The 43,160-nt window shown below is 61.3% G+C and carries 39 protein-coding genes and 2 pseudogenes (1 of these 41 only partly in view); 31 read left to right on the forward strand and 10 right to left on the reverse strand.

All coding sequences use genetic code 11. The annotated features are described in order from the left end of the window. Positions 1 to 83 carry the 5' portion of a cytochrome bd-I oxidase subunit CydX gene (cydX, locus tag LPA36_RS25555; RefSeq protein ID WP_228882888.1) on the reverse strand. Its footprint begins 73 nt before the window's first position, so 83 of the gene's 156 nt are visible here — the first part of the coding sequence; the start codon lies at positions 81 to 83; its stop codon lies off the left edge, out of view. Between the two features lie 403 nt (positions 84 to 486). On the opposite strand from cydX, the gene LPA36_RS25560 reads away from it, so the two are divergent. Then, positions 487 to 930: a hypothetical protein gene (locus LPA36_RS25560; RefSeq protein WP_228882890.1), complete on the forward strand. Its 444-nt coding sequence runs from the start codon at positions 487 to 489 to the stop codon at positions 928 to 930. Positions 931 to 1,083: 153 nt separating this feature from the next. Continuing rightward, complete coding sequence (gene corA / locus LPA36_RS25565) at positions 1,084 to 2,061, forward strand: magnesium/cobalt transporter CorA (RefSeq protein WP_228882891.1); 978 nt, start codon at positions 1,084 to 1,086, stop codon at positions 2,059 to 2,061. A gap of 57 nt (positions 2,062 to 2,118) precedes the next feature. Here corA and LPA36_RS25570 read toward each other — a convergent pair whose 3' ends face one another. Then, the gene (locus LPA36_RS25570; RefSeq protein WP_228882893.1) at positions 2,119 to 2,754 is read right to left on the reverse strand and encodes a LysE family translocator; all 636 of its coding nucleotides are present in this window, start codon (positions 2,752 to 2,754) and stop codon (positions 2,119 to 2,121) included. 401 nt (positions 2,755 to 3,155) lie between these two features. Between LPA36_RS25570 and LPA36_RS25575 the strand changes: the two genes are divergently transcribed. The 15 genes and pseudogenes from LPA36_RS25575 (at position 3,156) to LPA36_RS25645 (ending at position 24,555) form a co-directional block, all read left to right on the forward strand. Then, on the forward strand, positions 3,156 to 4,112 hold the full coding sequence (locus LPA36_RS25575; RefSeq protein WP_228882894.1) for a sugar ABC transporter substrate-binding protein: 957 nt from the start codon (positions 3,156 to 3,158) through the stop codon (positions 4,110 to 4,112). 357 nt (positions 4,113 to 4,469) lie between these two features. Then, the gene (locus tag LPA36_RS25580; RefSeq protein WP_228882896.1) at positions 4,470 to 6,062 is read left to right on the forward strand and encodes a sugar ABC transporter ATP-binding protein; all 1,593 of its coding nucleotides are present in this window, start codon (positions 4,470 to 4,472) and stop codon (positions 6,060 to 6,062) included. Then, on the forward strand, positions 6,062 to 7,081 hold the full coding sequence (locus LPA36_RS25585; RefSeq protein WP_228882898.1) for an ABC transporter permease: 1,020 nt from the start codon (positions 6,062 to 6,064) through the stop codon (positions 7,079 to 7,081). Before LPA36_RS25580 ends, LPA36_RS25585 begins: the two co-directional genes overlap by 1 nt. 168 nt (positions 7,082 to 7,249) lie before the next feature. Next, positions 7,250 to 8,248 (forward strand): annotated as a pseudogene (locus LPA36_RS25590) (LacI family DNA-binding transcriptional regulator); the annotation flags it as partial. 134 nt (positions 8,249 to 8,382) lie between these two features. After that, entirely contained in the window at positions 8,383 to 9,273 is an 891-nt protein-coding gene (rbsK, locus tag LPA36_RS25595; RefSeq protein ID WP_407674336.1) for a ribokinase, read from the forward strand. 331 nt (positions 9,274 to 9,604) lie between these two features. Next, positions 9,605 to 11,353 carry a methyl-accepting chemotaxis protein gene (locus LPA36_RS25600; protein WP_228882902.1) on the forward strand — a complete coding sequence of 583 codons (1,749 nt, stop codon included), beginning with the start codon at positions 9,605 to 9,607 and terminating at the stop codon, positions 11,351 to 11,353. A gap of 291 nt (positions 11,354 to 11,644) precedes the next feature. Continuing rightward, positions 11,645 to 12,406, forward strand: a complete 762-nt coding sequence (locus tag LPA36_RS25605) for a 2-keto-4-pentenoate hydratase (RefSeq protein WP_228882904.1) — start codon at positions 11,645 to 11,647, stop codon at positions 12,404 to 12,406. A 622-nt stretch (positions 12,407 to 13,028) separates the two neighbouring features. Then, positions 13,029 to 14,951, forward strand: a complete 1,923-nt coding sequence (locus tag LPA36_RS25610; RefSeq protein ID WP_228882905.1) for a PrkA family serine protein kinase — start codon at positions 13,029 to 13,031, stop codon at positions 14,949 to 14,951. A gap of 126 nt (positions 14,952 to 15,077) precedes the next feature. Next, entirely contained in the window at positions 15,078 to 16,349 is a 1,272-nt protein-coding gene (locus LPA36_RS25615) for a YeaH/YhbH family protein (protein ID WP_228882906.1), read from the forward strand. Beyond that, positions 16,346 to 18,025 (forward strand): SpoVR family protein, encoded by a 1,680-nt coding sequence (locus tag LPA36_RS25620; protein ID WP_228882909.1) that lies wholly within the window; start codon positions 16,346 to 16,348, stop codon positions 18,023 to 18,025. The genes LPA36_RS25615 and LPA36_RS25620 overlap by 4 nt, the downstream gene beginning before the upstream one ends. Before the next feature lie 1,024 nt (positions 18,026 to 19,049). After that, positions 19,050 to 20,345: an MFS family transporter gene (locus LPA36_RS25625; protein ID WP_228882910.1), complete on the forward strand. Its 1,296-nt coding sequence runs from the start codon at positions 19,050 to 19,052 to the stop codon at positions 20,343 to 20,345. 287 nt (positions 20,346 to 20,632) lie between these two features. Next, complete coding sequence (locus LPA36_RS25630; protein WP_228882975.1) at positions 20,633 to 21,523, forward strand: TauD/TfdA dioxygenase family protein; 891 nt, start codon at positions 20,633 to 20,635, stop codon at positions 21,521 to 21,523. A gap of 51 nt (positions 21,524 to 21,574) precedes the next feature. Continuing rightward, a complete protein-coding gene (locus tag LPA36_RS25635) occupies positions 21,575 to 22,636 on the forward strand; it encodes an ABC transporter substrate-binding protein (RefSeq protein WP_228882911.1) in 1,062 nt (353 codons plus the stop codon). 192 nt (positions 22,637 to 22,828) lie between these two features. Then, positions 22,829 to 23,671: an ABC transporter ATP-binding protein gene (locus tag LPA36_RS25640; protein ID WP_228882912.1), complete on the forward strand. Its 843-nt coding sequence runs from the start codon at positions 22,829 to 22,831 to the stop codon at positions 23,669 to 23,671. After that, entirely contained in the window at positions 23,668 to 24,555 is an 888-nt protein-coding gene (locus LPA36_RS25645; RefSeq protein ID WP_228882913.1) for an ABC transporter permease, read from the forward strand. Before LPA36_RS25640 ends, LPA36_RS25645 begins: the two co-directional genes overlap by 4 nt. Before the next feature lie 62 nt (positions 24,556 to 24,617). On the opposite strand, the gene LPA36_RS25650 is transcribed toward LPA36_RS25645, so the two are convergent. Continuing rightward, positions 24,618 to 25,565, reverse strand: coding sequence for a glycosyltransferase family 2 protein (locus LPA36_RS25650; protein ID WP_228882914.1), 948 nt, complete (start codon positions 25,563 to 25,565; stop codon positions 24,618 to 24,620). A gap of 56 nt (positions 25,566 to 25,621) precedes the next feature. Here LPA36_RS25650 and LPA36_RS25655 point away from each other — a divergent pair, with 56 nt between their 5' ends. Together LPA36_RS25655 and LPA36_RS25660 are read left to right on the forward strand one after the other, a co-directional pair. After that, complete coding sequence (locus LPA36_RS25655) at positions 25,622 to 25,912, forward strand: hypothetical protein (RefSeq protein WP_228882915.1); 291 nt, start codon at positions 25,622 to 25,624, stop codon at positions 25,910 to 25,912. A gap of 174 nt (positions 25,913 to 26,086) precedes the next feature. Continuing rightward, on the forward strand, positions 26,087 to 26,953 hold the full coding sequence (locus LPA36_RS25660) for an NmrA family NAD(P)-binding protein (RefSeq protein WP_228882916.1): 867 nt from the start codon (positions 26,087 to 26,089) through the stop codon (positions 26,951 to 26,953). Positions 26,954 to 27,025: 72 nt separating this feature from the next. On the opposite strand, the gene LPA36_RS25665 is transcribed toward LPA36_RS25660, so the two are convergent. After that, positions 27,026 to 27,214, reverse strand: coding sequence for a hypothetical protein (locus LPA36_RS25665; RefSeq protein WP_228882918.1), 189 nt, complete (start codon positions 27,212 to 27,214; stop codon positions 27,026 to 27,028). Positions 27,215 to 27,448: 234 nt separating this feature from the next. Here LPA36_RS25665 and LPA36_RS25670 point away from each other — a divergent pair, with 234 nt between their 5' ends. The 3 genes from LPA36_RS25670 (at position 27,449) to LPA36_RS25680 (ending at position 28,965) form a co-directional block, all read left to right on the forward strand. Continuing rightward, positions 27,449 to 27,934, forward strand: coding sequence for an SRPBCC family protein (locus tag LPA36_RS25670; RefSeq protein ID WP_228882919.1), 486 nt, complete (start codon positions 27,449 to 27,451; stop codon positions 27,932 to 27,934). Positions 27,935 to 28,302: 368 nt separating this feature from the next. Beyond that, positions 28,303 to 28,506, forward strand: a complete 204-nt coding sequence (locus LPA36_RS25675; RefSeq protein WP_090537609.1) for a cold-shock protein — start codon at positions 28,303 to 28,305, stop codon at positions 28,504 to 28,506. A 231-nt stretch (positions 28,507 to 28,737) separates the two neighbouring features. After that, positions 28,738 to 28,965: a hypothetical protein gene (locus LPA36_RS25680; RefSeq protein ID WP_228882921.1), complete on the forward strand. Its 228-nt coding sequence runs from the start codon at positions 28,738 to 28,740 to the stop codon at positions 28,963 to 28,965. 89 nt (positions 28,966 to 29,054) lie between these two features. Here the strand turns inward: LPA36_RS25680 and LPA36_RS29550 are convergent. Together LPA36_RS29550 and LPA36_RS25690 are read right to left on the reverse strand one after the other, a co-directional pair. Next, positions 29,055 to 29,885 (reverse strand): annotated as a pseudogene (locus LPA36_RS29550) (methyl-accepting chemotaxis protein); the annotation flags it as partial. Between the two features lie 465 nt (positions 29,886 to 30,350). Next, positions 30,351 to 31,946 (reverse strand): carboxylesterase/lipase family protein, encoded by a 1,596-nt coding sequence (locus LPA36_RS25690; protein ID WP_228882923.1) that lies wholly within the window; start codon positions 31,944 to 31,946, stop codon positions 30,351 to 30,353. Positions 31,947 to 32,274: 328 nt separating this feature from the next. Between LPA36_RS25690 and LPA36_RS25695 the strand changes: the two genes are divergently transcribed. The 3 genes from LPA36_RS25695 (at position 32,275) to LPA36_RS25705 (ending at position 33,646) form a co-directional block, all read left to right on the forward strand. Next, entirely contained in the window at positions 32,275 to 32,580 is a 306-nt protein-coding gene (locus LPA36_RS25695) for a hypothetical protein (RefSeq protein ID WP_228882925.1), read from the forward strand. Further along, the gene (locus LPA36_RS25700) at positions 32,561 to 32,860 is read left to right on the forward strand and encodes a hypothetical protein (RefSeq protein ID WP_228882927.1); all 300 of its coding nucleotides are present in this window, start codon (positions 32,561 to 32,563) and stop codon (positions 32,858 to 32,860) included. Before LPA36_RS25695 ends, LPA36_RS25700 begins: the two co-directional genes overlap by 20 nt. Before the next feature lie 72 nt (positions 32,861 to 32,932). Then, positions 32,933 to 33,646, forward strand: a complete 714-nt coding sequence (locus tag LPA36_RS25705) for a dienelactone hydrolase family protein (protein ID WP_228882930.1) — start codon at positions 32,933 to 32,935, stop codon at positions 33,644 to 33,646. A 94-nt stretch (positions 33,647 to 33,740) separates the two neighbouring features. Here LPA36_RS25705 and LPA36_RS25710 read toward each other — a convergent pair whose 3' ends face one another. The 3 genes from LPA36_RS25710 to LPA36_RS25720 form a co-directional block, all read right to left on the reverse strand. Then, positions 33,741 to 34,730: a zinc-dependent alcohol dehydrogenase family protein gene (locus LPA36_RS25710; RefSeq protein WP_228882932.1), complete on the reverse strand. Its 990-nt coding sequence runs from the start codon at positions 34,728 to 34,730 to the stop codon at positions 33,741 to 33,743. A gap of 44 nt (positions 34,731 to 34,774) precedes the next feature. Beyond that, entirely contained in the window at positions 34,775 to 35,905 is a 1,131-nt protein-coding gene (locus LPA36_RS25715; protein WP_228882934.1) for an alkene reductase, read from the reverse strand. A 107-nt stretch (positions 35,906 to 36,012) separates the two neighbouring features. Beyond that, entirely contained in the window at positions 36,013 to 36,759 is a 747-nt protein-coding gene (locus LPA36_RS25720) for an SDR family NAD(P)-dependent oxidoreductase (RefSeq protein ID WP_228882936.1), read from the reverse strand. Between the two features lie 227 nt (positions 36,760 to 36,986). On the opposite strand from LPA36_RS25720, the gene LPA36_RS25725 reads away from it, so the two are divergent. Together LPA36_RS25725 and LPA36_RS25730 are read left to right on the forward strand one after the other, a co-directional pair. Further along, entirely contained in the window at positions 36,987 to 37,868 is an 882-nt protein-coding gene (locus tag LPA36_RS25725; protein ID WP_228882938.1) for a LysR family transcriptional regulator, read from the forward strand. Positions 37,869 to 37,948: 80 nt separating this feature from the next. Then, complete coding sequence (locus LPA36_RS25730; protein WP_228882939.1) at positions 37,949 to 38,782, forward strand: AraC family transcriptional regulator; 834 nt, start codon at positions 37,949 to 37,951, stop codon at positions 38,780 to 38,782. Positions 38,783 to 38,815: 33 nt separating this feature from the next. Here the strand turns inward: LPA36_RS25730 and LPA36_RS25735 are convergent, their stop codons facing one another. After that, positions 38,816 to 39,403: a LysE family translocator gene (locus LPA36_RS25735; protein ID WP_228882941.1), complete on the reverse strand. Its 588-nt coding sequence runs from the start codon at positions 39,401 to 39,403 to the stop codon at positions 38,816 to 38,818. Between the two features lie 188 nt (positions 39,404 to 39,591). Between LPA36_RS25735 and LPA36_RS25740 the strand changes: the two genes are divergently transcribed. The 4 genes from LPA36_RS25740 (at position 39,592) to LPA36_RS25755 (ending at position 42,817) form a co-directional block, all read left to right on the forward strand. Beyond that, positions 39,592 to 40,059 carry a MarR family winged helix-turn-helix transcriptional regulator gene (locus tag LPA36_RS25740; RefSeq protein WP_228882943.1) on the forward strand — a complete coding sequence of 156 codons (468 nt, stop codon included), beginning with the start codon at positions 39,592 to 39,594 and terminating at the stop codon, positions 40,057 to 40,059. 82 nt (positions 40,060 to 40,141) lie between these two features. Next, the gene (locus tag LPA36_RS25745) at positions 40,142 to 40,483 is read left to right on the forward strand and encodes a hypothetical protein (protein ID WP_228882946.1); all 342 of its coding nucleotides are present in this window, start codon (positions 40,142 to 40,144) and stop codon (positions 40,481 to 40,483) included. After that, positions 40,480 to 41,769 carry an MFS transporter gene (locus LPA36_RS25750; RefSeq protein WP_228882948.1) on the forward strand — a complete coding sequence of 430 codons (1,290 nt, stop codon included), beginning with the start codon at positions 40,480 to 40,482 and terminating at the stop codon, positions 41,767 to 41,769. The genes LPA36_RS25745 and LPA36_RS25750 overlap by 4 nt, the downstream gene beginning before the upstream one ends. 190 nt (positions 41,770 to 41,959) lie before the next feature. Further along, positions 41,960 to 42,817 carry a PA4780 family RIO1-like protein kinase gene (locus tag LPA36_RS25755; RefSeq protein ID WP_228882950.1) on the forward strand — a complete coding sequence of 286 codons (858 nt, stop codon included), beginning with the start codon at positions 41,960 to 41,962 and terminating at the stop codon, positions 42,815 to 42,817. Positions 42,818 to 43,160 lie beyond the last annotated feature (343 nt).

Raw genomic sequence — 43,160 nt, forward strand, 5'->3', positions numbered from 1 at the left:
CCGTTCGCCTCCAGCCACATCACGTTGATGATCCCAAAGCCCAACGCAACGCCGATGCCGAGAATCCAGGTGAAATACCACATCGCAGTCTCCTGTCGATCCGGGTTGACACTTTAGCTGTCGACCGGCGTTCATGTGTCGGCGGGAGTGGGCGCTTTAGCGCTTGCTCCAGCCCGACAGCGCGTTACTCCGGTCCAATGCAAAGCACTTACCCGGGTCCCATGCAAATTGGTGCGGTCGGTGCAGGGCTGCCTTACACGACGCTCGCGCCGCGTCGGCAGGCATGCAGCGATCATGACCAGAAAGCCGGGGCCGCGCAAGGGGCCAGACGCGGCCGCTCCCGCCCCCCGGGGTTGCGCGGCTTGCCTGCCTGCAGCACAGGCCCCGCAGGTATCATGGACGTCGATCGGACGGCGCACAACAGGCGCTACACTCATGGCAGCTTGCAATTAGCAGACCGCGAAACGAAGACAAGGGGGGACCGACATGCCGTTGCGTTTGCCGGTTGCAGGGAAATTTGCCGCGGGCGCGGCGCTCGTGGTGTGCTTCGCCGCCCTGACAGGCTGCGCGTCGGAGCCTGCCGGACCCGTGCCATACAAGGACGTGCCGGTCGCCCGCATCGTCAAGCCTGGCTACACGGAACCAGAAGCCGGCAAGATCGCGGTCGACGTCCGGCGCGAGCGTTCGGGCGACGTCGTGATCCGCTTTCGCGATGCGCTCGTGTATGTCGACGGCGAGCAGGTCACCGACCTGATGAATGGCGAGCGGGTGATCTTCTATCTCAGCCCCGGCATGCACCGGATTGCCGTGTCGACGCAATTCGATCCCGTCATCGAGATGCAGTTCATGGTCACCGGACACTACACGAATCATGCGAGTGTCACGTTCAACGCGGAACACCGCATCGAGCTGCACCGTGTGCCGAAGTGAGCCCGCGAGCCGATAACCGGCGTGAGGAAATTTCGATGCCCATTCCGCACGAAGAATCCGTAACATGATGGCCGCTCCCTTCACCGTACCCGGACACGCTGCGCGCCCATGCGGCCGCGGCCTGTCCGCCGCTGTTATCAAGGTAACGACACGATGCTGATCAACTGCGCTGCATACCAGGACGGCCGCAAACTGGCCGACATCGAGATCGACGACATCAGCGTTTATGTGGCCAAGCCCGAATGCTTCGTCTGGGTTGCGTTGAAAGACCCGGGGCCTGGCGAACTCGACGTGATGAAGCACGAGTTCGGCCTGCACGAACTGGCGGTCGAGGACGTCCGCAACGGCCATCAGCGCCCGAAAATCGAGGAATACGGCGACTCGCTGTTCGCGGTGATGCACACGATCGAAATGGACGACGAAGGTGAACTGCTGATCGGCGAAGTGGACGTGTTCGTCGGTCCGAACTACGTGCTCTCGGTGCGTAACCGGACCCAGCACGGCTTTCAGGAAGTGCGCGCGCGCTGCGAACGCGAACCGAAGCTGCTCAAGGAAGGTTCGGCCTTCGTGCTCTACGCGCTCGCCGACAACATCGTCGATCGCTACTTTCCGATTCTCGAAAGCATCGGCGCCGAAATCGAAGAGATCGAAGACCGTATTTTCGGCAAGCACAGTCTCGCCGCATCGCGCGCGATCATCGAGGACCTGTATGCGCTAAAGCGCCGCCTTGTGCAGCTCGAACATCACATCGCGCCGTTGCTCGAAGGCATCGGGCAGCTGACGGGCGGGCGTATTCCGGCAATCTGTCAGGGCATGCAGGCGTATTTCCGCGACGTCTACGATCACCTCGACCGGATCGTGCGCACCATCGAAGGCCGTCGCGACATCATCGTCACCGCCGTACAGGTCAATCTCGGCATGATCTCGCTCGCCGAGAACGAGGTGACCAAGCGCCTCGGCTCGTTTGCCGCGCTGTTCGCGGTGCCCACCATGATCGCCGGGATCTACGGGATGAATTTCCAGCAGATTCCCGAGCTGCACTGGCAATACGGGTATCCAGTGTGTATCGCGGTGATGGCGATACTCGACGGATTCCTGTACTGGCGGTTCAAGAAAGCCAACTGGCTGTGAGCGCGGGCGGCTCGCTGTACCGGCAGCGCAGTACCCGAACGCACTGCGATGTCGGCGTCAGCGCCGGGTGAGGGCGAGCCGCACGCCGAGACCGATGAAGCCGGCGCCGATCACCCGGTCGATCCAGCGGCGCACGAGCGGTTGCGAGCGCACCGCGCGCGCGGCCCGCGCGGCGAGCCATGCGACGACGCAGTCGTTGACAAGCCCCAGCGTGACGAACACCGCGCCCAGCACGAGAAAAGCGGCGGTCTTGTGCGCGCTGTCGCTGGCGACAAACTGCGGGAAGAACGCAATATAGAAGAGCAGCACTTTCGGATTCGACGCATTCGTCACGAAGCCGCGAAAGAGCAACGTACGGCGCGACAGCCGGGGCGCAACCTGCGCGCCGTCGCTGTCAGCAGCAGCGGCGCCCGGCCACAGCATGCGCAGACCGAGCCACATCAGGTAAGCCGCGCCGAGCCACTTGATTGCATTGAACGCGCCGGGCGAAGCGGCAATGAGCGCGGTGAGCCCCACCGCGCACGCGACGGTATGCGCGCAGCCGCCGAGCGACACACCCAGCGCCGAAAGGATTCCGGCACGCCGGCCCTGCGCGATGCTCTGGCCTGCCACGTACGCGATGTCCGGACCGGGCGTCAGGTTGAGCGCGGTGACGGCAACAAGGAACAGTGGAAACTGGATGATTCCGAACATGACGCAATCCGTCCCGATCGGCGAAGAGGGAGCGTTGATCATAACGAAATCGTCCCGCTCCTGCAGGCGCCCCCGAAGGCGCGCAGCATCACCGCGTTCTCCCCGCTTGCAGCGCGCGCAATAAAAGGCCAGCATAAGCGGCCCGCCGGCGTGGAAACGTGCGCCGGAGGAGAAGCACCCTGACGCCGGACCGAGCGAGAGACCTTGCCAGAACGTAGCCACGCGGCACACCACACAGGCCACGCAGCGTTGTCCCTGCCGCACGAGCCGTATAACAACGTGTGCGCTGCAGCACTGCCTGCCGTTGACATATCCGACAGGCTGCGTCGAGAATAGGCCCCGCAAACGTTTGCGCACAATCAAAAATACGGCTCGCACGGAGCCAACAACTGGAGATACGCATGAACCACCGCATTCGTCGCCGCGTCCTGGCGGCCACTGTCGTGCTCACCGCTGCTGCCGTTCTGCCCATGTCGAGCGCTTATGCGCAGGCCGCCCACAAGCCGAAGGTCGCGCTTGTCATGAAGTCCCTCGCCAACGAGTTCTTCCTCACCATGGAAACCGGCGCGAAGGACTACCAGAAACACAATCCCAACAACTTCGACCTGATCACGAACGGGATCAAGGACGAAACCGATACCGCGAACCAGATCCGCATCGTCGAGCAGATGATCGTGTCGAAGGTCGACGCAATCGTCCTGGCACCGGCTGATTCGAAGGCGCTCGTGCCGGTCGTGAAGAAAGCCGTCGATGCCGGCATCATCGTCGTGAACATCGACAACCGGCTCGATCCGGACGTGCTGAAGTCGAAGGATCTCAACGTGCCGTTCGTCGGCCCGGATAACCGCAAGGGCGCGCAGAAGGTCGGCGACTATCTGGCGAAGAAGCTGAAGTCGGGCGATGAAGTCGCGATCCTCGAAGGCGTATCGACGACCACCAACGCGCAGCAACGTACCGCGGGCTTCAAGGACGCGATGCAGACAGTCGGCGCGAAGGTCGTGTCCGTGCAGTCGGGCGAATGGGAAATCGACAAGGGCAATGCGGTCGCATCAGCCATGCTGAGCGAGCATCCGAACGTCAAGGCGCTGCTGGCCGGCAACGACAACATGGCGATTGGCGCCGTGTCGGCGGTGCGTGCGGCGGGCAAGCAGGGCAAGGTCTACGTGGTTGGCTATGACAACATCAACGCGATCAGGCCGATGCTGAAGGACGGCCGCGTGCTCGCCACCGCCGACCAGTACGCCGCCAAGCAGGCCGTGTTCGGTATCGATACCGCGTTGAAGGCGCTCAACGAGCACAAGAAGCAGTCGGAGCTGTCGGGCGTGGTTGAAACGCCGGTCGACCTCGTCACGAAGTAACCCGCAGCAGGCGGCGACGGCATCTGTCCCGCAGAACCGTGAGCCGGTGCCGCTCCCGCGCGCGCCGGTTCGCTGCTTTTCAACGGGCGCTCAAGAAAGACGCGCTGCCGCCGTTATTGCACAGATAGACGTCATGGCGGCAGCCTCCGGCACCACACGTACCCATGCATGCCGGAATGGGCACGGTATGGTTAGATCACGCGAACGGGGTTGCGCCCGAGGCATGCGCCAAACCCGGCCCGGGGCAGCCTGCACGGCCGGAAGACCGGCCACCATGACACAGGCAGTCGGCCACGGGCTGGCTCGCGGCAGGGATTGCGCGAAAGCCCGTGTGGACGCTGCAAGAACAGGAATGCGATGGATCTGACTGCTCAGGAAGCACAGCCGGCCATTTTATCCGTCACCGGCATCGGCAAGACGTATGTCGAACCGGTGCTCGCCGACGTCGACCTCGACCTGCATGCAGGCGAGGTGCTGGCGCTCACGGGTGAAAACGGTGCGGGCAAGAGCACGCTGTCAAAGATCATCGGCGGACTGGTCGATCCGACGACCGGTACGATGCGCCTCGGCGGCAGCGCGTATGCGCCCGCCAGCCGCAGCGCGGCGGAAGCGCTCGGCGTGCGGATGGTCATGCAGGAGCTGAACCTGCTGCCGACACTGTCGGTGGCGGAAAACCTGTTTCTGAACCGCCTGCCGCAAAGCGGGCCGTTGCGGCTCGGCTGGATCGACCGCCGCAAGCTGCGCGAAGACGCGCGCGAAGCCATGGCGCAGGTCGGGCTCGACGCGATCGATCCGGACACGCTCGTCGGCGAACTCGGCATCGGGCATCAGCAGATGGTCGAGATCGCGCGCAACCTGATCGGCGACTGCCGGGTGCTGATTCTCGACGAGCCGACCGCGATGCTGACCTCGCGGGAAGTCGACCTGCTGTTCGAGCAGATCGGCCGGCTGAAAGCGCGCGGCGTCGCGTTGGTCTATATCTCGCACCGGCTCGAGGAACTGGCGCGCGTCGCGGAACAGATCGCGATCCTGCGCGACGGCAGGCTGGTGCATGCGGACCGGATGGCGAACCTGACGAGCGATCAGATCGTCACGTTGATGGTGGGCCGCGAGATCGGCGAGCGCATCGACCTGGGCGTGCGCAATATTGGCGCGCCGCTGCTGAAGGTCGAAGGCATGGGCCGCGGCGACGTCGTGCGCGACGTGTCGTTCGAAGTATGCGCCGGCGAGATTTTCGGTGTGAGCGGGCTGATCGGCGCCGGCCGCACGGAACTGATGCGGCTGATTTACGGCGCGGACGTCAAGGATCGTGGCACGGTATCGCTCGCGCCAACGCCTGGCGCGGCGCCGGTGCCGGTGCAGATCGCGACGCCGACCGACGCCGTGCGCGAGGGCATCGCGCTCATCACCGAGGACCGCAAGGGCGAAGGCCTGCTGCTGCCGCTGCCGATCGCGGCCAACGTGTCGCTCGGCAATATCGGCGCCGTCGCGCGTCACGGCGTGGTCGACGCGAGACGCGAGAACGCGCTCGCGATGAAGCAGATCCAGGCGATGCGGATTCGCAGCGCCGGACCCGCGCAGCCGGTGGGCGAACTGTCGGGCGGGAACCAGCAGAAGGTCGTGATCGGCCGGTGGCTGGCGCGCGACTGCAGGGTGCTGCTGTTCGACGAACCGACGCGCGGCATCGATGTCGGCGCGAAGTTCGATATCTACGGCCTGATGGGGGCGCTCACGCGCGAGGGCCGGGCGCTCGTCGTGGTGTCGAGCGACCTGCGCGAGCTGATGCTGATCTGCGACCGGATCGGTGTGATGTCGGCGGGACGGATGACAGGGATTTTCAGCCGGGATGACTGGTCGCAGGACGCGCTGCTCGCGGCGGCGTTCGCCGGTTACCGGAGTCGCGAGGCGCTGCTCCATGCGCCCGTAACGAACGAAGCAGGGAGTACGTGATGACGAACCTGACGAACCAGCCGGACGCCGCGCCGCCGGACGATCCGTCGGCGCCGGTGCCGGCCGGCAAGCCTGCCGGGACGCGTCCTGGCTTTTCAAATTACCTGGGTCTCGCCGGCGCGCTGCTGGCGATGATCGCGTTGTTCTCGGTGCTGAGCGCGCATTTCCTGACCTACGACACGTTTGTCACGATCGCCAACCAGATTCCCGACCTCGTCGTGATGTCGGTCGGCATGACGTTCGTGCTGATCATCGCCGGCATCGATCTGTCGGTGGGCTCGGTGCTGGCGCTCGGCGCGTCGGTCGTGAGCGTCGCCGCGCTGAAATGGGGCTGGGGCGCGTTTCCCGCCGCGCTGATCGGTCTCGCGGCCGCCGCGCTGACGGGCGCGGTCACCGGGGCGGTCACGGTCGGCTGGCGGATTCCGTCGTTTATCGTGTCGCTGGGCGTGCTGGAAGCGGCGCGCGGCCTCGCGTACCAGATGACGAATTCGCGTACCGCCTACATCGGCGACGCCTTCGACTTTCTGTCGAACCCGATCGCCGTCGGCATCTCGCCGGCGTTCCTGATCGCGGTGGCGGTGATGATCGTCGCCCAGTTCGTCCTGACGCGTACCGTGTTCGGCCGCTATCTGGTCGGCATCGGCACCAATGAGGAAGCCGTGCGGCTCGCGGGCGTCAATCCGCGGCCCTACAAGGTCATCGTGTTCGCGTTGATGGGCGCGCTGTCGGGGCTGGCGGCGCTGTTCCAGATTTCGCGGCTCGAAGCGGCCGATCCGAACGCGGGCGTCGGGCTTGAACTGCAGGTGATCGCGGCCGTGGTGATTGGCGGCACGAGCCTGATGGGCGGGCGCGGCTCCGTGATCAGCACGTTTTTTGGCGTGTTGATCATCTCGGTGCTGGCAGCGGGTCTCGCGCAGATCGGCGCGAACGAGCCGACCAAGCGCATCATCACCGGGGCGGTGATCGTGGTCGCAGTCGTGCTCGATACGTATCGCAGCCGGCGCAAGCGCAAGGCATAACGAAGATTGCAGTCGGGGTCGTTGCAATAGCAGTAGCGGCAATCGCAGTAGAAGTGGAAGCAAAATGAAACTGGGCCAGTCATTGATTGAAAAAGCCGGCGGCGCATGCGTGAACGCATTGCGTGACAGACCAGCTAGCAACAAGAACGAGCAGGAGAGAATCGGGTTATGGCGACGATCAAGGATGTGGCGGCCGTGGCCGGCGTATCGTTTACGACGGTATCGCATGTCGTCAACAATTCGCGGCCGGTGTCAGCCGACGTGCGCGCGAAGGTCGAGCGCGCGATCAGCCAGCTTCACTATGTGCCGTCAGCGGTTGCGCGCTCGCTAAAGGCGCGCGCCACGGCGACCATCGGTCTCGTGGTGCCGAACAGCACGAATCCGTATTTCGCGGAGCTTGCGCGCGGAATCGAGGACGGTTGCGCGCGCAACGGCTACTGCGTGTTCTTCTGCAATTCCGACGACGACCCCGCGAAGCAGCGCAATTACCTGCGCGTCCTGCAGGAAAAGCGGATCGACGGGCTGATCATCGCGTCGGCCGGCGACGACGCCGTGCTCGCGCAGAGTCTTGCCGATGCGCGTGAGCCGCTCGTCGTCGTCGATCGCAACATCGAAGGCCTCAATGCCGATCTGGTTCAGATCGACCACGAGAAGGGCGCCTACCTGGCGACGCGGCATCTGCTCGAACTCGGGCATGCGCGTGTCGGTTGCATTACAGGTCCCGTCGATACGGCGGTGAGCGCCATGCGCGTGCACGGTTTCATCCGCGCAATGACCGAGCGCGGCATTGAAATTCCGTCGGGCGCGATCGTCGAAAGCGATTTTTCGGGGATGGGCGGCCATCGCGCAGCGAGCCAGCTGTTCAATACGGTGCAGCCGAGCGCGATTTTCGCGGGCAACGACATGATGGGCATCGGCGCGCTGCGCGCCGCGGCCGAGCGCGGCATCAGCGTGCCGCGCGACTGCTCGATCATCGGTTTCGACGATATCGAGCTGGGGCGTTTCACGTATCCGGCGCTGTCGACGGTCGGACAATCGGTGCGCGCGCTCGGCGATATGGCCGCGCAGACGCTCCTCGAACGCATCACGGGCCCGAGCGACGCGCCCACCCGCCGGCGCGTCGTCGCGCCGCGGCTGATCATCCGCGAGTCGACTTCGGCGTTCATGGGTGCATCGCGCCGTCACGCCGCGACCGGCTGCCACGCGGGCAACGTCCAGGTACACGGGCTGTCTCACGGTTCTGGGCACGACTGAAGGAGAAGGATGTGGCAATAGAAGGGACGCGCGGCAAGGTTGCCGTGATGGGCAGCCTGAACATGGATCTCGTCGCGCGCGCACCGCGTCTGCCGCGCCCCGGCGAAACACTCGCCGGACACGCCTTCGCGCAGGTCGCGGGCGGCAAGGGCGGCAATCAGGCCGTCGCCGCGGCGCGGCTCGGCGCGCAGGTGGCGATGATCGGCTGTGTCGGCGCCGACGCGAACGGCGCGCAGCTGCGCGCCGGCCTCGAAGCCGAAGGCATCGACTGCGCGGCGCTCGAAACCAGCGATTCCACATCCACCGGCGTCGCGCTCATCATCGTCGACGACGGCAGCCAGAACGCGATCGTGATCGTGGCCGGCAGCAACGGCGAAGTCACGCCCGCCAGCATCGCGCGTCACGAAGCGGCGCTCGCGGCGGCGGACGTCGTCGTATGCCAGCTGGAAACGCCTCCGGAGACGGTCAAGGCGGCGCTCGCGACAGCGCGGCGCATGGGCAAGACCGTCATCCTGAATCCGGCGCCGGCGGTCGGTCCGCTGCCGTCCGACTGGCTTCCGCTCATCGATTACCTGATTCCGAACGAACTCGAAGCTGCGACCCTGACCGGCCTGCCGGTCGGCACGCCCGAGGAAGCCGCCGTGGCCGCGGCGGCATTGCGCAAGGCCGGCGCGCGCAACGTGCTGGTGACACTGGGTGCGCAGGGCGTGCACGTCGCGCTGGAAAGCGGTGAATCCGCCCATTACGCCGCACCGAAGGTGAAAGCCGTCGACACGACGGCGGCCGGGGACACGTTTATCGGCGGCCTCGCAGCACAGCTCGCCGCCAGTGCACCGGTCGATGAGGCGATCCGCTTCGCCCAGCAGGCAGCGGCGCTTTCGGTTACGCGCGAAGGCGCCCAGCCTTCGATTCCGCATCGCGCGGAAGTGACGGCCTGACCCCATAATCAGGCCGCAGGTAATCCGGCGCATTAATCCTGGTATTTATCCTTGTATCCACGGACGGCATTTTTAAATGCCGTTCAGTTAATCGACGGTTAATCCATTGATTAATCGGGTGATTAACCAGTCAAAATCCAGCTGATGGGTATTTGTAATTTATCCCTGGGTACGCGGCTGTATTAATCAGACAATATAAAAACTTCAAGTCCTGATCAGGGGTGCCGTAAACAGGTTTAGAGCGCCGGTTCTACGCCGGAGCAAACGTGTGCGCGGCGACATTCGGCTTCTGCGCATGCCGGTTTTCATCCGATGGAATACGGGAAGAAGCATGTTGAACAAGGGCATCACGATCAAAACGCGCATCGGTCTGACGATGGCGTTCCTCGCCGCACTGTTGATTGCAATTGGCGGGCTCGGTCTCTTTGGAATGAACGAGGCGAACGATGCATATCGGGGCACTTTCACCAATGAAATGCCAAGTGCCGAGAGTATCGTCGCCGCCGAACTTTACGTCGCACGGGAGCGTCTCGCGCTCGACCGCTCCGCATTCCAGATCGGCACGCCGGACGCGGTCGCAACACTCGAACGCGCCCGTCTGATGCGCTCGAAATCGGAAGCGGCATGGAAGCGGTACATGGACCTGCCGCGCGAGCCCGAAGAGGATCGCCTGACGCAGGACGTTGTCGCGAAGCGCGCAGCCGTCTATCAGATTGCGGACGCGTTCGCGGCAACCGTGACGGCTGGCGACCAGGGCAAGGTGCTCGAACTGGCCAGGCAGCTACAGGCAGCGCATAGCGACCTGTCGACGGCGGACGAGGCGCTCAGCAAGTACCAGTTCGAACAGGCAAAGGACGGCTACGAAACCGCGCAATCGAACTACGCGACATTTCGCATCGTGACAGCGGTCGCAATCGTCGCCGGACTGCTGGCCGCGTTCTTTTCGTACATTACGCTGCGCGGCGCGATTGCCCGGCCGCTCAACGAAGCCATCGAGCACTTCGACGCGATCGCCACGGGCGATCTGCGTCGCCCGGTTGTGGTGCGTTCGCGGGACGAGATGGGGCAGTTGCTCGAAGGCGTCGGCCGGATGCAGCGCAGCCTGATTGAAACCGTGCGCTCGGTGCGCTCGGGCAGCGAATCGATTGCCACTGCGACGCGCCAGATCGCGGCTGGCAACATCGACCTGTCCTCGCGTACCGAAGAGCAGGCTTCGGCGCTGCAGGAAACCGCGTCGAGCATGGAAGAGCTGACCGGCACCGTGAAGCAGAACGCCGACAACGCCCGCCAGGCGAGCGCGCTGGCTGCCAACGCGTCGGAGATTGCGAACAAGGGTAGTGCAGTGGTTGGGCAGGTCGTCGGCACGATGGGCGACATCAACCAGAGTTCGGCGAAAATCGCGGACATCATCTCGATCATCGAAGGGATTGCGTTCCAGACCAACATTCTTGCGCTGAACGCGGCGGTCGAAGCGGCGCGTGCCGGCGAGGAAGGCCGCGGGTTCGCCGTCGTGGCAGGCGAAGTGCGCAGCCTCGCGCAACGCTCGTCGGCAGCGGCGAAGGAAATCAAGGAACTGATCGACACGTCCGTGGAGCGCGTGCAGTCGGGCTCGGCGCTCGTCGACGAAGCCGGCCGCACGATGACCGAGATCATCGGTGCAGTGCAGCGCGTGACCGACATCATGGGCGAAATCGCCGCCGCCTCGGAAGAGCAGAGCAGCGGCATCGACCAGGTCGCACGCGCCGTGACGCAGATGGACGAAGTGACGCAGCAGAACGCGGCGCTCGTCGAGGAAGCGGCTGCTGCAGCGCAATCGCTGGAAGACCAGGCGGGCAAGCTGCGCACGGCCGTCTCTGTGTTTCATCTGGACGATGGTCCGGCTGACCCGACAACGGCGCCGGCACGCCGGCCGGTCGCGGCAACCGCGCCGACGCCAGCCCGCAAGGCTGCGCCGGTGGCCGCCGTACGGCCTGCAAGCGTCGCGCCAGAGAAGAGTGCCGCATTCGCAGCACCCGCCCCAACGCCGCGCGCGCCCGCGATGGCAGCGGCAGGCAGCGACAAGGACTGGGAAACCTTCTGACGAACGCGGCGCCGCTGCCACATGGTGCTACATGGGGTGCTACGGCGGCGCAACAAACGGATCCCGTCGAGAGACCGTGGTGGCTGGCGTATGTCGGCCACCACGGTCTTTTTTCGTCTTCAGAATAATGTCCTGACGCGGGATCGACGCGGTTCCGGTACATTGTCGGGCGCGAAGGTTGCTCGCGCGGCATGACATGGAAGGGTGGGCCCGTCGCGGGCGTCATGCCGCTTCGAAGCAGTGAACACGTCGACAACCATAATCAGGCACGAAAGCTGGAAGGGATCCGACATGACGCAATACGACCTCGTTACACGTCTCGTGGAAGCGCGCCAGCAGCATCGCGCGATCGATGGACTGTCGCCCGACAGCCTGCCTCCCGATGCGGCCAGCGCCTATGCGATCCAGCAGGCTGTCATCAGCGGACTGGGCACCACCACGGGCGGCTGGAAAATCGGCGCGAAGAGCCCCGGCGGGGCGGCCTCAGGCGCGCCGATTCCTGCAACGTGCATGATCGCGTCGCCCGCCAGCGTGGCGCACAGCGGGTTCTTTCACGTGCTGCTGGAGCTGGAGGTTGCGTTCTGCTTTGCCGAGCCAGTCGAGCCACGCAACGTGGCCTGGGCGCGCGACGAGGTGCTCGCGCGCGTGGGCGTCATGCTGCCCGCCATCGAGATCGTCGACAGCCGCTTTGCCGACTGGCCCGAGGTCGCGCCGCTCGCGCAGCTGGCCGACGCGCAGAACAACGGGGCGCTCATTACAGGGTCGCCGGTGCCCTACGCGGGGTTTGCGCGCACGTTCGACTTCGTTTCCCCAAAACTGGAACTGACCATCAACGGCAGGTCGCTCGTGCCCGAGTCGACTGGCAATCCGGCAGGGGACCCGCGCGAACTGCTCGTCTGGTTCGTTAACCATTGCGCCGCTATGGGTATCGCAATCGATCCTGAATGGACCATCACCACCGGCACGTACCTCGGTGCCCACCGCATCGAAGAGCCGGGTACCGTGCATGGACGCATTCACGGTCTCGGCGAAGTGGATATCGTCCTTACATAAGGTCGCCTGAATGTGACACGAGGGTGCATCGGACGCACCCCGGATATCCCTGTCGCGCGACACGGCGCAATGCGTACCCGATTACGCGCTGTTACACACTCCCTCATGCAAAAAGTAACAGGCACTGCATCCAGTTGCAGCGTGTGCCTGTACCTGCCGTAAACCCGTTTGTGTGCACCAGTTGCCCCGATCGCGCGTTGTGGGAGAGAAGCCGCATCGGCAGCATGGATGGGGCGGGCACAGATGCAATGCAGCGCGGATGAACGTGGTCGTGCCCACATGCGTCGCGCACGTAATGTGCGCGCGCAGACATCAGAACGAACGTGTGTTTGCGATTGTCTGATTGACGAACGTTTATGCTGTATCAGCAGCGGTTGCGTCGGCACCTGTGTCGCTTCCGATGCTGCGATGGGACTGCACGGCACCCTCTGTGTGGCGGAAGATTGTAGGTGACCCGAAATTGCTTTTCCAGGGGACGAATGTAACGACGCGGTTGCGGGACGATTTTCGCAACGTAGTTCGTGAAAAAAAATTTAAAAGGGTTTAGGATGAATTCGAGCGATGTTGTTTCCGATTAGCGCGCCGCGCACGACATCGGTCTAGACTTCGGCGAGGAGGTAGCATGGATATCTACGGCAGTTTCGCGACCCGCTTCGAGAAAACCCGGGAGGATGAACTCTCGCTCGAGGAGTATCTCGCGCTCTGCAAAGACAATCCCGCCGCGTACGCCACTGCCGGCGAACGCATGTTGACGGCAATCGGGGAACCCGAACAGATCGACACCCGCAACGATCCGCGCACGTCGCGCATCTTCGCGAACAAGGTGATCAAGGTATACCCCGCGTTCCGTGAGTTCTACGGAATGGAAGAAGTGATCGAGCAGGTGGTCGCATATTTCCGGCACTCGGCTCAAGGGCTCGAAGAAAAGAAGCAGATTCTCTATCTGCTCGGGCCGGTGGGCGGCGGCAAGTCGTCGATTGCGGAACGTCTGAAGCAACTGGCCGAACGCGTGCCGTTCTATGCGATCAAGGGGTCGCCTGTGAACGAATCGCCGCTCGGGCTTTTCGATTACGACGAGGACGGTCCGATCCTCGAAGAACAGTACGGGATTCCACGCCGCTACCTCAAAACCATTCTCAGTCCGTGGGCGGTCAAACGCCTTCACGAATACAACGGCGACATCCGCAAGTTCCGCGTTGTACGTCGCTTCCCGTCGATTCTCCGGCAGATCGGTATTGCCAAGACCGAACCGGGCGACGAAAACAATCAGGACATTTCCTCGCTCGTCGGCAAGGTCGACATTCGCAAACTCGAACAGTACGCACAGGACGACGCCGACGCATACAGCTATTCCGGCGGCCTGTGTCTTGCGAATCAGGGCCTGCTCGAATTCGTCGAAATGTTCAAGGCGCCGATCAAGGTGCTGCACCCGCTGCTGACTGCAACGCAGGAAGGCAACTTCAAGGGCACGGAAGGCTTTGGCGCGATTCCATTCGACGGCATCATCCTCGCTCACTCGAACGAGTCCGAATGGAAGGCGTTCCGCAACAACCGCAACAACGAAGCACTGCTCGATCGTATCTTCGTCGTGAAGGTGCCGTACTGCCTGCGCTACGGCGAAGAAATGAAGATCTACGAGAAGCTCATTCGTAACTCTTCGCTGGCGAACGCGGTATGTGCACCGGGCACGTTGAAGATGATGTCGCAGTTCTCGGTGCTGACGCGTCTGCACGAACCGGAAAACTCCAGCCTCTTTTCGAAGATGCAGGTGTATGACGGCGAGAATCTGAAGGACACCGATCCGAAAGCGAAATCGTTCCAGGAGTATCGCGATTTCGCCGGTGTCGATGAAGGCATGACGGGCGTGTCGACCCGCTTCGCGTTCAAGATTCTTTCGCGCGTGTTCAACTTCGATTCGACGGAAGTCGCGGCGAATCCGGTGCATCTGATGTATGTGCTCGAACAGCAGATCGAGCGCGAGCAGTTCCCGCCGGAAACCGAGCAGAAGTATCTGTCGTTCGTGAAGGACGTGCTGGCCTCGCGTTACGCGGAATTCATCGGCAAGGAAATCCAGACCGCCTATCTGGAGTCGTATTCCGAGTACGGGCAGAACATCTTCGATCGCTACGTGACGTACGCGGACTTCTGGATTCAGGATCAGGAGTTCCGCGATCACGACACCGGCGAGAGCTTCGACCGCGCGGCGCTCAATGCCGAACTGGAGAAGATCGAAAAGCCCGCGGGTATCAGCAACCCGAAGGACTTCCGCAACGAGATCGTCAATTTCGTGCTGCGCGCACGGGCTGCGAATGCCGGGAAGAATCCGGCATGGATCAGCTACGAGAAACTGCGCGTCGTGATCGAAAAGAAGATGTTCTCGAACACGGAAGAACTTTTGCCGGTCATCTCGTTCAATGCGAAAGGGTCGGCGGAGGAACAGCGCAAGCACGAAGATTTCGTCAACCGGATGGTCGCGAAGGGATACACGCCGAAGCAGGTGCGGCTCCTGTGCGACTGGTATCTGCGTGTGCGCAAGTCGTCATGACACACGAGGCGTACCGCCCGCGTCGGGCAACGGCGCGGGCACCTTGCGAGGCGCAAGCCGCATGGACATGAAGTTGCATGCGCAACTTGCGTCTCGCGCTCCAGAAATTCGAGCGGGAGACCGGGTGTGCTTCATCAAATCATCGACCGCAGGCTGGCAGGCAAGAACAAGAGCATTGCAAACCGCGAACGTTTTCTGCGTCGCGTAAAGAACTATATTCGTCGCGCCGTATCGGAAGCGGTGCGCGACCGCAGCATCAAGGACATCCAGAACACGCAGAGCATCACGATTCCGCGCAAGGACATCGCGGAGCCTTCGTTCCGGCACGGCCCGGGCGGCAAGCGTGAAATGGTGCATCCCGGCAACAGCGACTACATTCGCGGCGACAAGATCCCGCGCCCTGGTGGCGGAGGCGGTGGCGGCGGCGGAAACAGCGCGAGCAACGAAGGCGAAGGGCAGGACGACTTCGTATTCGAGTTGAGCCGCGAAGAATTCATGCAGTACTTCTTCGACGATCTCGAACTGCCGCGTCTCGTGAAGACGCATCTGCTTGCCGTGCCGACATGGAAGAGCATCCGCGCAGGGTGGGCGGCTGAAGGCACGCCGAACAACATCGACGTCGTGCGTTCGCTGCGCAGCGCGCTTGGCCGACGCATCGCACTCGGCGCGCCCCTCGTCAACGAACTGCATGAACTCGAAAAGCAGCTCGAGGAAATGAAGGCCGATCCGGCCGACCGTCGCGACGAGATCAAGGCGCTTGAAGAGGAAATCCATCATCTGCGCGGCCGCATCTGGCGCATTCCGTTCATCGATCCCTTCGACCTGCGTTACGTGAACCGCGTGAAGCAGCCTGAGCCGTCGAGCCAGGCGGTCATGTTCTGTCTGATGGATGTCTCGGGCTCGATGGACGAGCAGCGCAAGGATCTCGCCAAGCGCTTTTTTATCCTGTTGTATCTGTTCCTCAAGCGCAACTACGAGCGCATTGAAGTGGTGTTCATTCGTCACCACACCCGCGCCGAGGAAGTCGACGAGGACACGTTTTTCCATTCGACGGAGAGCGGCGGCACAGTGGTATCGAGCGCGCTCGAACTGATGACGAAGGTGATGGAGGACCGGTATTCGCCGAGTGAATGGAATATTTACGGCGCTCAGGCATCGGACGGCGACAATTGGACTGACGATTCGCCGAAGTGCCGCAAGATGCTTGCAGATGACATTCTGACGAAGGTGCGCTATTTTGCGTATATTCAGGTCACGCCTGAAGAGCAGAATCTGTGGCTCGAATACGCGCAGCTTGCGCTGACTGCGCCGCAGATGGCCATGAAGAAGGTGGAAACGGCAGCGGATATTTACCCGGTTTTCCGGGAACTGTTCGAAAAGCAGGTGGCGTCCTCATGACTACACGCCATCTGCACAACGAAGCGCGCGGCTACCAGCCAGAGCGCGGCAAGGGCGCGAAAGAGACGGATTCCGGTAGCGCCGGACCGGCCGGGGCAGCAGCAGCACCTGGGCAAACCGCGGTGCCCGTGGACGGGCAAAGGGAAGTCCGTATGAATGTGTCCGATAGACGGCCTCTGCCGTGCCCGTCCGACTGGACCTTCGAACTCATCGAAGAATACGATACGCACATCTCCCATGTTGCAGAGCAGTATGGGCTCGACACGTATCCGATCCAGCTCGAACTCATCAGTTCCGAACAGATGATGGACGCGTATGCGTCTGTCGGCATGCCGGTGAATTACCGGCACTGGTCGTTCGGCAAACACTATCTGTCGACAGAAAAGAGCTACCGTCGCGGGCAGATGGGGCTCGCGTACGAAATCGTCATCAATTCGAATCCGTGCATCGCGTATCTGATGGAAGAAAACACGATGACGATGCAGGCGCTTGTCATCGCGCATGCGGCGTACGGACACAACTCGTTTTTCAAGGGCAACTATCTGTTCAAGCTCTGGACGGATGCCCACGCGATCATCGATTACCTCGTGTATGCGAAGAACTACATCGCGGAATGTGAGGAACGCTTCGGACTTGACCGGGTGGAAGAACTGCTCGATTCGTGCCATGCGTTGATGAACTATGGCGTGGACCGTTACAAGCGTCCGCAGAAGCTTTCGCTGGCGAAGGAATCGGCGGCACGTCGCGAGCGCGAGGCGTACCTGCAGTCTCAGGTGAATGAACTGTGGCGCACGTTACCTTCGAAGAAGGAAGCGTTGCCTGAGGAAATTGAGGGTCGCTATCCGCCTGAGCCGCAGGAAAACCTGCTGTATTTTGCGGAAAAGAATTCGCCGTTGCTGGAGCCCTGGGAACGGGAAGTGATCCGGATCGTGCGCAAGGTGGGGCAGTATTTCTATCCGCAGCGACAGACGCAGGTCATGAACGAAGGGTGGGCGACGTTCTGGCATTACACGTTGCTCAACACGCTGTATAACCAGGGCAAGCTGGAAGACGGCTTCATGATGGAGTTTCTCCATTCACATAGCAACGTTGTATACCAGCCGCCGGTGACGAAGCCGTATTACAGCGGCATCAATCCGTATGCACTGGGTTTTTCGATGATGAGCGATATCCGGCGCATCTGCGAAGCGCCTACGGATGAAGACCGGCAATGGTTCCCTGAGCTGGCTGGCAGCCCGTGGCTGGAAGCGTTGCATTACGCGATGCGCAACTTCAAGGACGAGAGTTTTGTTGCGCAGTATCTGTCGCCGCATCTGATTCGTGAAATGCGGCTTTTTTCGGTGCTGGATGATGACATGCGGGACGCGCTGGAGGTTTCTGCGATTCACGACGAGAGCGGATATCAGTACGTGAGGCAGGCGCTGTCACGGCAGTACGACATGCATCATCGTGAGCCGAATATTCAGGTGTGGTCGGTGAATACGCGTGGCGACCGGAGTTTGACGCTTCGGCATTTCATGAGTGACAACCGGCATCTTTCTGGTGATAGCGAGGAGGTGCTCAAGCATATGGCTCGCCTCTGGCAGTTTGATGTTTTTCTCGAGAGCGTTGATGAGAATGGGACTGTGAGGAAGCGGTATGAATGTCGGTATGTGGCGCCCTTGATCAGGGTTTGATTTTTTTGTTGTTCTGTCTGGATTTTTTGTTTTTGGCCTTTCCTTGAAGTCATGTCGGTCTATTGGTGTTGCCCCTTTTGCGGGGCGGCATTTTGGGTTTTTCGTGCCGAAGCTGGGTTTCTGCTTTGGCCTTTCCTTGTATTCGTGTCGGTCTATTTGTGTCGCCCCTGTGCGGGGCGGCACTTACTTTTCTTTGTCCCCCAAGGGGACTTCCTTCGGGGCGTCTTCCAAAGAAAAGTAAGCAAAAGAAAGGCGCTTCGAGAACTCGGTTTTTCTCGGTGTGTCATTAGTGGGGAATGGCAACCCGCGAAGTGTCGCCCCCACACTTCATGGGACATAGGTCCCCGCGCGATTCCAGCCCGCGCGCATTCCACTCCCGTGACAAAGCCGTCATCCACCCGACTCCGCGCTACGCGCGTCGTCGACCGGCATAACCTTTCTTCGCCTCTGGTTCACGCCAATCGCTTCACCCATCGCAGCCCGAATCCGGTGGCGCTGAGCGGCCGCACCGCGACGAACGGAGTGCGGAGTGGGATGAATGAGCGCTGTGTCACGGGCGGTGCTGTGCGGGAGATCAGATCGCGCGCGGACCCATGCGGCTTCACGCGCGGGGGCGACACCTCACGGGTTGCCATTCCCCAGAGATGACACACCTGGAAGAGGTGAGCTATCGAAGCGCCTTTCTTTTGCCTACTTTTCTTTGGAAGACGCCCCGAAGGAAGTCCCCTTGGGGGACAAAGAAAAGTAGGTGCCGCCCCGCACAGGGGCAACGCTAATAGACCGACACGAATACAAGGAAAGGCCAAAAGCAAAGAAACAGCTTCGGCACGAAAAAACCCAAAATGCCGCCCCGCAAAAGGGGCAACACCAATAGACGGACATGACGTCAAGGAAAGGCCCAAGGAGAAACCAAAAAACCCGCAAACCCAAACCTTACATCCGGTAAAATCCCGCCCACGAGACAGACAACAAAAAAACCAGTACCAGAAAAAACCAGCGAGCACGAAAAGGAAAACCAGACCCGATGACCGACCACACCATCCTCCAGCCTCACGACACCCGTCGCCGGATCTTCGCCATCGTCGGCGCGTCGTCTGGCAATCTCGTCGAATGGTTCGACTTCTACGTGTACTCGTTCTGCGCGCTTTACTTCGCTCCAGCATTCTTTCCCAGCGGCAATACAACAACGCAACTGCTCAACACCGCAGGTGTCTTCGCCGCAGGCTTCCTGATGCGGCCGATCGGCGGCTGGTTCTTCGGTCGCCTCGCCGACAAGAAAGGCCGCCGCACTGCAATGATGGTTTCCGTGTTCATGATGTGCGGCGGCTCGCTCGTCATCGCCGTACTGCCCACCTACGCGCAGATCGGCGCGCTCGCACCCGCACTCCTGCTCGTCGCGCGACTCTTCCAGGGGCTGTCGGTCGGCGGCGAGTACGGCACGAGTGCAACCTACATGAGTGAAGTCGCCCTCAAGGGTCGCCGTGGTTTTTTCGCGTCGTTCCAGTACGTCACGTTGATCGGCGGGCAGCTCTGTGCGCTCCTCGTACTCGTGATCCTGCAGCAGACACTCTCCACCGAGGAACTGAAGGCGTGGGGCTGGCGTATTCCGTTCGTCGTCGGCGCAATGGCTGCGCTCGTCGCGCTCTATCTGCGTAAATCGCTCGATGAAACTACTACCGCCGAAACGCGTCGCCGCAAGGAAGCAGGCACGCTGCGCGGGCTCTGGGCGCACAAGGCCGCGTTTGCAACGGTGCTCGGTTTCACGGCCGGCGGCTCCCTGATTTTCTACACGTTCACGACTTACATGCAGAAGTACCTCGTCAACACGGCCGGCATGCATGCGAAAACAGCCAGCAACGTGATGACGGCCGCGCTCTTCGTCTACATGGTCATACAGCCGCTCTTCGGCGCACTGTCGGACCGCATCGGCCGCCGCACGTCGATGATCCTGTTCGGTCTTTTCGCCACCATCGGTACCGTGCCGCTGCTCCATACCCTGAAGGACATCACGAACCCGTACGCAGCGTTCGGGCTGATCGTGGTGGCGCTCGCGATCGTGAGCTTCTACACTTCGATCAGCGGTCTGATCAAGGCCGAAATGTTCCCGCCTGAAGTGCGCGCGCTCGGTGTCGGGCTTTCGTATGCGCTCGCCAACGCGATTTTCGGCGGCTCGGCGGAATACGTCGCGCTGTGGCTCAAGCAGGCCGGCAACGAACCCCTGTTCTACTGGTACGTCACGGCGCTTTGCGCGATCGCAGGCCTCGTGTCGTTCCGCATGCGCGACCCGGGCAAGGAAGGGTACCTGCGTAACGAACCGTAAGCAGCACGCGCTTCGCAACGCGTCAGAACGGCGGCTCCGGTGTTTCCGGTGCCGCCGTTTTTTATTGGGCGCCACGACAGGTGTTTCCAGGCCAGCATGGCGCTATCCACTCCAGCAGATAAACGTATCGGATTTACTTCGTTGCCGGCGACGGGCTGCATCCGTAGATTGACGGGTTGAAAGAGCGTCTTGCGACGCTCGCCATCCGACTATCCGATGAAGAGTTTCGCGTGACACCAGCTATCTCCGCCCATGTGCCCGCTTACGGGACCGTTGACCGGTCCGGCATCGAAGCCAATCTCCCGCCAACCGGAGCCGCGCCATCGCAGCGCATCGAAATCCGCGCGTTCGATGCGCCCGCTGGCGCCGAGGTAATCGGTCTCGACCTGAATCTGCCGCTCAGTGCGGACGATTTTGCACGTATTCATCGCGCGCATCTCGATCATCACGTACTGGTGTTCCGGGATCAGCGCATCACGCCCGATCAGCACATCGCGTTCAGCCGCCGCTTCGGGCCGCTGCAGATTCACGTGTTGCACCAGTTTCAGCTGGCCGGTTATCCGGAAGTGCTCGTGGTGTCCAATATCGTCGAAGACGGCAAGCCAGTCGGACTCGGCGACGCGGGCCATTTCTGGCATTCCGACCTGTCGTACAAGGAGAGACCCAGTCTCGGCTCGCTGCTGCACGCGCAGGAATTGCCGGCCGAAGGGGGCGATACGCTCTTCGCCAACATGCATCTCGCGTGGGACACGTTGCCCGCGTATCTGCGCAACGCGGTCGAAGGGCGGCTCGCGCAACACACCTATCTCGCGAAATACGCGGAACTGCAGCGGCGCAGCCCGTGGCGTCCGGATCTTTCGGCCGAGCAGATCGCGCAGGTGAAGCCCGTTCTGCAGCCCGTCGTGCGCACGCATCCCGAAACAGGCCGCAAGGCGCTTTTTGTCAGCGAGCACTTTACGACGCACATCGAAGGCCTGCCCGACGACGAGAGCCGCGACCTGCTCGATGCACTCTTTGCGCACAGCGTGCGGCCCGAACATCTCTACCGGCACGTCTGGGCAGAACACGATCTGGTGTTCTGGGACAACCGCTCGCTGATGCATCTCGCTGCCGGCACCCCCGACCATCTGCGTCGCAAGATGTATCGCACAACCATCGAAGGCGACGCGCCGTTCTGACGGCCCCACGCGCGCGCTGACGCGCTGATCCACGCACACTGAGGCCTCTCCATGCATCCGATTGAACCGGCCGCGCCACGGCCGTTTAAACACGCACGATTCGCACGCCGGTTCGTCACGGCATTCGTGACGCTCGCGGTTTCCGTCGCCGGCTTTGGCGTGGCCGCTCCGGCGCATGCGGAAGGTCAGATCCGTATCGCTGAACAGTTCGGCATCGTCTATCTGCTGTTGAATGTCGCACGCGACCAGCAGTTGATCGAAAAAGAAGGGCACAAGGCCGGCATCGATATTAAGGTCGACTGGCTGCAGCTTTCCGGCGGCTCGGCGGTCAACGACGCGCTGCTGTCCGGTTCGGTCGATATTGCAGGCGCTGGAGTTGGTCCGTTGCTGACGATCTGGGACCGTACGCGTGGCCGCCAGAACGTGAAGGGCGTCGCTTCGCTTGGCAATTTCCCGTATTACCTGATATCGAACAATCCGAACGTGAAGACCATCGCTGACTTCACGGAGAAGGATCGCATCGCGTTGCCAGCAGTATCGGTCTCCGTGCAATCGCGGCTGTTGCAGTACGCCGCTGCGCAGCGCTGGGGCGAGAAAGACTTCAACCGGCTCGACAAACTGACACAGGCCGTGCCGCATCCGGATGCGACCGCGGCGATCATCGCGGGTGGCACGGAAATCACCGGGCACTTCGGCAACCCGCCGTTCCAGGAGCAGGAGCTGGCAGGCAATCCGAAGGCGCATATCGTACTCAATTCGTACGACGTGCTGGGTGGCCCGAGTTCGGCCACGGTGCTCTATGCGACGGAAAAATTTCGCAACGACAATCCGAAGACGTATCGCGCTTTCGTCGATGCGCTCGCCGACGCCGCGCGATATGTGAGCGCAAATCCCGAGGCGGCCGCCGACGCCTATATCCGCGTGAATCATTCGAAGATCGACCGCGTGCTGCTGCTATCGGTCATTCGCAATCCGCAGGTGCAGTTCAGGATCGCGCCGCAAAACACGCTTGCGCTCGCGCAGTTCATGTACCGCATCGGCGCGACGCGAAACGAGCCAAAATCGTGGAAGGACTATTTCTTCGACGATCCTGCCACGGCCGGCGGAAGCTAGGTCCTCACGTGTCGACGGACGTCGACGCAGCAAAATCGCCGCTTATGCGTCAGGCTGTATTGGATATGCGCAATCATTGGTTGGTCGGCGCAGGCGTGAACCGTATCGTCGTGTTTTGCACTGACGGTGCCCGGGCGTGAACATCACGATGACTGAATCATTCAATGCAGCCTTTGCGCAAGGAGCCGCGTGATGGTGGCCAATCCTTCCATCCTTTTTCCGGACGCGGCCGCTCAGGCAGGGGCCGTATCGCAGGCGCAGCATAGCGAGCGGCTGCTCGCCGTCGATAGCGTCAACCTCGAATACCGCACCCGCGAGCGCATCGTGCGCGCGACGCATAACGTCAGTTTCGACGTCTACGGCGGCGATCGGTTTGTGCTTCTCGGGCCTTCCGGCTGCGGTAAATCGACGTTGCTCAAGGCTGTCGCGGGGTTCATCGCACCGCATTCAGGGACGATCTCACTCGATGGTGAACCGGTGCGCGGGCCGGGCGCGGATCGCATCGTCGTGTTTCAGGAATTCGACCAGCTGCCGCCGTGGAAAACGGTACAGCAAAACGTGATGTTTCCGCTACGCACCGCAAAAAAGCTCGGACGCGCAGAAGCGAAAGAGCGTGCACTGCACTATCTGGAGAAGGTGGGCCTGGCTGCGTTCGCCGACGCCTACCCGCATACGCTATCCGGCGGCATGAAACAGCGTGTCGCGATTGCGCGTGCGCTTGCGATGGAGCCGCGCGTGCTGCTGATGGACGAACCATTCGCCGCGCTCGATGCACTCACTCGACGCAAGATGCAGGAAGAACTGTTGCGTCTGTGGGAAGAGACGCACTTTACGCTGCTCTTCGTCACGCATTCGATCGAGGAGGCACTCGTGGTCGGCAACCGGATCCTGTTGCTTTCGCCGCATCCGGGGCGTGTTCGCGCCGAACTCAACAGTCATCAATACTCGCACGACAGCTTCGGGCGCATCGATTTTCAGCGCAGCGTAGCGCATATTCACCGCCTGCTATTCGGAGAAACGGAGGCAGCCCAATGAGTACGCCCACTTCCAGCACAACCTGGTTGCCGCCCGTACGGCCTGAATACGAGCGCTCGCCGGAGATGCCCGGCGATGTCGTCGCTGATGCGCCGTTGCCCGTGGCGCGGCGGCTGATGGCGCAGTCGTGGTTGCGCAAGACGCTGATCGCGCTGGCGCTGCTCGCGGTGTGGGAAATCGCGGCGCGTGTTCTGGATAACGATCTGCTGCTGCCGGGGTTCGGTGCAACGTTGAGTGCGTTCGCTCAGGGCATCCTGTCGGGAGAGTTGTTGCAGAAGACAGCGGTGTCGCTGTCGGTGCTGCTGCGTGGCTATCTGCTGGGCGTGCTGTTCGCGTTCCTGCTGACGTCGCTGGCGGTGTCGACGCGTATCGGGCGCGATATGCTTTCGATGCTTACCGCCATGTTCAACCCGTTACCGTCGATCGCACTGCTGCCGCTCGCGCTCCTGTGGTTCGGCCTTGGCACGGGCAGCCTGCTGTTCGTCCTCGTGCACGCAGTACTGTGGCCGCTCGCGCTCAATACGTGGTCAGGCTTTCAGGCCGTTCCCGAAACGCTGCGCATGACCGGGCGCAACTACGGGCTGGGCGGATTGCGTCACGTGACGCTGATTCTCGTGCCTGCGGCGTTGCCGTCGATTCTTGCAGGCTTACGTGTGGGCTGGGCCTTTGCGTGGCGCACGCTGATCGCCGCGGAACTTGTATTCGGTGCGAGCAGTGGTAACGGCGGCCTTGGCTGGTACATCTTCCAGAACCGCAACGAGCTTTATACCGACCGCGTGTTCGCAGGGCTCGCCGCAGTGATTGTGGTGGGTCTCCTCGTAGAGCATCTTGTATTCGACACGCTGGAACGCGTGACGGTGCGTCGTTGGGGTGTGCAGCGCTGATCCTTGCTGGCGTGGCACGTTGACCGCCGCCGCGCCAGCAAATCCAGGATGCCGGCGGCGGGCTATCGCGGCTTGAGCGTCAGCATCGAACGCGAAATCATCATGAGGTGATAGTAAAGCCGCATGCTGAAGCCGTAGTTATAGGCAAAGAGATTCTTTGCGGCGATCCGCAGTCCCTTGATGGGATCGTGGTTGCGCGAATAGACCGATACGACGATCGGCACGATACGCCGCAATGCGAGCTTGCGAGCCGGTTCGAGCGGCCGATCGAGGCGCAGCTTTTCGATGAACGCATACGCCGAAACCGAAGCCGCGCTGGTCGACCTTTTGGTCGTCATCGAAATGGAGACGTCGGTCTTGCGATAGAACGACACGTATTCGTTGAGGTAGTACACCTGCTTCGCAGCAAGGCAGAGTTCGACGCCGAATACGTAGTCGCAGCACATGCCGTACTGCTCCTTGTAGCTGATACGACGCACGAGATCGGCATTCGCCATCCAGCCATTGTTCGGGAACATCTGGATGAGGCCGGTCCGCCCCGGCGGCTGCTGCAACCCTTCAGCACTTTTCGTACGGTAAAAGTCGGCGTTTAGCCGGTCGCTCGCTTCGCGATCGACATGGCCAGCCTGATCGACTTCGTACTGGTTCGCGAACGCGACGTCGAGATCCGGATGACGCTGCCAGAGCGAAACCAGTCGTTCGACGCCATCGACGGCAAGATAATCGTCGTCATGAATCAGCAGGATCCTGCCGCCGCTTGCGCGATTGAAGAGGCTCGACACATTGCGCGCCTGGCCGAGCGAAGGCGTATTCCTCACATAACGGATACGCGGTTCGTGCTGATAGCGCGTCGCAATCATCCTTTGCGTGCGGTCGTCTTTTGAATCGTCGCCGATCAGAATCTCGATGTTCGTGTGCGTTTGCGCGAGGCACGACTCAATACATTCGACAATGAGATCCGGCCGGTTGCAGGTCGGCAGACAAATGGAGACCTTCGTTTGCGTCGTCATCTGGTTCGCCCTGGTTCGTGAGCCTGTGTTCGTGAAGGGTCAATACAGCCGCTCCCATGACGAACTGCTCGCCATGCGATACCAGGGTAGCCCAAAAAAAGTCGAAAAAAATCTTCAATAAATCGGCCAAAAAGCGCGGATTCGCCGCGCTCGCCCCGCCCGCGGGCAGTTGCGGCATATTGCTGGCTGACGTATCAGATGGTCGGGTGTGCCCGAAGCTGCGCCGCACACAGTGCGACGACCGTAGCGCTGGCGGAAGACGAAAGCTACGCATCGGCGTCGATCCCAGCGACAAAATGCTGGCTTCCGGCACGCACGCGAGCAGCGTCGCGAAGGGCGTTCTGTAAACGCTGACCGATCTGCTTGGAGAGCCGGTCCGGTCAGGTCCAGCTTGACTGGAAGCGAACGGCTACATGACGTAATAGCATCAATCAAATGACATTCATGCGCTGGTTGAAACGGAGACTCGCGACCAGAATGCTTTCCTGTGCGGCGCAGGCCGCAACTCACTGGAGAGAACGATGTTCGCGATTACCGGAATCACAGGGCAAGTTGGAGGGGCGGTAGCACGACAACTGCTCGCGCGGCAGCACGACGTTCGCGCGGTCGTGCGCGACGCGAAGAAGAGTGCCACGTGGGCCGAAGCAGGATGCGAAGTGGCACTTGCAGCAATGGACGAGGCGCAGGCTTTGGCGCGTGCATTCGCTGGGACGGAAGGCGTATTCATTCTGTTGCCGCCGAATTTCGATCCGTCGCCGGGCTTTCCAGAATCACGCCGGATGATCGCGACGTTGCGCGACGCGCTGGAAGCCGCGCAGCCGCGAAAAGTGGTGTGTCTGTCGACGATCGGCGCTCAGGCAACACAGCCAAACCTGTTGCAGCAACTGCAGATCATGGAACAGGAACTCGGCACGCTCTCGATGCCGGTGGCGCTTTTGCGCGCGGCATGGTTCATCGAAAACGCGGCGTGGGACGTCGAACCCGTCAGCACCACCGGCATCATGCCGAGCTTTCTGCAGCCGCTGGAACGCGCCGTGCCGATGGTCGCAACTGCCGACATAGGCCGCGTCGCGGCGCAATTGCTGAGCGAAACATGGACAGGGTGTCGTGTCGTTGAACTCGAAGGTCCGCGTCGCCTGAGCCCAAACGATCTTGCCGCTGCGTTTGGCCGTCTGTTGGGCCGCGACGTGCGGGCACAAACCGTACCGCGCGATACGTGGGAGTCGCTGTTCCGCGCGCAGGGCGTGCAGTATCCGGTACCACGCATACAGATGCTCGATGGCTTCAACGAAGGCTGGATCCGATTCGAGGCGACAGAAGCCGAAACGATGAAGGGCAACGTGCCGGTCGAAACGGTGTTGCGCGGTCTGATCGAACGCGTGGATTGAAACCGGCGCGGCTGTTTCCCTGAACGAAGGAAGCACGCGGATGCATTCGCGTGCCGCCCTCATCAACACGTTCTAGTGCTTGTGGTGCGGGCGCTTTTCGGTGGAGGCGTGCTTTTCAGCGTCGCGATCCTTTGGCGCAATTTTCGTCGTACCACCAATTGACGGCGGGTCGCTGGCGGGAAACGTGTCTTCGACGGCCTTGTCGATATGTTTCTCGGACTTGTTGCCATGCGGATGTTTTTCACGAGCCTGGTTAGACATGGTGCGTCTCCTTCCGGGTTACGGTTGTGGCGGTAGTCCCTCATACGGTAGCAAGAAGCGGGCTCGCTCCTGCAACGCGCGGCGGGCCGTACCTGCATGTCCAGCCACATGAGTTGGCGGACGTGCTTTCGGCGCTGTTTTTACATGGTCGTGTAGCAACCGGATCGTGCAATATGATGCGTAAAACCCGGCAGGCGCAATCGGGCAGGGCAACGTGATCGCAGGAGAAATCCCGTGCATTCAGCGCAATACCGCTTCTCGACGACATGGCGAATCGAGGCACCGTTGCCCGCGGTCTGGGCAGCGATTCGCGATGTGGCGCACTGGCCGCGCTGGTGGAAGAACGTCGAACGCGTCGTTGAGATTGCGCCCGGCACAGGCGAGGGCATCGGCGCCGTTCATCGCTACTGGTGGAAAGGCGTGCTGCCGTACCGGATCGTGTTCGACATGCACGTGACGTTCATGGATCCGCTGGTCGCACTCGAAGGCGAAGCAACAGGCGACGTGCTCGGCACCGGCCGGTGGCAGTTTTCAAACGACGGCGCCGCGACGATCGTACGATACGACTGGCAGGTCCATACGAGCCGGCCATGGATGAATCTGCTCGCACCCATCGCACGTCCGTTTTTTCGCTGGAATCACGATGCAGTGATGCGCGAAGGAGGTGAAGCGCTTGCACGTCTTTTGAACGCACGGCTACTCGGTATCGAGCACGCATGAAGCGTCCCGCTTGAGCACGATTCCGCGAAGACGCCGAAGACCGCAAGAACAGACGTCCAGATTGACCGGTGCGGCTTAAGCGAACGGGGTCATACCATTCGCGCACGTTCCGGACGCCGGAGGCGTGTATTCACCATCACGTGTAACCCTTTGTGGTGGCCGCTGAGCGCGAACCCTGCAAAACGTTACTGAATAAACCTTGCTTCAAACGTATATACAGCGTACTGTGGGGGTCGAAGTTCAAGAACGTCGATTGCTGATCATCAATGTGTCGCCTCTTTAGCGGTATTCGTTGTCCTCTCACTCCTTGATTCTTCTCAGTCGCTCCGTACTGGAGCGGATTACTTATTTTTTTCGCAAGGTGGGATATGGAAACCGGTACCGTCAAGTGGTTCAACGACAGCAAAGGCTTTGGCTTCATTACGCCGGACGCAGGTGGTGAAGATCTTTTCGCGCACTTCTCGGAAGTGAAGGGCGATGGCTTCAAGACGCTGGCTGAAAACCAGAAGGTCAGCTACGAAACGAAGCGCGGCCCCAAGGGCATGCAAGCTGCGAACATCACGCCGCTCTAAGTCGCTGTTTCAGGTCTGTTAAGGCCTGAACGAACTCGCAGTAGTGTGCCCGTCAGGGCGCATGGCTGAACGGGTAAAACGTCAACCCTCAAGGTTGGCGTTTGCTGCCGCTCCTTACCGGGCGGCAGTTTCATTTGCGCGACCGCTTCGTGCGTTTCCGTTCGCTTCGTTTGATTGATAGACTGATGTCCCGAGGCACATAACAAGACCCGGACACAGGAGACTTCAACGATGAAAATAGCCTTCAAGGACTTCGAGCGGCAGGTCGTGCAACGCCACCTCATCAAGGGGCACGTGTACGAAAACGCGGCAGCGCTGGTTGAACGCGCGAACGCATGGATTGCCGAAGAAGGTGCCGACGTCCTGAACGTCGAAAGCCTGTCGACGTTCGGCACTGGCGACGACACGAGCGTCAGTCACTGGTATTCGGGCATCCGGATCTGGTATCGCACGCCCTGAGGCATCCTTCACGTCAGACTACAACGTCGGCGCCCCGGCAAATCACACATGCGAGGGGCGCATTGCAACAAGCCACTCAAGCATGCCATTCATGCCGTGTTTGTCGCGCGCACCTTGAATTCCGATAACGTGCTTCGTACGCGCGTCACCTGCTCCTCGAGCGACTGGGCGGCGGCGGCCGCCTGTTCGACGAGCGCGGCATTCTGTTGCGTAACCTGATCCATCTGCGTAACGGCCGCCGCGACCTGTTCGATGCCCCGGCTCTGTTGCTCCGATGCACCGGCGATTTCCGCCACAATTGCCGAAACCTGTCCGATCGCAGTCTTGACCTGCTCCATCGTCGATCCGACATGTGCGGCCTGCGACGATCCTTCGCGAACCATGCCGACCGATGAACCGATCAACGCCTTGATTTCCTTCGCCGCCGTAGAAGAGCGTTGCGCGAGATTGCGGACCTCGCTTGCGACAACCGCGAAGCCGCGCCCGTGATCGCCGGCTCTCGCGGCTTCCACTGCCGCATTGAGCGCAAGAATGTTCGTCTGAAACGCGATGCCTTCAATGAGACCGGTGATCTCTGAGATCTTGGTCGACCCCTGATTGATCTGTTCGATGGTGTGCATCATCGCCCGGACCGCTTCGTGGCCGATGTCGGCCATGCTGGACGCGCGGCTCGCGAGGCCATTGGCCTGATGCGCGTTGTCAGTGTTGTGCCTGACCGTCTCCGTGAGTTGCACCATGCTCGCGGCAGTTTCCTCAAGCGAAGCGGCCTGTTCCTCGGTGCGGGCCGACAGATCCATGTTGCCTGCTGCGATCTGCTGGGTGGCGGTGCTCACCGAATCGGTCGCCGCCTGGACGGTCAGCACGGTTTCCTCGACGCGGTTCATGAAGCGGTCGAACCAGACGGCGCCGCGCCCAAATTCATCCATGCGCCGCGCGGCTGAACGCCTGGAAAGATCCAGCGTTTGCGACAGGTATTGAAACGAACGGGTTTGCCTGCCAAGACCATCGACGACGATTCCCTGCAGATGCACGAAGCCGAACGCGAGTATTGCAACTGTCACGAATGTAGCGACCGGCAACAGCCAGAGCAGGGCGCTTGCAGACAGACCGGCAAACGAATGCGATTCACGCAGCGCGGCTGTCGCGACGCCGCCGATGACCAGTGCGAGTAAAGCGGGAACGCCAAGGGCCACCGCCAGGCGGAATTTGATGGTTGGAACGAACGTGTACATCTGATCTCCGATGGGCTGCGTTCTCTGGGGCTACCGTCGTGCTGGTTGCCTTCGAACGAAACCTGTATGGCTGTTCTGCGTGTGGCTGTAGGGCAATGTCATGCACGCCGAAGCGCAAACGGCTTCGAACGGGCATGACGATTCAAGGCGCGATCAGAACGTGAAGCCGAGGCTGCCGTTGCTTCTGAAGCTGTTCAGGAACTGGAAGCGTGCCGTCGACACTTCGGGCTGCGTCTGAACCGGTGTCGCGAGTCCCATCACCTGACCGCCAGCGCCCGTGTACGCGGGCCAGTTCGGCAGACCGTTGCCGTTCGGATTGCCGGTCTTCGCGAAGTTGGTCCAGTAAGACGACATCGCATCCGCGACGGAAACGTCCGTCGCATCAGGCGAGCCGTGGCCATTTGCCACGAAATTCTGGAAGACGTAAGGCACTTCCGACACGTGTATGGGCAGCGGGTTGTAGGCGGACGTCTGGCTGAAGTAGTAGGAATAGACCGGCGACCTGCCTGTCTTCAGTTGCATATTGGCCATCTCCCAGGTTTGCGATGCGATGATCAGATCGCCCGCGAGTGTGACCTCGGACTGCTGTGCCGCAGCGTCGGTGCTTGCCGGGTAGAACTGCAGGAAGGTATTGATGTTCGCCGCGCCAAATGCCGAAGTGGCCGCGGTGACGAAATGATCTTTGGTGTCGGCAGGAATACCTGCCGTTGCCGCAAAAATCGTACCCTCGTTTGCATTTTGTCCTTCGAGCAGCGGGACATCGTTCTGCTGGCCGGCGGCGAATCGCGAGTAAGGATCCGCCGTAAGCACATAACCGTCGATGCTCGGGTTAAAGGCCGGTTCCGTCGGGTCGGTCATCAGTTGCGAAGCGGGTAGCGCGCGAAGATCGGCGAGTGTTCTGGCGCCCATGGTCGCGCCAAGTTGCGCGCCGATCTGCGACACCGCCGCGTGTGATCGCATCACACCTTTTGGTGTTTCCCAGAAGGCGCCGCTTTCCGCGATGGCCTTGTTGAAGGTACCTGCGGCGAGTGGCGACGTCAGAAGCATCCCGACCGCGTGCGCGCCGGCCGATTCGCCGAACACAGTGATGTTGTTCGGGTCGCCACCGAATGCCGCGATGTTTGCTTTCACCCAGTGCAGTGCGGCGATCTGGTCAAGCAGGCCATACATTCCCGACGACTTTCCACCCGATTCGACGTCGAGATCCTGGCGCGCAAGAAAGCCGAACACGCCGAGCCGATAGTTGATCGAGACGACGACCACGCCCTTCTTCGCGAGATTGCCGCCTTCCCAGCGTGGATCGCCCGAGGTGCCGAACTGGAAGCCGCCACCGTGCAGCCACACCATCACAGGACGTTTTTCGGCAGTCGATTTCGCGCCAGTCCAGACGTTGAGGAACAGACAGTCTTCGCTTGCCTTGCTGTTGTCGACTGGCCCGAATGCAGTGCCTTGCCAGCATGTGTTCCCGTATTGCGTTGCCGCCTTGCTGCCGGTCCATTTCACGGCCGGTTGAGGAGCCTGCCAGCGCAACGCACCAACGGGCGCGGCTGCGTAGGGGATGCCCTTGAAGCTGATGATGCCGGACGCGTCCGCCGGGTTGCCGGTGACAAGTCCGCTGTCGACCTGGGCCTGACTGTTTGCAAGCACAACGGATTGCGTGGGCGCGCCATCGGAGCCGCCACAGGCCGTGAGTGTCGCAGTCACGCATGCAAGCATCGTTGCGCGCAGTAGCGCCTTTCCATGAATCACGTGTTTGTCTCCTTCGCTTTTTATGATGTTGATCTGAATCCCCAAACCTCCCTCCTGAGACTTACGTCGAAGGAGGCCTCGCGCATGTGAATCAATATTGGTTAACCGATTTTTTTCGCCAAAATACATCGGATGCCGAACTAATATTCAACCGGCTGGTTCTGGCTGATCGTTTATGGCGTGCGCGATTTCAGGCGTGATGCGAAGGTAGCTGCGTCTGGCCCATAAATCCATACAATCGAATTCATACCGGGTATGAAACTGGCGCATAGGGCTGAGGCGGTGGGTTGAGGAAGACCGCCAGGCGGCCTCCGCGTTGAGGGCTGACGTGCGTGATGTCACGATGCGTTTCAAGTGCATCGGGGCAGGCACGGCAGAAAGGTCAGGGAAAATCCGTATCACGCTGACCACGATCTGCCGCGCTGCAGTCGCAGGAAAGCGTCAAACTCAAAATCGGGAGTCGAGGCAACCCGAAAATGCGATGCGGCATACGCGCCACGATCGGGAAACGGATCTCAAGCGCGCCCGCGCTGTCGTTGATATCATCTCGCTCGCTGCGGCACAGGCGTCAGCCTGTCGTAATCACTTGATCAAAAAGAAAAGCCGGAACAACAATGCGTTTGCGGAAAATTGAGTTTGCGTTTCTGGCAGTAGCGGTTATGTCGGTGGTGGGATTCGGGGGCTGGCTACAAAGGGAAATGGACCGTGCGGCGCGGGCGCGCAGTCAGCGCGTCGTGAGCGACGTGGAGGATTCGCGCAATAACTGCAGCGATGCGGTCAACCGTCGCTCGGGGCAGCAGGACACGATGTGGTGCGGCACGGTCGGGCGCGATCTGACGAATCTGACGCGTCAGGTCGCCCAGCTGCAACCGCGGACAACTGATCCGGCTTTGAGGCCCGTCAGCACGCCCTGACACGGTACTGCGCCGGCGCGCCGGTGCGCAAGGCGTTATGCTACCGGTTTCGCCCGAACGAGGACCCCTCTCATGAAACAGACAGCTGGTTCAATGATTACCTTTCGTCGCCCTGACGGCAAGGACGTGCAGGGTTACCTTGCAAAGCCGCAGAAGCTCGAAGGCGCACCTGCCATCGTCGTGATCCAGGAATGGTGGGGCGTGAACGACCAGATTCGCGGCGTGGCAGACCGGCTCGCGGAGAGCGGATACGTGGCGCTGGTGCCCGACCTGTACCGTGGCAAGGCGACGGTGGAGGAGGAGGAAGCAAACCACCTGATGAGCGGGCTCGATTTTGGCGATGCGGCTTCAGAGGATATCCGTGGCGCTGTCCAGTATCTGAAGACGCATTCCGAGCGGGTCGGCATCACTGGCTACTGCATGGGTGGCGCGCTGACCCTGCTCGCGCTCAGCCAGATTCCGGAGTTGGCGGCTGGCGTGGTCTGGTATGGCTTCCCGCCGATCGAGTATATTGACGCCAGCAAGATCAAGGTGCCGGTGATGGGTCACTGGGCTACGCAGGACGCGTTCTTTGCAATCGAAACGGTCGATGTGCTGGAGAAGAAGCTGCTCGACGCGAACGTCGCGGTCGAGTTTCACCGCTACCAGGCGCACCATGCGTTCGCGAACGAAACCGCTGTCGGGCCGGGCCGGATATCGCGAACCCAGTTCGATGCGGTGTGGTCACAGCTCGCGTGGGACAGGACGCTGACGTTCCTCGGCCGCACGATGTGGAACAGGCAGTAATACCCTTAAGGCATGTGCCAGCTTCGCAGGCCGCGCTTTAGATCGGGCCCGTTCCCTCGATGCGAGGAGAGCGGGCCCAACAGTCACACCGTGTCTACACAGTCACCACGATCTTGCCAAACTGGCCGTTCGTTTCCAGATAGCGGTGCACATCCACCATCTGATCGAAGCTGAACGTACGATCGATGACAGGTTTGAGCGCGCCCGCTTCAAGCCCCTTCAGAACGAATTCCACCGCAGCGCTGCGACGTGCCGCATCGCCGCTTGTCAGCCAGATGTTGTGCGCCTTCACCGTGATGACCTTCGCAATCATGTCCAGCACAGGCAACGGCGTGATGCCTTCGTCGAGTGCGCCGTAAATGTACGCGATTCCTCCAAACGATAGCGCCGAAATCAGCTTTGCAAAATTCGCACCGCCGACCGGATCGAACGCCACGCGCGCGCCTTTGCCCTCTGTGATGCGCGCGACTTCCTGCACGAGATCGACTTCATCGGTGGCGATCACGTGTGCGGCGCCTGCGTCCAGCAACGCGCGGCGCTTGACGGAGGTCCGTGTCAGCGCAACAGGTATCGCGCCGGCGTAACGGGCGAGCTGTATCGCCGCCAGCCCTACGCTGCTTGACGCAGCCGGAATGAGCACGACGTCACCCGTGGTCACTTTCGCGTCTTCGATCAGCGCGCCGTACGCCGTCACGAACATCATCCATACCGAAGCGGCTTCGGCGAACGACAGCGATTCCGGATGTTTCACCACTGCGTAATCCGGCGCAATGATCACTTCGCCGTAAGTGAAGTACTGGTTCATCGAAAACGACGGAATTACGTTGACCTTGTCGCCGATTGCCAGACCTTTGACATCCGCACCCAGTGCGTCGACGATGCCGGCCGCCTCGTAACCCAGGCTCGCCGGGAACCTGACCGGTTCGATATAGAGGTCAGTGCGCCACATCGACTCGGCGCGGTTGATGCCGATTGCCTTGACCTTGATGCGAACTTCGTTCGGGCCTGGCGCGGCGACTTCGTTCTCGACGAACTCGAGGACTTCCGGGCCGCCGGCTTTTGCAAATCTGATCGTGCGTGACATAAGAACCTCTTGAAGTGGATGGTTGAGACCGGATTTCGTTCGGCTTACACAGCCTCAGTGGTTTCGATGGCATCGGCGGTTTCGTTCGCCTGATAAGACGGGAAATCCGAATAGTGCTTTTCGTCGCCGCCCCAGAACGCCGCGCGGACATAAGGCGTCAGCGGCAGCTTGTGCTTGAGACGATACGGCAAATCAGGATTCGACGAGAAGTGACGACCAAACGCGACGAGATCGGCATCGCCCGATGCGACAATCGCTTCGGCACTCTCGCCGTCAAAGCCGCCGGCCGCGATGATCGGACCCGAAAAGTGTGCGCGCAGATAGCGCGTTGCGACGGGCGGATGATCGTCGTGAAGCGTATCGTCGCCCTTGATGCGCGGCTCGATCACATGCAGATAGGCGATCCCGTATTCGTCGAGCACGCGCGCAACATGGCTGAAGGTCGCTTCGGGATTGCTGTCGCTGATGCCGCCCCATTCGCCGGATGGCGAGATGCGTACGCCCACGCGATCGGCGCCCCACACGGAAATGAGTGCTTCGACCGATTCGCGCAGGAAGCGCACGCGGTTTTCAATCGGGCCGCCGTAAGCGTCCGTCCGCCTGTTCGTGCCGTCCTGGATGAACTGATCGACGAGGTAGCCGTTGGCACCGTGCAGCTCCACACCGTCAAAGCCTGCGTCGAGCGCGCGTTGAGCCGCAACGCGGAATTCTTCGACGATGCCGGGGATCTCCTCGATGTCGAGGGCACGGTGCGGCGAGGCTGGCACAAAACCGTCCTTCGTCAACGCGACGCCTTCGAACGGGACGACCGAGGGTGCAACCGGGTCGACGCCGCCCGTCATTTCGACGTGGCTTTGACGACCGCCGTGGATGAGCTGCATGAATACGCGGCCCCCCTTTGCGTGAACAGCGTTCGCAATGGCCCGCCAGCCTTCCATCTGCCCATCGTGATAGAAGCTGGCCGCACCGAGATAGGAGCGCGCGGGAACCGAAATGCTGACGCCTTCGACGATTTCAAGGCCGCCTTCCGATGCGCGCTGGCCATAGAAGTCGGCCATCATCGGGCTGGGAATGTCGCCCGGCTGGATGGTACGCAGGCGCGTCATCGGCGCCAGCACGACACGATGCGAGAGGGGATATGCGCCGACCTTTATTGATGTGAAGAGCTGAGCCATGATCTTTCCTTAATCAGTTAGCGTGAAACTGATTCTTTAAATAAAATATGGATGTCTAAATAATGTGAATTTCTATTCGCTGAAAAATCCACATCCTCTGATTCAATTCAAAGCCTGGAACCGCCGTCGACGCTCAACGTATCGCCCGTCACCCAGCGTGCGGCGTCGGAGGCGAGAAAGACGACTGCGCTGGCGATATCATCAGGCTGTGCGACGCGCTTAAGTGCCTGCATGCCCAGCGCAGCTTCGCGGCCAGCCTCCGTTTTCGTGAAGCTCGACATCTCGGTATCGACCACGCCCGGCGCGACGGCATTGACGCGAATGCCACGCGCACCAAGCGCGGTGGCGAAATGGCGGACGAGCGTGTCGACTGCGCCCTTGGTGGCGGCGTAGGCGGGCAGCGTACCCAGCGAAGCGCGGGCTGCCAGGGACGAGAGCATCACCACGCTGCTGCCCGTGCACATAACCGGCAACAGTTGCTGTACGAGAAAGAAGGGCGCACGCACGTTCACGGCAAAGAGATTGTCGAAATCTTCTACGGTCGTCTCTTCGATACTCGCCGCTTTCGAAATGCCGGCGTTCGCCACGAGGATGTCGAGACGATGCCCGACCACGGCGCGCACCCGTTGTGCGAGCGTATGCGCACCGTCCGCGGCGCGCAGATCGGCTGCGATTTTCTGGGCATTGCCGCCCGCCGCGCGAATCTCGGCGACCACCGCTTCTGCCGCCTTTTCTCCACTGCTGTAGTGAACGAGCACCTGCGCCCCAACCTTCGCGAGCGCGAGTGCGCTGGCGCGGCCGATGCCACGCGATGCGCCCGTGACGAGGGCGGTTTTTCCGGTGAGATTGATCATGACAAGACTCCTGAGTAGGGTTTTGTAAGGGTGGCGTATTCATCACCCGGTTCCCGCAATATAGGTACGAAGCATGGCGTGCAGTTTCGATTGGACCGGGATTCTCTTCGGTGGCCTTTCTCTACGTCGCTGCCTGAGACGTAATCTAGTGGGAGCTTGCGGAAAACAAAAAGACTTTGTAGGCTGGCTGGTATGCCTGCAAGGCATGGCCAAACGGAAGAGAGACCATGGAGCTTCGACATCTGCGGTACTTTATGGCCGTCGCCGAGACGGGGAGCCTGACGGTCGCAGCCGAGCGACGGCTTCATACTTCGCAACCCTCGCTCAGCCGCCAGATCCGCGATCTGGAAGACGAAGTGGGTGCTGAACTGTTCAGCCGCAGCGCGCGCGGGGTTGACCTGACGGAGGCCGGCAAGGCGTTTCTCGATCACGCGCGACTCGCGCTCACGCAGGTCGACGCCGCGATCGAAGCCGCACGCCGCGCGGCGCGACCCGCGCGGCAGGTGTTCGCGCTCGGCTTTCTGACCGGGCAGGAAATGACGTGGCTGCCGCGTGCCATGCAGGTGCTGCGCGACGAGCTGCCGAACATCGACGTCACGGTATCCAGCCACTATTCACCGGACCTCGCCGATGCGCTCGCGCGCGGCAAACTCGATCTGGCGTTTCTGCGTGCGGAACCGGGGTTCGATCTCGACTATCGCGTAGTCAACCGCGAAAAGCTGCTCGCGCTCATGCCAAGCGATCATCCGCTAACCGCTAAAGCCGCCATCAGCCCGCAGGATTTCGTGGGCGAGCCCTTCATCATGGCGTCGAACAAGGCCAGGGTGCTGCACGGGGTGATCGAAACGTATCTGCAGAAAAACGGCGTGGAAGTCACATCGGAACACGGCGTCGACAATCTCGCGATGGCCATGTCGCTTGTCGCTTCCACCCGGGGCCTCGCGTTGATGCCTGAGTACGCGAACAATCTGCTGCCGTGGTCAGTCGTCAGCCGGCCACTTGAAGGGGACGCACCCACGGTCGATCTGGTGATTGGCTATAGCAGGGCCAATACATCCGCTGTGCTGAAACTCTTTCTCTCTCGCGCCGAAGAGTTGATCACTCCGTAAGCGATGCAATGTCGACTATAAATATGCGCTAAAGTGGACGTTCCCATCTCAGGCTTTACGTTCCGGACAAGGCGCACGGCATGACGCTTTCGGCGAAAAAGACATCTACCCCAAGATTCTGGCGCGACGACGCGCTCCCGTTCGTCGAGGCGCGCGCGATACAGGATGGCCGCAAGATCTGCTACGCGAAGCATGCGCATGAAACGTTCTCGATAGGCGCCGTCAGGGGTGGGCAGAGCACCATGCACAACGGAACATTGCGCGCGCAGGTCGGCGCAGGCGCGGTCGTTGTGTTCAATCCACAAGAGGTGCACGCCTGCAATCCGGTCGACGATCAGCCATGGTCGTATGTCATGCTGTACGTCGATGTTTCGTGGCTCGCCACCCTTCAACATGATCTGGGCTTAAGTCGCAACGTCGATTTCCACGCGTTCTCAACCGGACTCACCACACAACCGGATTTGTATGCAGGGCTGAATCGCCTCTATGCCGTGCTGGCAGACGAATTGGGCGATTCGCTACAAAAGCACAGCGCCGCAATCACGTTCTTTTCGGACGTGCAGTCCGCCCTCGCGCCCATGCCGACATCGTCGGACAACACCAATCACAGACTCGTGCGCGCAGCAGAGTACATCCGGGACAACTACACGCGCTCGTTGAAGCTCGACGAAATCTGCGCAGCGGCCGATCTCTCCGCGTCATATCTGATCCGGGCATTCAAGCAGCGCTACGGCATGACACCGCACGCGTACCTGACGAACTGCCGCATCGAATACAGCCGCGCGCAGCTCAGACGCGGCAAGGCAATCGTCGACGTCGCGATCGAAGCGGGTTTTGCCGATCAGGCCCATTTGCAGCGAGCCTTTCGCCAGTCCGTCGCGGCCACGCCAGGACAGTACCGCGGCGCGGCGTGAAGTGGACGCGCGTTGCCGTTTGAGCCTTACGTCTTACGCCTCGAGCAGATAAAGCGCGCTGACTGCGAGCAATAACGCCATTACGCGATTGAAGCGGCGCACGCGCGCCGGCACGCTCAGATAGTGACGCAAAAACGTGCCCGCAAGCGCCCAGCAGGCAATCGAGCCGTAGCAGATGAGGAAGTAGACTCCCGCAAACTGCCACATGTGTTGCGCGTTGCCGTCGGCGGCATAGGCGCCCATGCCCGCGAGCGAAGCGAGCCATGCCTTCGGATTAAGCCATTGCATGGCCGCGCCCGACATCATCGAAGGACCTTTCGCGACTTTTTCGGCGCCGGGTTGCCCATCGTCGGTCGCAAGTCTGTACGCCATGTAAAGCAGGAATGCGACGCCAGTGTACTGAATGCCTTTTGTCAGTTGCGGCCATTCGCTCAACAATGCGTGCAACCCCATTCCAGTCAGCAGGAGCAGAAGCGTGAAGCCGACCGTCGCGCCGGTGACGTGCCGCATGCTGGCGACGAGCCCGTACCGGGCGCCTGCGCCTAGCGCGACCACATTAACCGGCCCAGGTGAAATGGACGAAGCAAGCGCAAAGGCCATCATGGAAAGCAGGGTGTTCATTCGGCACGCTCGTAGCGACTGGAAGTCTCGATGCGTAAAGTTTGCCGGTGTGAGGTGCGTGTGTATTGAAGAAAATTGCCCTGTGTCGCTCCGGTTGACGTCGAACTCATTCCGGACCTGCTTGACCCGTGCGCATCGGAACAGGTAATCTGTGAAGGTTACCTTCATATATGGCGATGGAGCCGGAGATGGCCAGTCGAACGGAAGAGCCGCGTGGTGACGCCGCCGACATTGCGCTCGCGTTGTCGCTGGCGGGCGAACTGCGGGTCCTCAGCGGCAAGCTGAAGCGAAGAATGCGCGAAGAGGCGAACCTCGGCGATCTTACGTTCTCCCAGACGCGCGTGCTGACGCTGCTCGAACTCGAAGGGCCTGCAACCGTTACAGCGCTCGCGCGTGCGGAAGGCGTGCGCCCACAGTCGATGGGTGAGACCGTTGCCTCGCTGAAGGCGGCGGGGCTGATTTGCGGCGAACCCGATCCGGTTGACGGCCGGCAAACGGTTCTGTCGCTCACTGCTGCGTGCAGAAAAGCGATCAGGGCAGGCCGCGCGGCGCGCGAGGACTGGCTGTTCCGTGCGATTCGCGCGAAGCTCGCGCCGGCCGAGCAAAAGAAGCTTGCCGCAGGCGTTGAACTGCTCAAGCGTCTCCTCGATGCGTGATCGTATCGGGCGTGCGTTATTGCCCGAAATGCCGCTGGCGCTCATGCGCCAGGTCTGCAAGCAATGAAAGGAGCGCCTGAAGATGGACTGGATTCATGTTGTGTCGTGGTTCTTTGGCGGTGCGTTCCTGACCAACGCCGTTCCGCATTTTGTAAGTGGCGTAATGGGACGTCCGTTCCAGACGCCCTTTGCGAGGCCACGTGGTGAAGGGCGTTCGTCTTCCACCGTGAACGTCTTGTGGGGCGGCTTCAACTTCGCAGTGGCATGGTTGCTGTTATGCCGTGCCGGTAGCGACGAACTGTTTTCCACGGCTTACGTTGTTTCGACGGGTCTGGGGCTGCTGGTGATGGGCCTGATGCTGGCTCGCTGGTTCGGACGGTTTAATGGCGGCAATACGCCGCTTGAGCAGGGAGCGGGCAGGTGAGCGGCACGTTCCGTTCGCTGCGCGGATACAACTATCGGGTGTGGGCGGGCGGGGCGATTGTCTCCAACGTTGGGACGTGGATGCAGCGCACGGCGCAGGACTGGCTGGTCCTGACGCAGTTGACGCATCACAACGCGACGGCGGTTGGTATTGTGATGTCGTTGCAGTTCGGTCCGCAGATGCTCCTCTTGCCGTTGACGGGCTATGCGGCCGATCATCTCGACCGGCGCAAGCTCCTGTTCGTCACGCAGGGAGCGATGGGCACACTCGCGCTCGGCCTGGGGATATTGACCGTCACTGGACTCGTACAGTTGTGGCAGGTGTACGTGTTTGCGTTTCTGCTCGGCTGTGTCACCGCGTTCGATTCGCCGGCGCGCCAGACATTCGTGTCGGAACTGGTTGGCGAGACCGATCTGTCTAACGCCGTGGCGCTCAATTCGACTTCATTCAACGCCGCGCGAATGATAGGCCCCGCCGTGGCGGGTGTCCTGATCGCGGCAGTGGGCACGGGATGGGTCTTTCTTGTCAATGCGGCATCGTTCGTGGCTGTGCTTGGATCGCTTCGACTGCTACGTCTCGACGAGCTTTATCGAAAAAGCAGTGCAGTGCGCAAGCGGGGCAGTCTCGCTGACGGCTTTCGTTATGTCTGGACACGACCCGACCTCAAGGCGGTATTGCTGATGCTTTTTCTGATCGGCACGTTCGGGCTCAATTTTCCGATTTTCATCTCGACGATGTCGGTCACTGCGTTTCGCGCGGGCGCTGGCGAATACGGATTGCTGACGTCCATCATGGCGATCGGGTCGGTGACGGGCGCGCTGCTTTCCGCACGTCGTGCGCGGCCGCACATCATGTTATTGCTGGCGGCTTCGGCCGTTTTCGGTCTGGGCTGCGCGCTGGCGGCGGCGATGCCGAACTACTGGCTGTTTGGCGCGGTGCTCGTGATGCTCGGCATTTCGGCGCAGACGGTCACGACATCGACGAACAGCTACGTGCAACTGGCAACCGAGCCCGAGATGCGCGGACGGGTCGTCGCGATTCTGCTGGCCATCGCGCTGGGCGGCACGCCACTCGGTGCGCCGGTCGTGGGCTGGGTCGCAGACCGCTTTGGGCCGCGCTGGGCGCTTCTGGTCGGCGCGGCTGCGGGGTTTGCAGCGGCGGTCGTCGCGATCCGGTTTTTGATGAAGCGGGGTGACCTGCGTGTGGTGAGAGAGGGCGCGCGGATTCGCATCAGTTTCGCGCGACGCGGCGATGGGGATACCGTTGCATCTACACAGTCGCCGTGAGATTTGCGTCGGCCCGTCCCCGGCCACCCTTATAATCCGGCATGACTCCATTCATCTCCAGTTCAGCAAGCTTGCCGCCGGGAGCACCGGCTACGCGATTCACCGGTTTGCTGGTCGCGCATACCTCAGCGCAACATTCACCGTCCACGCGTGTGGAATGCACGTTCCACGCGCTCCCGCCGGCGGTCGAATGAAAATACCCAAACGACTTGCACCGCTTCTCGAAGAAGGACTCATCGACGAAGTCATCGGCCAGTTGATGAGCGGCAAGGAGGCCACAGTCTACGTCGTGCGCAGTGGCGAAACGACACGTTGCGCAAAGGTCTACAAGGACGCGAAGCAGCGCAGTTTTCGGCAAGCCGCGTCGTATCGGGACGGCCGCAAGGTCAAGAACAGCCGGCAGGCGCGGGCAATGGAGAAGGGTACGCGTTACGGCCGTCAGATGCAGGAAGCGTCATGGCAGAACGCCGAAGTCGACGCGCTGTTCCGGCTTGCCGGCGCAGGCGTGCGCGTGCCGCAACCGTATATCTGTACCGACGGTGTGTTGCTGATGGAACTGGTGATCGATGCAGAGGGTGACGTCGCGCCACGACTCAACGACGTCGATCTGACCGAAGCCCGCGCCCTCGAACTGCACGCGCTGCTGCTGAATCAGGTTGTCCGCATGCTCTGTGCAGGGGTGATTCACGGCGACCTGTCGGAATACAACATTCTGCTGGCAGCGGATGGGCCTGTGATCATCGATCTGCCCCAGGCCGTCGACGCAGCCGGTAACAACGAAGCCGCCGCGATGCTCAAGCGGGACGTCGACAATCTGGCCGCGTACTTCGGACGATTTGCACCGCAACTACTCACCGCGAGTTACGGCACGGAAATCTGGACGCTTTTCGAAGCGGGGCGGCTGCATGTCGATGTCGAATTGACCGGGCGCATCGAAGTCGACACGCGACCTGTGGATCTCGATGGCGTGCTGCAGGAACTCGAAGAGACACGTCTCGAGGAAGAGGCACGAGCGCGGCGACAGCAGGAACTGTCCGCAGGCCGGTAACCGTGCCCGATGTCTCCCGAAGATCGCCCGTCAAGTGATGGTGTTCGAGGCATGTCTCCGTTCGGCCGATTCTGTTGCAAAACTCGAAGGCCGGACGAGGCCTGCCACGCCTGCGATATCTGGGGCACGCGCCTCGCACCTGGCGTCGTTCAACCTGCGAGCCGATAAACATCAAACGTTGGTCCAACTGCTTGCCAGTGTTTGACATAATATAAATTATCGAGCTTTTTTTTGTCAGAGCTTTTTAGTAATGTCTGGTTCTGGCTCATTAGAAATGTCCGGTTCCCGGCTCCGGGCCGGCGGCTGTGGCGCATGCTGCGGCATCACAGCCAGCCCGGAGCCC

Origin of the sequence: Paraburkholderia saeva (assembly GCF_907164555.1) — a bacterium.
Lineage (GTDB): Bacteria > Pseudomonadota > Gammaproteobacteria > Burkholderiales > Burkholderiaceae > Paraburkholderia > Paraburkholderia saeva.

Bases quoted from the DNA above. Each gene is read 5' to 3' on its own strand.
- LPA36_RS25560 (WP_228882890.1), top strand. From the start codon at position 487: ATGCCGTTGCGTTTGCCGGTTGCAGGGAAATTTGCCGCGGGCGCGGCG.
- corA (WP_228882891.1), top strand. From the start codon at position 1,084: ATGCTGATCAACTGCGCTGCATACCAGGACGGCCGCAAACTGGCCGAC.
- LPA36_RS25570 (WP_228882893.1), bottom strand. From the start codon at position 2,754: ATGTTCGGAATCATCCAGTTTCCACTGTTCCTTGTTGCCGTCACCGCG.
- LPA36_RS25575 (WP_228882894.1), top strand. From the start codon at position 3,156: ATGAACCACCGCATTCGTCGCCGCGTCCTGGCGGCCACTGTCGTGCTC.
- LPA36_RS25580 (WP_228882896.1), top strand. From the start codon at position 4,470: ATGGATCTGACTGCTCAGGAAGCACAGCCGGCCATTTTATCCGTCACC.
- LPA36_RS25585 (WP_228882898.1), top strand. From the start codon at position 6,062: ATGACGAACCTGACGAACCAGCCGGACGCCGCGCCGCCGGACGATCCG.
- rbsK (WP_407674336.1), top strand. From the start codon at position 8,383: ATGGGCAGCCTGAACATGGATCTCGTCGCGCGCGCACCGCGTCTGCCG.
- LPA36_RS25600 (WP_228882902.1), top strand. From the start codon at position 9,605: ATGTTGAACAAGGGCATCACGATCAAAACGCGCATCGGTCTGACGATG.
- LPA36_RS25605 (WP_228882904.1), top strand. From the start codon at position 11,645: ATGACGCAATACGACCTCGTTACACGTCTCGTGGAAGCGCGCCAGCAG.
- LPA36_RS25610 (WP_228882905.1), top strand. From the start codon at position 13,029: ATGGATATCTACGGCAGTTTCGCGACCCGCTTCGAGAAAACCCGGGAG.
- LPA36_RS25620 (WP_228882909.1), top strand. From the start codon at position 16,346: ATGACTACACGCCATCTGCACAACGAAGCGCGCGGCTACCAGCCAGAG.
- LPA36_RS25625 (WP_228882910.1), top strand. From the start codon at position 19,050: ATGACCGACCACACCATCCTCCAGCCTCACGACACCCGTCGCCGGATC.
- LPA36_RS25635 (WP_228882911.1), top strand. From the start codon at position 21,575: ATGCATCCGATTGAACCGGCCGCGCCACGGCCGTTTAAACACGCACGA.
- LPA36_RS25640 (WP_228882912.1), top strand. From the start codon at position 22,829: ATGGTGGCCAATCCTTCCATCCTTTTTCCGGACGCGGCCGCTCAGGCA.
- LPA36_RS25645 (WP_228882913.1), top strand. From the start codon at position 23,668: ATGAGTACGCCCACTTCCAGCACAACCTGGTTGCCGCCCGTACGGCCT.
- LPA36_RS25650 (WP_228882914.1), bottom strand. From the start codon at position 25,565: ATGACGACGCAAACGAAGGTCTCCATTTGTCTGCCGACCTGCAACCGG.
- LPA36_RS25655 (WP_228882915.1), top strand. From the start codon at position 25,622: ATGACGAACTGCTCGCCATGCGATACCAGGGTAGCCCAAAAAAAGTCG.
- LPA36_RS25660 (WP_228882916.1), top strand. From the start codon at position 26,087: ATGTTCGCGATTACCGGAATCACAGGGCAAGTTGGAGGGGCGGTAGCA.
- LPA36_RS25665 (WP_228882918.1), bottom strand. From the start codon at position 27,214: ATGTCTAACCAGGCTCGTGAAAAACATCCGCATGGCAACAAGTCCGAG.
- LPA36_RS25675 (WP_090537609.1), top strand. From the start codon at position 28,303: ATGGAAACCGGTACCGTCAAGTGGTTCAACGACAGCAAAGGCTTTGGC.
- LPA36_RS25680 (WP_228882921.1), top strand. From the start codon at position 28,738: ATGAAAATAGCCTTCAAGGACTTCGAGCGGCAGGTCGTGCAACGCCAC.
- LPA36_RS25700 (WP_228882927.1), top strand. From the start codon at position 32,561: ATGCGTTTGCGGAAAATTGAGTTTGCGTTTCTGGCAGTAGCGGTTATG.
- LPA36_RS25705 (WP_228882930.1), top strand. From the start codon at position 32,933: ATGAAACAGACAGCTGGTTCAATGATTACCTTTCGTCGCCCTGACGGC.
- LPA36_RS25710 (WP_228882932.1), bottom strand. From the start codon at position 34,730: ATGTCACGCACGATCAGATTTGCAAAAGCCGGCGGCCCGGAAGTCCTC.
- LPA36_RS25715 (WP_228882934.1), bottom strand. From the start codon at position 35,905: ATGGCTCAGCTCTTCACATCAATAAAGGTCGGCGCATATCCCCTCTCG.
- LPA36_RS25720 (WP_228882936.1), bottom strand. From the start codon at position 36,759: ATGATCAATCTCACCGGAAAAACCGCCCTCGTCACGGGCGCATCGCGT.
- LPA36_RS25725 (WP_228882938.1), top strand. From the start codon at position 36,987: ATGGAGCTTCGACATCTGCGGTACTTTATGGCCGTCGCCGAGACGGGG.
- LPA36_RS25730 (WP_228882939.1), top strand. From the start codon at position 37,949: ATGACGCTTTCGGCGAAAAAGACATCTACCCCAAGATTCTGGCGCGAC.
- LPA36_RS25735 (WP_228882941.1), bottom strand. From the start codon at position 39,403: ATGAACACCCTGCTTTCCATGATGGCCTTTGCGCTTGCTTCGTCCATT.
- LPA36_RS25740 (WP_228882943.1), top strand. From the start codon at position 39,592: ATGGCCAGTCGAACGGAAGAGCCGCGTGGTGACGCCGCCGACATTGCG.
- LPA36_RS25745 (WP_228882946.1), top strand. From the start codon at position 40,142: ATGGACTGGATTCATGTTGTGTCGTGGTTCTTTGGCGGTGCGTTCCTG.
- LPA36_RS25755 (WP_228882950.1), top strand. From the start codon at position 41,960: ATGAAAATACCCAAACGACTTGCACCGCTTCTCGAAGAAGGACTCATC.